The sequence below is a fragment of the Candidatus Bathyarchaeia archaeon genome, from assembly GCA_035283685.1.
GTDB lineage: Archaea > Thermoproteota > Bathyarchaeia > Bathyarchaeales > Bathyarchaeaceae > DATETJ01.
Genome location: DATETJ010000004.1, coordinates 57672 through 113310 on the forward strand (window position 1 = coordinate 57672; position 55639 = coordinate 113310).

The following is a 55639-nucleotide window of genomic DNA, read 5'->3' on the forward strand; positions in this document are numbered from 1 at the left end:
AGCTCAGCGTTAACGGTCATGACTCCTTGATTCGGAGTGTCTGGAAACGGCTCGCCTGTCTCGATCTTAACTCCTACCAAGACTTCGGTTTTGCCCAAGCGGACTCGCGCTGAGCCTTCGGCGCGTTCAATAAGCCCAGACTCGATCTGGACTTCTCGGTAGTCGTTAGGTTCTCGTCCATCCAATCGCTTGCCACTGGCGATCAACTGTGCAACTCTTCTAGCCCTGACTTTTGCAGCCATTATTGACGCCATTATTCAATCGCCTCCTCTTCAGTTTCCTCTCCCTTTTCAGGAGCCGCTTCCTTGGCGGCTATGTACTTGGCTTTCAACGCTTCCTTCTGAAGTTGACTAACCTGCTTACATCCTTCAATGCCCATGTTCAAGACTTGCTCGAACTCTTCATTTGTTAGCATGCCGTCCATCTGTAACAACGTTACAGCGTTCAAATTCGGCATGTAGGCAACGGGCACGTCGGCCCCGTCGCTCTTGTCCTCTAGGTCATCTAAGTCCAACACAAGACGATCTTCAACTTTACCAGCCGCACACGCGCTTACCAAGTCTCTCATAGGTATGCCTGCATCAGCCAACGCCAGAGAAGCCGCCGTGATACCAGCACATCTTGTGCCACCATCTGCCTGCAACACTTCAACGAAGAGATCAATAGCCGTTCTAGGATAGAACTCAGTGAAAATTGATGGCTCCAAAGCTTCTCGCATGACTTTTGAAAGTTCCAATTCTCTTCTTGATGGCGCGGGTGACTTTCTCTCTTGCACAGAAAACGGCGCCATATGATATCGGCATCTCAAGGCTGCACGATCAGGCAATGCTTGATGTTTCGGATGAATCTCTCTCGGTCCATAAACAGCAGCGAGAATCCTATTTTTTCCTTGTTCAATATAGGCTGAACCGTCGGCATTGCCCAAAACACCGACTTCTAATTTTATTGGTCGCAGATCATTCAGTTTTCTGCCGTCATATCGAATGTCGTTTTCATCTATTAGTTTTTCAGGTTTCTTTTGGGACATCTTCAACTACCTCCTTCTTGGATTTTTCACCTTTTTCCTTACGTAACATTTCAGTAACTCTGTCAGTCAGCCCACTCGTGTGGGCTTCCTGTTCAACCAGTCGGATAGCCATGATGGCTAAGCGTTCGTCTTCAGGCGTCTTGCCCATGATCGCAATTCTTCCGTTTTGCCCAATGCTTACTTGACAACCTGTCTCGTTCTTGATCGTTGTCACCATTGAACCTTTCTTTCCGATGACTCGTGGAATCTTTGTAGGCGTGATTTCGATGACTTGGCCTCTGGTAACCTTTCCAAGCCCACGCTCTAGAACTGTAAGCAATGGGTCGCGGGTTCGATCATAAGCCACTATTTTAGCGATCATCATCTCGCCTACGTCGAATAGCGCTGGCAAGTCGTCCCTCTGAGGTCTGACAGGTCGCTCAAGTGCATCTGAAGCTCGTAACATGGCCACGTATGGTGCTCTGATGTCAACAATCCATCCGCCCAACGTTACTTCAAGCACTTTGCCGATGACCGTGTCGCCGACCATGGGAATGTAGAACGCCTTCAACGCAACCACGAAAACTCGTTTTTCATCGTGGTCGAATAAGCCGACTCTAGTCGCGTAGATTTTTCCGTTCTCCCTGTACGTGTTTTCCCCGTTTATGTAATCGTTTTCAGCCAGCAAGTCGCCTGGTGTAACGAGTTGTCTCTTTTCATGATAAATCGGCATGTTTTTTCGCCTCCCTTTAATGTTTGCACTCTTAATGGTCAACCAATTTTTGCTTCTGCGGCGCCCTTAGTTAATTCGCCCAGTTTTTCGAGAAAAGGTCCGTATAAGCCTGCAGGCATTTCCACGACTGCAAACCATGAGCCGTCTGCACGCCATTCTTCACGTTTTATTGTTCCGAAGCCTTTGACTGCTCCATAAGTCTTACTAGCATATGTTGCAGGTATGCGAACGTTAACCGATACCAGCTCGGTCTTCAGCGGTAACATGGGACGAAGAAGTTTGATTATTTCTTTGGCTTGTTCCTCGGTTTCCTTGAATGGGTCGATTGAATAGTGAATTTGCTGCATTGCCTGTTCAATACGCATGGGCGGATGCGGCAGATTCGTACGAGGGTCAACGCTGTAACGTGCTATGAAAGCCACAATCTGCTTTCTTTTCTCCTCGATCATGTGACGGCGCTGATCTGTAGTTAACTGGAGCATTCCATGGCGCAGAATCTGCTCGGCTATTTTGAGAGTGTCGTTTGTGCCAAACGCTTTCTTCAGCTTATCTTCAGATGGCCTTGTGCCTTTATTCGCGTCTGTATAGATAGTGTCGCTTACCAACGCTTCGGATAGAGCATTGATTTTGCCAAGCCGGTAGTCTAGGGCTTGATCAGGTTTAACCAGGATTTCGAAGTGTTCGCCTTCATGAGTTAGGCGTGCAATCGTGTAGCGCTGCTGACTCATCGGGTTTCTCAGCTGGGCTTCATGTATTTCTCGACTTCAGCATCCGTAAGAGTTACCATCTTCTTGGTTGATGTTGGAATAACAGCGATTTTGACGCCGGGCTTTTCGCCTCTGGCTTCCTGTGCTTTTATCAAGGCTTTGACAGTCAACTGCGTGGCAGCTTCAAGTCCCATGGTTTCGTTGTAATCGGTTTTGAGGATGCCTTCCACTGTTTCTCTTCCGACACCGAAGGCTACTGCTTTCCATCCTCGTATGGATCCGCTGGGGTCAGTTACGAAAAGTCTGCTGCCTGTCTTATCTGTTCCACCGAATATTATGGAAACGCCGAATGGTCTTACGCCTGCGTGCTGTGTGTAGAGTTGTTTGATGTCGCCTACTCGTTTGGCAACCACTTCAACATCGATTGGTTCGTCGTACATGAGTTTGTTGCTTTGTGCGTAAACTCTAGCCTGATCGATTAGGATGCGGGCATCTGAGCCTAAGCCTACAACCGCTGCTCCCAAGTGTTGGTCAACTTCGAACAGCTTCCACATGAATCTTTCGTCTTGCAGAGCGGACTCTTTTCTTTCTTCAGCTCCGAGGACTATTCCTTCGGAGCACGTTATACCCAGTATTGTCGCTCCGCGATTAACCGTTTCAAGCGCGTATTCAACTTGGAACAGCCGTCCGTCAGGTGAGAACACTGTAATGGCGCGGTCGTATGCTCCAGGCGCCGCAAACACGGACATATCTTCATTGTCACCTCTTACATACTCGCATTAAACACATTTTGCTTGTGTCAGTTGTGGAGACGAAACTAAAAACCTTTTCGTATAGACTTCGGCATAATAGGTAAAGTTTTTCACTTGCGTTTCCTGAAGATTCTGGGTCCATCCACCCCTTCGACGGGTTCAAAAGCCGCGCTCCACGAATTCGAGGCTTCTTCTAAGGTTTTGGTTACCCCCACATGGTACTTGGCCATTTTTTCAAATTCGATTAGCTTTGTTTACATTAGTTTTCTTGTGTCCTAGGAATTTCGTCATGTAGAGTATGTCTCCAGTCCGATGGTATTCCATGGTTGCCTTCAAACGCTTGGGCGAATTCTTATATGTCTCAATTATTTTATACTTTTTATAATTACGGGAAGTTTCTAGATCATGTCTATTAATTGGAACCTCTCCGGAAGTTACTTTGAGACCTGTAACTGTGAACCAGCGTGCCCCTGTGTTTTCCTGAGTCCCCCTACCACTGGTGAATGCACACTCCTCATCGCTTGGCACATCGACAATGGCAAATACGGAGATGTCAAACTAGATGACCTCAACGCCGTATTGGCCGTGCATTCGCCCGGACACATGGCTAAAGTAAAGTGGAAAGTTGCACTTTATCTCGACAACAAAGCAGATCAGCCACAGAAGGATGCACTGACGCAAATATTCTCAGGTCAAGCTGGTGGAAATCCAGCGGCCTTGGGACCGTCCATCGGCCAAGTGCTTGGAGTCAAGAGCGTAGACATTAAATATGAGCTAAATGGAAAAAAGCGAAGCCTCAGTATTCCAAACATCGCCGAAGCAGAGATTGAAGCTCTAGCGGGTCAAGACGGTTCCGAGGTTACGATTAAAAACCACCCGCTAACCGCCGTTCCTGGAGAACCCGCTGTAGTTGCGAAATCCAAGAGGCTAAGCTACCACGATTATGGGCTTAAGTGGGAACTTTCAGAAAAAAATGGGTTCTACTCACCATTCAGATACAAGGGCCCGTGACAGTTTCTTTACGTCGGATTCTGTTGCCCTACCAGTAGCAATTGGGCTAATCGTTGCTGCTGCTTTTGCTTGGTACGCGGCTTACTATCTAATGAACTCAGCGGTCGGCATGAATACGAGCAGTGACATAGTTCCGTCGGCGCTTCCTATATCTGGTATGTCAATGCTGTTCTCGACGTTTGACTTGGGAGTTTTCTCACTTTTTGTTCTAGCATGGACGGTGGGTATGCTTGCTATGATGTTTCCGACCATGATACCTGTTGGTTCTTTCTACTTCAAGACAATGGAGAAGACTGGTTTGTCATCGAAAGCAGCTAAGACTGTTGGCATCATGATTTTTCTGGGCGGCTACCTTATTCTCTACGTTGTCCTCGGTTTCGCAGCGTATTTTGCTGTATTTGTAGCCTTCCAGCTAGGCGCGATTTTTCCGTCGTCATCGACATATTCAACCCAGGTTGCTGGGATTGTCCTGGTGGGTGCGGGTGTGTGGCAGTTTACTCCGTATAAAGACACGTGTGTTAAACACTGCGTTTCTCCTTTGGGTTTCTTTCTAACACATGCTAAGAACGGTCTTGGTGGAGCTTTGAGAATGGGTGTTGAACATGGATTTTATTGTGTCGGGTGCTGCTATCTTTACATGATAGTGATGCTTTCGGTTGCGGCCATGAGTCTTCCCTCAATGGCGCTATTGGCCATCGTAATAACTTTGGAAAAGGTTATCGTCAAGGGGGCAAAATGGTTCACATGGCTCGTTGGAACTGGTTTCATAACCTTGGGCATAGCAGTCTGGTTTGTACCAGAACTCCTGCTAATTGTCTAGCCTAAGAAAAACTAAGGTTCTCAGGGTAAGTCGGGGTCTTGAGGTATTACGCAAGCCCAACCAAAAAAGGGAAGTTTGCCGGGGGATCAACAATAGTTGTTCTAAAAACCTTTCGTGTTCGTTGGCAATCGTATGCCGACTCATCAACTACGTTTGAAAATCTCTCGCATTTTCAGGAGCAAACCTAGGTCGCCTTCGACACGGAACTTGCCCCGCATGTAGGCTAGAGCAGGGTCCATCTCGCCTGAAGTGATGGCAATCCACACCTCAGATGGCGTATGAATCGTGGCTGTGGGTGAGTTGGCAACACCTTCATGAAAAGTGCACTTGCCATTCTCAATGCTTAGATAGTAGTCTCCGGGCTCCTTGCCCGACGCGCGAAACTGAACCGTGGCAGAAAGATCGCCAGCTGCCTTGGAATCGAACACATCAGCCATGCTTGCGATTAATTCGCGGAAAGTCGTGCGGTTCATGCTCCACGGATCCATCCCACAGTCTTGAACGTTGAGGCTCTACCTTACGATTTATGATTTGCGTGTTCCCTTTCCCACGCCTCTGTACGTTAGACCTGCTCTGACCGCGGCGTCTTCGTCAAAAGCATTTCTGCCATCAACTAAGACTGGTGTGGCCAGCTTTGTCTTCAGTTCGCTCAGGTCGAGTTTCAGATACTCCTTGTGTTTGGTGGAAATGACAACTGCGTCTGCTTTCGAGAGCGCTTCATCCAAGTCCTTGGTAAATGGCAAATCGAAGTCACGCACAATTGGATCGTGAAGTATTGGCTGTGCTCCTCGCTTTCTTAGTTCAGAGTATATTTCAGCTGAGGGTGTGTTGCGGGTATCGTCGCAGTTTTCAAGGAAAGCCACGCCGAGAATAGCCACTTTGGCTCCTTTCAACTTCCTGTCATGTTCAGCCAAAGCGTCTTCTATCAAGTCAACAACATGCCTTGGCATGGAATCGTTGACTTCTCTTGTGCTAACTATGATTTTTGGGAAAAGCTTGAACTTTCCAAAAGCGTCTAAGCCATATTTGAGCAGCCAGCCGTCTTTCGGGAGACAGTGCCCCCCAACTCCTGCGCCTGGGTAGTGCATGTTTCTGATCGGGTTTGATGCTGGATTTGACGAATCGTTGGGCAGCGTATTAACTAGTTCGCGCACCTTGAACACATCGACTCCAAGGCTCTCACAGATCAAAGCCACTTCGTTTGCGAATGCGATGTTGACGTCTCTGTATGTGTTCTCCACAACTTTTGTCACTTCTGCGGTGAGAGCATCAGTGGGAAAAAGTTTGGCTTTGACAATGTGTGAGTACAGTTCCATGGCGCGTTTTGTGCTTTCTTCATCCACGCCTCCAACTATTCGGGAGAGCTCTACCATGTTCTTGATCAATCGTCCAACCATGACTCGTTCGTAGCAGAATGCGAGATAGAAGTCTTTGCCCGCTTTCAGGCCTGATGACTTCTCCAAAATGGGTTTGACAATATTGTCGGTTGTGCCAGGCGCCACCGTGGATTCGACAACAACAAGTGTACCGGTGCTCATGAATTTGCCAACGGTTTCGCTGACTTCTTTGAGCGAGTCATAATTAGGTGTCTTGTCAACATCTGTGGGCGTCTGCACATCAATCAAAACTGCTTCAGCGTCTCGGCATGTCGAAATATCATCGACAACCTTGAATGCGCCCTTCTTCACCACGCGCGAAATCAGTTCAGATAATCCCGGCTCGTCTCCGCCAATAGGATTCTTGCCTTCATTGAGCCAGTCTATTTTCCATCCAGAGCGTTTGGATCTGCGTTGCACGCCTACAACGGTAAATCCAGGTGTATCAGCAAAAAGTGCGGCGATGGGTATGCCCGCGTATCCCATGCCTACAACGACTATCTTTCCTAGCATGTGAGCATGCAAATAATGGTCGAATATATCATGTTTTCGCTCTCTCAAGTTCTGATGTTGAAGTTGAGATTAGCAAAGGTTAAAAGAGAGCGGTTCACTGATAACATGCTTCGTAACTAGTACACGTTTACGGCGTTACTGGGATTATTCCCATATAACAAAATATCACTAGGAGGTGCATGCTAATGGGATCATCACAGACAGTTACCGTAAAGTATGTTATCCGCGCCAGATTCGAAATTGAAGGCGTGGTTGAAAAACCCGACGTAATAGGAGCAGTTTTCGGACAAACAGAAGGCTTGTTCGGCACGGAACTTGACCTGCGCGAACTGCAAAAATCAGGACGAATCGGAAGAATAGAAATCGAGCTGCAATCGAAACAAGACAGAACCACTGGCACAATCGTGATACCGACCAGCCTCGACAGAGTATCTACCGCTATAATCGCAGCTAGCATAGAGAGCATAAACCGTGTTGGACCATGCGAGGCAAAAGTCACCATAGACAGACTTGAAGACATACGAGACTCAAGACGCAAAGTCATAATTGAACGAGCAAAGAGCATCTTGCAGAAATGGCAAATCGAGTCCATGCCCAGCACAGAGGAAGTCTTCCGCGAAGTCTCAGAAACCCTCAGAGTGCCCAAAGTCGAAAAATACGGACCAGACGAATTGTCAGCTGGACCAGACGTAGACCGCGCCAAAGACGTCATAATCGTGGAAGGCAGAGCTGATGTCATAAATCTGCTCAGATGCGGAATCGAAAACGTTGTGGCACTTGAAGGCGCAAAGGTTCCAGACACTATCATCAAACTCAGCAAAGAGAAAACAACAACAGCACTCTTAGACGGTGACAGAGGCGGCGATCTCATCCTCAAGGAACTTCTGCAAGTAACCGACGTCAAGTACATCTCGCGGGCACCGCCTGGAAAGGAAATCGAAGAATGCACATCGACTGAGATATTCAACGCTTTGAAAAACAAAGTGCCAATCGAAGAGTTCAAGGCGAGAAAGCCGCGTGAACGCCCAAGAGTCCTTGTGCCAAAGCAGATCAAGGAAGCGCGAAAAGAACTTGAAGGCACATTGGAAGCCGTATTGTTCAGCGAGAAAATGGAGCAAATCGAACGAATACCAGTAAGCGCACTGGCGGAGAAGCTTCAGCAAACTGCAGGCGTTGACACAGTGGTGTTTGACGGCATCATAACGCAGCGGCTGGTAGACATAGCAGGCGAAAAGGGCATCAAATTCGTAGTAGCAGCGCGTGTTTCAGATCAGGTTAAGCAACCGCTTAAAGTTCACCTACTGACCTTCGCAGAAATGGAAAGCTAAACAAAAGAATTCATTAGGTGAACTTTGCGAGCGTTCTAGGCTTAGAGCCAGAGGCTACAAGCAGTTCTTCCTCAGATATGCCGAACATTGTTAGAACGGAGACGCTGCTGGAACAATCTGATTATTAATGTGATGACAGCTTCAACGAGCCTTCCAAAATACTTCCTTTTAACTGGCTCTAATTTCAGAACTGATGGAAATTCGTTCTTTCGAGTTGTTATGTTCTGAATCACTTTCTGCGGATCATGTTCATTCTTAACGACTAGGTAGAAGTAGGCTTGAAAGCTGCGTTCGATGATGAGGATGCGTTGGTCTTTGTCGTCGATGCCCCAAATCCAGATCTCAGGCTTGTGCTCCCTTACTTCAGAGTTGACGTCTAAGAGCCAGAACGCTTTCTTCATAAAAGCAGACCTTCCAGCAGTCCCGCTCAACGTATTTTCTTTATCACATTTGAAGGTAAGAGTTTATCCTAGCAAGTAAGAGTAAAGAATTTTAGTGAATCCTGAGAACAAGAGTGTTGCCGCCGACTGATCTTGGCGAGGGCGGGCTCTTGAAAATCCTACAAATGCACCTTAAGAAAGGCTTCGTTAAGATAGTGCCGCAAAGCCTCGATGATCTATGGCATCTATACAACATCGTGTACCCAGGCGACCAAGTCTACGCCCGCACTACCAGGGAAGTTAAAGTCCAAGGAGAGTTCATTCGCCCACAAGAGGGTAGACGAGTCACAGTTTCTTTGGGCATCAATGTTGAAAGTGTTCTTTGGGACAGAAGCCTTAACCGTCTGCGAATTCGCGGAGTCATAATTGACATTCCAGAAGACATTGGTGGCAGGGGCTCTTATCACACCGTGAATGTTGTCGTCGATCAGCCTCTGACCATAACAAAGGCAAAGTGGTTGAAGCATCAGGTTGACCGCTTGGAAAAGGCTAGCCACGTTGAAACTCCTCTTGTCTTACTAGCCTCAATAGACGATGAAGAATACGCGGTTGCTCTTCTTCGCCAATATGGATTAGACGTTAAAGCAGAGAAACATATTCGATTGCCAGGCAAATTGGAGCCTGAAAAACGGGAGGAAGCCTTCAAAGCCTATTTTAAGGATGCCTTAAGTCTGACTCGTAAGGCTTGGGAAAGCATCAAGTGTCCCATAGTTGTTTTGGGACTTGGCTTTGTGAAGAACAGCTTCGTTACCTATGTTAAGGACAAGGACAAGGACATAGCATCTGCCATTGTGGACGTCAAGAGCGTGAACAGCCCTGGTTTAACAGGCATCAACGAGGCGATTCGGTCAGGCGTGTTGACGAAGACCCTGAAGGGCGCCAGGATGGCTGAAGAAACAAAGCATGTTGAAGAAGTGCTGGCACGACTTGGGAAGGGAAAATCGGACGTAACCTACGGACTGGACGAAGTAACCAAGGCAACTCAATACGGCGCAGTTGAGAGACTGTTGATAGCTGACGTTCTGCTTCGTGACTCGCCAGATGAAAAACGACTAGAACTGGAAAAAATAATGCGCGAAGTAGAGGAGAAAGCAGGACAAATTACAGTTGTTAGTACGGAACACGAAGCGGGTCACAAACTAAAAGGACTCGGCGGGGTCGCTGCGCTTCTCAGATATCCAATAAGTGGTTAGACCTTAAGCCGCAAAACTGATTTAGTAGCCAAATAGCCTGAGTCGCCTCCGAACAGCTGGATTCTCATCTGCTAACTGCTTCAGCACCATTTCGTAGGTTTCCGTCGGAGCAAGCTCGCGCTTAATGAAGACTCCTGTTCTGCCCACCTTGTCTCGACGCAGTAATGCGTGTACTCGGTCAAGCACCGTGTCAACTGAAATATCGAGCAGCTTTGCCACCGTTTCCTCTTTGCCAACAATACTATCTTCAATATGTCCTTTTGCTGTAGGTTCAATCAGCACAAGCCGCTTATCGACGCCTTTGACTCGGCTATTGTCTCTGAGCATTTGGAACGTGGCTTGACCGCTAAACTGATACAAGTCGCGTTCTACGGAGCGCAGCTTCATCAATGGAAAAGATATAACGCTTTTCGGGTCGAGTTCAATGTAGCCTTTCGCAGCATAAGAGGGAGTTGCCTGCACAAGAAAACGTCGATTGACTGTTATTCCAACGCGTTCAAGTGCCGATTCGATCACGAATGAACTGGAAGGATCGGAGACGAAGACATCAATATCACTGGTTTCGGAAACGTCGCCTCTCGCAATGCTTCCATGTGTAATGCATGCCAAGTTTGCTTTCTCAATGGGCATCATAATGTCCATAGTCTTTTGCCTCTGTTCGTGAAGCAGTCTCCATCTCTCCTTACCGTAGATCACTTCAACGCGATCAGCACGTTTAACTGGCTTCTTCGCCATGGCTCAGCTTTCACCAGATTTGGCGAGAGTACCATCTAACCATTCTAAATAGGGCTTAAATCCTGCCTCAATCGGCACCGCCACGATTTCAGGCACGTCGTAGCTGTGCGCTTCCTTGACGGCTTTTGAAAGTTTAAGAAAAAGTTTCTGATCCGACTTCATTATCACCAAGAATTCCTTTGCCCTGGCAATCTTACCCTGCCACCAGAAATGAGACTCTGTAGGACCCAGAATATTAGCGCACGCTATTAGATGCTGCTCAAGTAAGGTTTGCACGATTCGCTGTGCTTCGCGTTTTGAAGCGGTAGTCACAAACACTATGATCGGCGCCATTCAGCCTCGACCCTCACCTATTTTCAACACTATGTTTAAGTATTATATCCTTGTTAATTTCTAGAAACGTCAGTTCAAGGAATCAGAAAGGCAATGGCTCTCACGTTGACGCCTGAACTAACATTTCTAGTAGGCGTAGCTGTTTTCTGGACTATTTTGTACATTGTAGCTTACATTTTTCATCTGGACAAACGTGGACTAGAGGTCAAACCGGCTTTCTTCATGTATAGGTCGAAAGCTCTGAACTCATCAATAGACGCACTGGCTAAGAGAGCGCCAAAACTCTGGATCACTCTGTCTAACATGGGCTTAGCCTTCTCTATCGGTCTAATGGCCTACGCCTTCTACTTCCTCATCAACAATCTGCTCAGATTCAGCCAAGAGGGCGACATTGGCTACGTTGCAATACCCATCCCAGGTCTGACTTTGAGCCTCTATTGGCTACCTTTTTTCCTCTTCGCCATAGTGGTGATTATCCTGCCGCATGAACTTGCTCACGGCATAATGGCGCGTGTAGAAAATATCCCAGTGCTGTCCACAGGCGTCGCTGCAATGCTGGTGTTTTTTGGCGCTTTCGTGGAACCTGATGAGAAGGAATTTGAAAAAGCCTCTTTGACCGCTCGGCTACGAATGCTTTCAGCTGGATCATCAACAAACTTGGTGACAGCTTTGCTAACCCTCATGCTGCTGACCGGATTGTTTGCAGCGCCGTCGGGCTTGTTGATTCAAGAGACCATAGCAGATGGACCGGTAGACCGGGCTGGATTGGAAAGATGGGACGTTATTCAAGCTATCAACGGCACGCCGATCGCCACATACGCTGACTTTGCTGGCTACATGAGAGGTGTCAAAGCTGGAGCGAATTTGACTCTTACCGTTCTCAAGGACAACAGAGCCACAGATGTGTTTATCACAACCGCGGCAGACCCAGAGAACAAGAGCCGAGCAATTATTGGATTGAACACTGGATTCGGCGCAAGCTATCAACCAAACAAACTCGGATTGGAACAATACACTGGCGTCAACTTGTACTGGACTCTATTCTGGACATGGGTGTTCGCGTTCAGTGTCGCAGTCTTCAACATGCTACCATTGTATCCATTTGACGGCGAACGAGTCGCGTACTATCCACTTGAACGATTTGTTGGGAAAAGAAAAAAGGAACTGCGTATCGGATTAAGCGCGTTCACACTTGGGCTTTTCGCATTGAACATAATTCTCAGCATATGGCGCTATGGACTGCTAGCGTTCTAGCGAAGGTCATGGCGATTCTGCGATGGCGAGATGCACTTTTTGCAGGCGCAAAGACGCTGTCTACATGCGCGTTTACTCAGGTGAACAACTCTGCGCCAAATGCTTCACAGAATCAATTGAAGCCAAAGTCAAATCGACAATAGCCAAACATAAAATGCTAAACCCAGACGATAGAATCGCAGTGGCGGTCTCAGGTGGAAAGGACAGCGTCACTCTGTTGCACATTCTGGCTAGGTTCGAGAAATTGTTTCCGAAAGCCAGCCTCTGCGCAGTCACAGTGGACGAGGGAATTCGAGGCTATAGAGATGAAGCAATCAAGTTGGCAGTCGATAACTGCCAGAGGCTTGGCGTAGACCACACTCTGACTTCGTTCAAACAGCTGTTCGGCGTTCAACTCGACGAAATAGTTAACTTGCTCAGAGACCGTGGAAGAAGCAACACTGACACGCTTTCACCATGCACCTATTGTGGCGTCTTGAGAAGGCGAGCCTTAAATCTGGCAGCTCGACAAGCGAAGGCGGACAAACTTGCACTTGCGCACAACTTAGACGATGAGGTTCAAACTATATTATTGAATATTATGCACGGCGATGCTCCACGTTTGGCACGGGTTAAACCCGTGTTGGAGAAGTCGAATCCAATGTTTGTGCCACGCGTGAAACCACTTTGCACTGTGCCTGAGAAGGAAATCGCCTTTTACGCGTACCTGAAAAAGATTGACTTCCAAAGCGTGCCCTGCCCCTACGCGCTCACAGCAATGAGAAACGACATAAGATTGATGGTTAACCGCCTTGAGGAGAAGCATGCTGGCACCAAGTTCACTGTGCTAAAGTCTATTGAAAGGATTAGACCCGCCTTGGAGTCCTATGAGAAGGCCGTTATCTTGCATGCGTGCAGAGTGTGCGGAGAGCCTACTGTGGGTGAGATCTGTAAACCATGTGAAATGCTGAGGAAAATTGGTGTGCGCTAGCCGCTTCCATATAGGTCATTGTTCTAGAAGCATCTTCCTCAAGAGTAATATATGCTCCATGCACATGGTATATTTTGGAGATGAGGCAGGCAGTGGCTACTATCGAGCTAAATAACAGCAAACGAAGAGATCGTCACGACATTGTTGCAGAAATATTGAAAACCGCTAGAGAGGGCAGAATCAAGACACACATCATGTACAAGGCCAAACTGAGCTATTCGCAAATGAACTCATACCTTCAGTTGCTGGTTGACAAAGGCTTCTTAGAAAACAATACTGTCATAAGAAAAAAGCAGATAATAACGCTCTACAAGACAACGCCCAAAGGAGTCCACTTCATAGAGAACATTGACACAGTCAATCAACTGCTTGGTTGAAACCAGAAGCCTCTACATTCTTGTCACGAAAAAAACCAAATAGAAAGAAAAACGGAAGTTATTGAGGTTCTTCGCCGCGGCTGAAGACGATCACTTTGAATTTTATCAGAACCACCACGATAACCACGACTATCACTGGGATTATGATAAGGAGCAGCGTTGTCAAAGACAGCCCGAACAGCCCGCCGGCTCCTTGTTCCTGCGAAGGATTCACGGCGAGTGAAGTTTGACCTTGCCCGTCGACATAACCGCTCTTAGTTGCCGATGCGCTGATGGTAATGTCAATCAACGTTGCTGTCTCAGGCGTCGTGAAGGCCGTCAGAAAGTCGCCATTCGCATCAGTTAGCCCTGTGGTTGAAGAGAACTCACCTGTTACATCTGACAACACGGTGACGGTAGCATTTGCAACTGGCATTCCATCCGAGGCCACATGAACTGTCATGCTTGCATTATCTCTTGAATCGACAGTTGTTGGGTTGGCAGTAACCTCAACACTTAACGTTCTTGGAGAGACGGACAGTTTGACTTGATCTGAACCCGCCCAGTAACCGATCTTTGTCACGGTCGCTGTCAATGTAACGTTTTGCTGAGTCAAAGTCTGAGGAGCCTTGTACCCAAACTTGAACCAACCTTCGGAGTCTGTGCTTCCACTCTGTGGCGTGAAGCTTCCGCCCCTGTCTGATGCCAGTGCGACGGTTGCACCTTCAACTGCTTCTGAATTGTACGTAACGTGAATTGTTCCGTTAATGCTTGCTTCTGATTTAATTAGATCAAGGTCGACTGTAAGATCGACGGACAGAGGAGGCACAACTTCCAAGTATTTGTGGGATGAGCCGTCTGCGTTGCCAGTTCTGTAGGCGCGTGCCATCAATCTTACGTTTGTCTGCTCATTTACGCTTGGCGCTTGATAGGAAGCGGTGAAATAACCCGTGGAGTTCGTCAGACCATTCTGTGGTGTGATTGTTCCGCCCAAGATGGACATCAGCGCTATGTTCACGCCTGAAACTGGCGAAGCGCCAATCATTGCTCGGGCAGTTATTGCAGCTTGTCCTTCAGACACTATCTGAGAGTGACTTAGGTCTACTGTAACCTCAAGTGGCGTGAGCGCGCTCACCGTTATTGTCACGATAGCGGTGTTCGTACTGATGGCGCCGAAGTCATCCATAGCTTTGACGTTTGCTTGATATGTTCCCGTTGATGGATATTTGTGATCAAAAATCGAGAGCGTTGTCCAGCTTGTGTTCTGAGCGTCGCCGAAGTCAAAGAAGTATTTGTCAACGCGTCGGTCATCGCTTGAATTAGTGCCTATGAACGTGACTGGTTGGTTCGGTTGAACTAGGATTTTGTCGGTTAGCAGTCTAGCTGTGGGTTGAGTATTGATGTAGCCGTTGGGTGCGCTTAGGAATTCTATGAAGTCCAAGTCTTCTCCGTTGCTTTGCACTGGATTGCCTTTACCATACGGGTTCAATGATGCATGGTATGCGCCGGTTGAGTCACCCCAGTAATTGTATTCCATGTTTATTGGCTGGCTTGCCGTAACATTCACGCCGTAAATGTTGTTGTATATGTCGTTGAACTGTGGCGATACAGTGCTTGTTGCGTTTTCGAAGTAGACTCCAACATCGTTGAATGAAATGGAATTGCGCGTTACACTTGCACTAACGCTGCCGAAAATGTTGATTCCCCGTGAGTTCGAGGACAGAGTATTGTTGAAAATGGTTACGCTACTTATGGAGGTACCCTCGGCATTCTGGAAGTCTATTCCGTTGTCTATATTTGCTGAAATGCGATTATCCCGAATTGTCATCCCTGATGTGCTGCCGCTTAGAATGATTCCGTCCCTGTTGAGTTGAATTGAGTTGTCTTCAATTGTGCCAATGTTATTGCCTGTGAGGTAAATGCCGCTTTGATAATTACTTGCTATCTCACAATCGCGTACTTGGACATTCCCATTTTCAACAACTATTCCGTTTGTCGCGTCTTTAACCACGCTGTAAGAGATCGTTGAAGCTTGAAGTTGATTGATGAACCGAATTGCGCCCCAATCGCCTAGCTGAGGCTGATCTTTATTTGAAACAAACTTGATCATTCCTTCTGACGTGCCAATCGCATTGAGTATGCCTTCAACGGTTAACGAGAAGTTGCCTCCAAATCTTACTTCAACGCTCGGCTCTATAGTCAGCGTGTATCCAGATTTTACAACCACGTCATTGATGACTATGAACGGGCTATCAGTCAACGTCCAGACAGTGTCCTGTTGAATGTATCCCTCCACATAGGTCGCATTCGCCTGTGGAAGCAGAATCTTGCTTGTTGCCGCGAACATTCCAACTAACAAAACCGTCAAAATGACGTAAAGTCTAAACTTCGTTTTCATCCAAGACCGCGTCCTGTTTGGAAATCAGACTATCATCGACAAAAATGCTCTTTAACCATTATGAATTCATAATCCACCTTCAGAATCAATGAGCGGTTCTTGGTTCGAGGTCTGAACAGATCCGTTTATCCCAAGTTTTAAGTGTGACAAACCGAAGTTTCAGTTTATGGAACTCTTTGAGCGAAAGTTTGCTGGCGCGCTTGTGTTTGTTGGTGGGGCGCAGTTTCTTGTCGCAATGATTATTGCAGAAGCATTGTATCCAGGCTACAGCGTCTCATTGAACTACATTAGTGATTTGGGTGTGGGACCAAGCGCAATCATATTCAACTTATCTGTCTCTGTCTTTGGCTTAACAATCGTCGCAGCTTCATTTTACATCCGGCGTATATTCAAGAATCTGTTGTTAAGTTCACTAGTGGCGCTAGCTGGCGTAGGCGCTATAGGCGTCGGACTGTTTCCTGAAAATGTTCCTCCGCTGCATGGCATTTTCTCTTTTGTAGCCTTTTTCTTCGGAGCGGTTTCAGCAATCGCAGCGTACATGATTCAGAAATCGCCCATTCGTTATTTTTCGGTTCTGATGGGCGTCATGTCGCTTCTAGCTTTGATTCTCTTTGCGACAAGGAACGACTTGGGACTTGGGATTGGAGGCATGGAGAGAATGATTGCGTACCCGATTATTCTGTGGGCAATAGGCTTCGGGGGCTACCTAATGAACCACTTTAATTGAATGAAAGCCTTTCAGTCCTTGCCCATGTAAACCCGGGGGCGTCCTTGCGCCTGTTCCAGAAATTGGACTTATAAGACTAATACCTTAGACTTGATTTGGTGAAGCGTGGCTACTATTGAGCCTTGAAGATGAGGTTAACCTTGAATATGCGCTTCGCGGTAAAGCTTGGAAAGTCTATTGGCTACTCCTGAAAACTGGTCGCCCAATGAGTGTTCGAGAGGTTCAGAGAGCGTTAAACTTCAGTAGTCCAAGCGTGGCCAATCACCACCTTGAGCAGTTGCGTGAACTCGGTCTGGTGCAAAAACAACATTCTGACGGAAACTACGCTTTGGTAGGCGAGGTCAAAATCGGAGTACTTCGGCATTTTGTCAAGCTGGGTAAACTTCTCTTTCCGAGGTATTTCTTCTACGCTGTTTTCTCAACAGCTTCCTACATGATCTATCTTCTGTTGCTTAGACAAGCTTATGTGCAAGAGAACCTGTTTGTCCTTGCTTTTGGAGCCGTTGTTTCAGCCATTTTTTGGTATGAAGCCATCCGAGTGTGGTCGCTAAAACCGTTCTAGTTTCTGGTTGAGATCGTACTAACGATTAGGATAAAATACAATAATCACTTGATGTTGATTAGGCGACCTGAAGATGGAGAAGGAAATTAGGAAACGCGCAGCGCTCTATGCATTCGTCGCGGTTCTCTCAGCTATAGTTCTGGGCGCTTTTGCCTACAACTTTTCGATTTATCCACTTGAACCCTATCAACCCGTTCAAGTTGGGCAACTTCTGCCAACTTTTTCATCTCATGAAGAGCTGAGAACCTTCCTACTGGCCAATTCCAAGACTCGAGGAGTGTTCCCATTTTACAGTCCCTCCGACGTCAACACGTTGACCACACGCGCGCTAGTGTCCTTCGATGTTGCTCAGCAAGGAGAGAGCTTCAAATTCGAACATTCGACCACGAATATTCAGGTTGCAGGGGTTGATGAAGCGGACATCGTTAAGACCGATGGGGAGCACCTCTACCTGATCTCAGGGAACAACGTCACAATTGTGAAGGCTTATCCACCCGAAGAAGCCCAAGTGCTCTCCAAGATGACTTTCAACGACACTTATCCTGTGGGTATATTCGTGAGTCAGGACAAGCTAGTGGTTCTGGGTAGCCACTACACCGTTTCATCAAGGCAGTATTATGAACCCGTCGTAATAGACATCAAAACCTCAGCGAGCGTATACGATATTTCTGAAAAGACGCAACCTGTATTGCTAGGAAACTTCACGATAACTGGCAGCTATTTCCACTCAAGAATGATAGGCGACTACGTATATTTCGTTGTCAGCCAGCCAGCCTATGTGATTTACGACACTGTTGTTCTTCCAAAGGTTTACGCAGACGACGAAGTGAAGGAAATAAGCCCTTCAGAAATCTACCACGCCAACGCGTCAGACAACTACTATCTGTTCACGACAGTTGCCGCAATGAACATACACCGAGTTGAAGAAGAGCCGACGTACAGGACACTTATGCTCGGGGGCACAAGCAGCATGTACGTTTCTCTTGACAACGTTTACATAACGTTTCCAGAAGCAGACGCTCAAACATCAATCTACCGAATAAGCGTGGAGCAAGATGCTCTGGTGGTTGAGGCTCATGGCAAAGTGCCGGGCCGCGAGCTCAATCAGTTCTCAATGGACGAGTATGATAGCTACTTCCGAATAGCCACTGCAACATGGGCTAATGGAACTGTTCACAGCAACCTCTACATAATGAACATGGACCTAAGCATCGTTGGCAGACTAGAGAACATTGCACCCGACGAAACCTTGGATTCGGCTCGATTTATCGGCAATCGCGCCTATCTTTCAACCTCGGTCGTTCAGAGAGATCCCTTTTTTGTAGTAGATGTCGGAAACGCAAGCAGTCCACAAATCCTGGGCTATCTCAAAATCCCGGGTTTCACACGGTACCTGCACCCGTACGATGACAATCATCTAATAGGCATAGGCAAGGACGGAACTAATGTGAAAATTTCGCTTTTCAACGTAGCCAACGTAAGCACGCCAACTGAGATAGACAAGTACCTTTTTGAAGGCGTCTCGTCCGATACGCTCGTTTTGACTGAGCACAAGGCCTTTCTCTTGGATAAGACGAAGGAGTTACTGGTGCTCCCAGTCTCAGTGAATAATATGGACTACTCGTTTTGGCAAGGCGCATACGTTTTCAAAATAACCGTGACAGATGGTCTAGTCATGAGAGGCACAGTCACTCACAGAGACTCTGTCGTCTATCAGTACGATGAACGCTTTTTTGTGGTGAGAGAGCTTTACGTCGAAAATGTGCTTTACACAGTTTCTAACAAAAGGATAAGAATGAACGACCTATCAGATCTGAGTTTGATAAACCAAGTTGAGTTGCCGTAGCTTATCCTTTTTCCTATCCTGACCATATTTTCATTATCAAATCAGTGAAACAGCGGTAATGAGAGCAATGCGGTGCCTGCTCTGCACCAAGTGGAATCAACAGGTTGTCTTCCGGTATTCTTTTGCTCTTTTCAATGCTTCCGGCGTTCCTATCTTCTCGGCAACTTCTGCAGCTGAACGGTAAAAACAACTTTTCGCGTAGTATCGTTCAGCTCTTTCTAACGCTTCAACCGACGGCAATTGCTTCGCAAGCTCAGCCGCAGCCAAGAGCCATCCGACTTGGACGTAGTATTCTTCAACTCTCTTCAGGGTATGTGGAGCATGTTTTTTCGTGGCGTTTATGATTCTTGGCAGAGATAGTCTTTCAACTGAACTTTCTTGAACACCCATCTTGTCTTTGAGCCATTGGAAAGACTCTATCCTGAACTCCTGAGGGACATGGACGACTTTGTCTTCAGGTTTCTCAGTTTCCATGCCAGAACCACTCGAAGACAGGGACAACGATACTATTACTTTGCATAGTTGACTTATGGGCTTTGTTCTCAGCCGTATCAACCGACCTCGCTAGAAACAAGCTAGAACAATAAGACTAAACCTGCATTCAGAGTCCGTTTTCATAAACGATAACTATTCAACCTAAGGTAGAAGATAATGCTGATTGACGTTGGCGAAGCTCAAACTCAACGGCCACTTTGCCCGTTTACGCCTAGCTTTTCACAGTTTAGGTTTGAGTTGTTTAGGCGGCGCCGTGTTTCTGCAGATCCTAGTTTTTAAAGACATCTTGCAGCAAGGCTACTTCATGGGCATTGAAAACAACCCTGTTATCCTTCAGTTTGAGGTGGCACTCACCATCTTCGCCGCCATATACTTGCTTCACTTGTACATTTCAAAGATACGTTCAATTCCATAGCGTACTGGCCAGATTAGGCTGTGACTTTGGGCGGCACTCTGACGGGCTTGCCGAACTTCATGCGTAGAGCAATGCGATAAAGCCGACGCAAAGACCTGATCAAGTATTCAACGCTTGGCGCCAAAGAATAAACCAGAGGAATGCGGTCGTACTCAGAGAGTTTTGCTGCCAGCTCGTCGGGTTCGGCGCCGTGGAAAACCACTAGCCGCGGTTTCAGGGGGCTGATCCTTACAGCCAACATGGGCGACAGCTCCCTATGCACGTTCGTGAACACTAAAGCGCGTTCGGTGGTGCTTCCAAAAATGGTGAAGAACTCCCATCCTGACAACGTTTCCATCGCCTTCAGGCTGTCCACAACAGTATAGCCTAGAATTTCGCTTTGAGCTTCTTCTTTGCAGGTTAACACTTCGCCGAGCACAGCCTTGCAGAATAGCTCAGTGCGCACAGGAATTGGAAACTCGCGCAAGTCGAGAATAGGAGTTGTCGGCGAACTCGTCAACCGTGCCAATTCACGAATGTATCTTCCACCTTTTTCCTCATCGATCACCAGCAAAGCCCACACAAATCGCCTCACAAAGCGTGTGCCAGGGCTCTTACGACGCCCACTCTCATAATCGCTGATAACCGACGGCGAAGAAAGAACCATTTTCTCAGATAATCGCATTTGCGAGACAGAAAACAGTTCACGCCACTTTCTCATTGTGGCGCCAGGCTTCCTTGACAGAATAATCTCACCTGCAATTCGACGTGCCAGCACCATGCGGACACTTGGAGACACGGACAACTTGCGAGTGTATCCCCCTAAAAGATGCCGAAACTTAATCATGAACGTAACATATAAAACTGCCTTTAGACCGTGCAGGTTCAAAGCGGTCAATCATAAGTGTTTTTAAAGCTGCACAACAATTGCTGAAAAGGTGCAAACTTGTTTAGGCAAGAAATGGAGAGGTCGGCAGAAAAGCACAGGTCAAACATAGTTCTTGCATTGGATCTTCCCTCTGACACTCCTCGGCGCCTCATGGCGAGAAGCCTTCGGATCCTTGATTTAACACATCAGCATCTGTGTGCGCTGAAGCTGAACAGGCAAGCCGTTTTGCCGCTTGGCTTGTTTGACGGCGTGAAGGAAATCGTCGAAAGGGCGCACGATCTGAGGCTACCAGCCATCATGGACGCAAAGATAAACGACATTGGGAATACAAACCTCGCCATCGCTGAGTACTATTTCAAAGCGGGCTTCGACGCTGTAATCGCGAGTCCATTCGTTGGTTGGGAAGAAGGAATGCAACCTGTGTTTGAAGTTGCCCAAAAAATGAAGCGGGGCGTCATTCTGCTAGTTTACATGAGCCACAAGGGCGCCACTGAAGGTTACGGGCAAATGGTGCAAGACCCAAACACTAACCAGTTAGTTCCACAGTACAGGGTTTTCGCGGAAAAAGCGTTAAGATGGAAGGCTGACGGCGCCGTGGTAGGAGCTACATTTCCAGACAAAATCCGTGAAATTCACGCTGTACTAAAGGACAGAGTACCGATATACTCGCCGGGCATAGGCGCTCAAGGAGGAGATGCAGTAGCAGCGGCAAAGGCTGGAGCGCGATATCTCATTGTGGGTAGAGCCATCGTTGATGCAAAGGACCCAACGAAAACTGCCGAGCGAATCAGAGATGAGGCGTGGAAGCTTGAAAACTAGAAAAGTGGAAGCGCAGTAAATTCGTGCCCGCTTATTCTTCTCGTCCTCTTTGCCAGAGCTCTTTCTTCAGCATGTCTCTAACAGCTGAGCGAATTGCGGAGCTTCTGCTTGGATACATGTTTGATCGGACGAGCTCGTCTAAGCCTTCAAGATAGGCTTCGGGTAACAGAACTGTAACTAGTTTCAATCTTGCACTCACCTATTCTGCGTTATTTGGGCATGTTTGCAGCATATTATGGCGAGGTAGCTGTTATAGAACTTGCGCTCCCGCTCAGATCACATGTCCCTTTATTGTGCCCAACTCTTTGACCACTTTCGGAAAAGTCTTGAACACATCGTCAACATGCAACGCTGAATTCCGCATTTTCAGCTGAATCAAACCCGCCGCAATCATAGCTGAACCTACGACATCGCTTATCGTAGGATCTGGAAAAGCAATCATCGCCAAGCCAGCTTTAATCAAGAACGACTTATTTCCCTGTTTCCACAGTTTCTGAGTTGACCGCAATTCACCTTTGAAACCGCGTATCGCGCTGTCTGCTACGCTCACGGTCTGGTTTCGACTTTCGCCGTAATGCTTCAGCAGTTCCACAACGTTCTTAGCTTCTTCTTGGTTCATATTAGGACCCGGGCCACTCGCACTCACATTCCTAGAACGCTCCGAACACAAAAACCTTAACTGAAGAAAAGAATGGAAACCAAGGGACGCTGAACCAAGGTTAACGAGGATTCCTTTTCAGGAACGCAACAAAAGCTTAGCACGATGACCGCGAAATTTGCGGCAGAAATGCTCAAACCTCCAGATCAAAATTGAACAAATTCTCGTCTTCTTCGGGTGAACCTGACTATTTCGTCGTAGCCAACTCTCGTCACCAGATCAACGGCTTTGTCGAAATCAGCTCCAACATCCTCTGGTAAATGAGCGTCCGAGCCGAATGTAATAGGCAAACCGTTGTCAAAGCACATTTTCAGCAGCTTCTCGCTCGGATAAATTTCGCGACAAGGCTTTCTTAATCCACTAGTGTTGATTTCGATACACATGCCGCTCTTGCTTATCGTTTGCACGGTTTCAAGCAGAAGGTCGTCGAGGTCATTTCTTGGTCGGAAGTTGAAAATTTTGACCAAGTCCAGATGCCCAACAATATCGAATAATTCCGTCCTCGCCATGGTTTGAACCAAGTCAAAGTATTGCTCATAAACTTGGTCAACATCTCTTCTAACCCATTCCTCCATGGCGGATTTACTGTCAATCAACCAGTCTCCGATGTAGTGTACGGAACCCATGAGATAATCGAAGTCAAAATGACGAATCGCCTGCATCAGAGTCTCCACCCTGTCAGGGACAAATTCCACTTCCAAGCCCGTTTTGACAGGAATCGGCGAGGTCTGTTTGAAACTGCCGATGGCCTCAACATAGTTGTTCAGTCGTTTAGGATCCATAGACCATGCCTCTTTGCGCAAGTGAAAGTGGTCTGAGAAGCCGATTTCGTTGATTCCCTTTTTAGCTGCTCCGTCAACGTATCGGGCCATTTCGCTGTTGCCATCTGAAAACGCTGTGTGCATGTGGTAATCCAAGCGCATCTCAGTTCCCGTCTTCCTTTGCCATTTGGCAACTCATATACTTTAGTTAATTATTTTAAGGCTGAGATTAGTAATCTAAGGCTTAACTCTTCGCTTCGGTGTCCAAGATGACTGAGGAACACTACGCCTACATTCTTGTTGAAGATGAGAAGTGGTGGTCTCGCAGGTGCACCATAAACAAGCGGGGTAATTCGGTTCACTCGTTTGTGCGTCGGGGAAAGGTTGGTCCCAAAGAGACAAGTAAGCTACTATTCTACATCAAGTCCCCCGCTAGACACATCAGGGGCTTCGGTGAGTTCGTGGAGAGAATTACGGGATCACAAGATGAGTTGTGGAACCTTTACGGCGCTGAAACAGTTTTTGAGAACAAGGAGGAATATGACACGTTTGTCGCTGGCAGAGAAAGCGTCTCCATGATACGCTTCCGAAACCTAGAAGAACTTGACAAGCCCGTGTCTTTCGAAGTCTTTTATGCTGCCGTGGGCATCAAGAAAATGCCTAATGGAGGCATGTACATAAGCAGAGAAACCCTGAACCAGATGATCTGAGAGGAAGCTGTCAAAATTATGTCAGAGTTAAAAGCAAAATTCGATCCTGAAGAGTTTGTTGAAAAACAAGTGGAGCAGATAAGAAACGTTTTGGGGAGCGAACGAGCACTCATCGCAGTTTCCGGCGGGGTGGACAGTTGCACGTGCGCCGCCCTTGTGCACGGCGCAATTGGAAACAACCTGCTCTGCGCCATGCTGGACGACGCCTTCATGCGCATTGGTGAGCCTGAGAGAGTCGCCGCACTATTATCTCAACCTCCGCTCAGTCTGCCGATCAAGATCCTTAACGTGCAAGAGCGCTTTCTGGAAGAAATGCGTGAATTGCGAGACGCCGAAGAAAAGAGGAAAGTGTTCAGAGAAACTTTTTACCGTGTTCTGAGCGAGGCAGCGCAGCGCGAAGGGATTAGCTATTTGGTGCAGGGCACTATTCTGGCTGACATCATTGAGACTGCTGGAGGCGTCAAGACCCAACACAATGTTCTTTCACAAATAGGCATCAACCCTAGGGAGCGCTACGGCTTTCTCATTGTCGAGCCGCTGGCCACCCTGTTCAAGGGTCAAGTTCGAGACGTAGCCCGTTTTCTCGGCTTGCCACGTGAAATCGCTGAAAGGCAACCGTTTCCTGGCCCAGGGCTGTCAGTTCGTGTTGTGGGTGAGATCAGAAGAGACAAGCTGGATGCTGTGAAGGTGGCGACAGCTATAGCTGAGGAGAAACTAGCACCCTACGCGCCAAGCCAGTATTTCGCGGTTATATTAGATAATGTCGAGGACGCATCTCATGATTCTCAGCTACTGCAGATGCAAGGGCAGGCGGCGGAGTTTTTCAAAGTGCCAAAAGGGCAAGTTCAAGTGACTGTTTTTGAGGACAAGGCGACGGGCTTGAGAGATGGCAACAGAGTGTACGGTGAAGTAGCCACCGTGAAAGTACTCGATGCTGGAGGAAGCATCCATCAGTCACCAGTTTCGAACTTGAACGAGTTACAGAACATAATTTTGACCAACAATGTTTCCTTTACTAGGTTCTTCTACCTGATCCGTGAGAAACCGAAAAAACAGCCGTATGCCATTGCTGTGAGAGCTATAAGTACAACGGACTTTCTGACAGCCAAGGTGTCAGACATAGCTTGGGAAACTTTGGATGACATCGCGGAAAACATACTGCGTGCTTGTTCGAATGTTTCAGCGGTTTATTATGATGTGACGCCCAAACCGCCTGCGACAGTTGAAATGGAGTAGACAAGGGAAAGCATAAAACCTCTCGCCGTGTTCAGTAACTAGACGTAGAATGTGGGATTTGTGTTGGTACGCGTAAGAGTTCAACGCATCGAATCCATAAGAGACCCGGAAGGCAATTTGGGCAAGCGAATTGAGCTTTTGGAAGATAGGGTTATGCCACGCATGGTGATTAGACCTCAGACTGATGAAGCCCGTATGGCGCAAGACATAATGCAGGCGCTTCAGCAGCAACTGCCCATGTTTCCTCAACAAACACAATTCACGTTTCCCAAGCTGATCCTATTCTTAACCGAACAAGAGTATGAGAGCTTGGGCGTGGATTTTGACGTGAACCAAGTCTACGAACTGGAGTTGTCAGGTCAGAGCATCAAGTTCAAAAAGGCTCCCTAGCATGGACGATTCAAGTTCTCTGAGAAGAACCCAGCGCCCCTAGTCTTTGCCTGCAGAAACATAGTAGTATTCGTTAGCCTTTTTCTGGTGGCGATCCATCTTGGAGCCTTCTTTGTTGACTCGGGGTCTTTTTGTTTCTGGATCTCGGCGGAAGGTTATGTTCATGTCCTTGAGGAACAGGTTCATCCCCTTACGAAGAGAAGTTGGTGCTGCAGCTGTGCCTTTGACTCCTGGATCACCCTTGAATATCATGAGTCGATCCGCAATGAAGTCCTGTGCCACAACATCGTGCTCGACCACGAATGCCACAGCGTTTCGGGTTTCTACCACGCGTCGTATGATTCTAGCCACGGCTAACCTTTCTTCCACGTCTAGGTAAGCACTGGGCTCGTCAAGCAAGTAAACGAACGCTTTCTTAGAGAGGCAAGCGCTAATGGCAACTCTCTGCAGCTCACCTCCACTAAGTTGAGCAACATCTCTTTCTAGCAGTAGCTCCAAGTCTAGGGGTTGCATGATCTCGCTTTTGTACCAGCCAGAGCCGAATTCATCTTTTGCCATCCCACGGAGCAACTGCTCCACTGTGCCCTGATATTCCGCTGAGATGTACTGCGGCTTGTAGCTTACGGCTGAGTCGCTCTGCATCGGAGATACGCCTATATCGGGTTTCTCGATTCCAGCCAGAAGCTTGACGAACGTGGTTTTTCCGATGCCGTTTGGACCTAGTATGCCAATTACTTCGCCCAAGCCAGCTTCTCCAGCTTCGACAGCCAATGAGAAACCGCTGTATGTCTTCTGCATTTCTTCCCATTTCAGCACGATTTCATCAGCTGCCCAGCCTGCTGTAGGTGGCTTAACATGGAAGATTATGGGTTCCTTGCGGAAACGCACATTTTCGTCTGGCACAAAGCCTTCCAGGTAGATGTTTATGCCCGTGCGCACCGCATGCACGTGGCTGACTATGCCGTAGACTGCTGGGCAACCATAGAAGACGCATATGTAGTCGGAAAGGTAGTCCAGTATGGCCAAGTCGTGTTCAGCCACGATGACGGTTTTGCCTTCATCCTTAAGGCCACGTATCACTCGGGCTGCCTGCAAGCGTTGTTGCACGTCTAGGTAGCTTGAGGGTTCGTCGAAAAGATAGACATCGGCGTTGCGGCTGATTGACGCGGCGATAGCGACGCGTTGCAGTTCGCCGCCGCTGAGCACATCTAGTGTACGGTCTAGAATGCTGCTTAATTGGAGCTGTTCGGTCAACGTCTTGAAAACGCCTCGTTCATCAACTCTTCTGAGCAGTTCGCCTACTTCGCCTGAAATAGCTTGAGGCAACTTGTCAACGTACTGCGGTTTTGAAACCACTCGCAACTGTTTCTGGCTTAATCTCAGCAAGTAGTCCTGTAGGGTTGAACCTCTGAAATGTTGGATGATCTCAGGCCATTTAGGGGGCTGCTCGTACTTCCCAAGGTTTAACTTGATTTCGCCCGAAAGAATTTTAAGGGCGGTGCTCTTGCCGATGCCGTTCTGACCTAACAGCCCGAGCACGCCACTAGGGGAGGGAAGCGGTAGGCGAAAGAGTTTGAATGTGTTGGCTCCGAAGCGATGGCTGCATTCGCCTTCGAGTTCGTCTGGTAAGTTGACGACTGATAAGGCTTTGAAAGGGCATTTTCGGACGCATATACCACAACCAACGCAGAGAGATTCCACAACAATGGGTTTGTCACCCTCAAACCGTATTGCTTCTATTTTGCTGCGTACTGGCGGACAAAATCGATAGCATACTTTGCCACAACGTTTCGGCTGGCATTTGTCCTCATCTAGAACGGCGACTCGAACCATGGGGCTGCTGATGCTCCAACTCTTACGATGAAACAAAAATCAATAGAGAGAGCTGGTTATAAACTTGCGTTACAAAATGAAGAAATCGATCGAATAATAAGGACATATGTTCAAAACAATAGTAAGAAAAACTTGCGCTTTGCATTGCGGCTACCATTCTTCTTCTTCCCATTCTTCGTCGTCAACTCCTTCTTCTTCGCCTTCTTCTTCCCATTCTTCCTCCAAAGTTTTCACCTCCCCCTATGGGTGTGAGCATCCTTAGAAGACCCATGCTTGGTTTTTTAAGGGTTTCCGTTCGGCTATTGACGAAAGCTGGGTCGGTGAGAAGAGAGTTTCTTGGCGGCGTTGTCGGTTATGTTTGCCTTCGAGCGTTCAATTCTGGGGTGTCTTTCTGTGGGTCAAAAAGGGGCTTTGGTGGCTGTTGTGGCAGTGAGGAAATTCTTATGTTCATGGATGCAGTTGTTAGTCTGCGATTTGATATGCAGCATTGCATAGAAACCAAAGATCTGGTCAGAGTGTTCAAAGGTTCGGGCAAAAGCGTAGTTAAGGCTCTGGACAAGGTTTCAGTTACTATTGAGGAAGGCGAGATCTTTGGTTTGCTGGGTCCAAACGGGGCTGGCAAAACCACGTTCATTAAGATTCTTTCCACGCTTCTGTTGCCGACCAGCGGCGAGGCGTATGTGAAAGGATTTAGTGTCGTGAAGGAGCCGAACAAGGTTAGAAAAATCATTAATCTGGTTTCTGGCGGCGAGACCCCTGGATACGGTATTCTTAGTGTTAGAGAGAATTTGTGGTTTTTCTCGCAGCTCTACGGGTTGTCGTCTTCGGCTGCAAATGGGAAAATTAAGCAGTTGATGGCTGAGTTGGACTTTGAAGAGTATGCCAAAACTAGAATGAACAAACTGTCCTCTGGCTATAAGCAACGGTTGAACCTTGCCAGAGGGTTGATAAACGATCCGCATATTCTGTTTCTCGACGAGCCTACGTTAGGCTTGGATGTTTTGACTGCGAAGAATCTGAGGAATTACATGGTGAAGTGGGCGAAGCAGGAGAGGAAGGGAACTGCTTTGTTGACAACGCATTATATGGCTGAAGCTGACGAAATGTGTGACAGAGTGGCAATAATCGATCGTGGACGAATTCTGGCATGCGACAGCCCCCAGACGCTGAAGGAGAACTTAGCCAAGAATCCGTCTGCCAAACTTGAAATCTCTTCGGTTAACGTGAATTTTGATTTCCTGAAAACTATGCAAGGTGTTATTGGATTCACTGAGACGCGTAACATTCAGACAGGCACGACCGCGTTGAAGGTCATCGCGCGTAATGAATCGATCTTTTCGGAGATTGTGTCAAAGATGAGTCAGGAGAACGCCAAGGTCTTGAGTGTGAGCAAGACTGAGCCCACGTTGGAAGACGTTTACATTAGCCTTGTTGGTCGAGGGTTCGAGGAAGCCGAGGCTGCCGGTTCATGATTGAAGACTTGGTTTCTAACATTAGAGTTGCCTATGCTAGACTATGGGTCAGAGTTAAAGGCGGCAATCGTGAACCCCATTGGATCTTTACTGAGGTGACAGTGCCAGTCTTAACGTTGAGCGCGTACGTGTACCTCTATAAAATGTTAAGTGCTCCAGCCGAGTTTGCTGGATTCGTTGTAATCGGCGGCACGATGATGGCTTTTTGGTCAAACGTGCTGTGGAATATGTCTGCGCAGTTTTATTGGGAGAAAGAAACTGGCACCCTCCAGATGTATTTAGTTGCTCCTATTTCCAGAATGGCGATTCTCTTAGGTATGGCTCTGGGCGGCATAGTGAACACTGCTTTGAGGGCTGCGGCGATTCTTGCAGTGGGCATTTATGTTTTTCAGGTGCCCATTTTCCTGCGCGATCCAGTTGTAGCTTTGTTGATTTTTGTTTTGACCATTGTGGCTCTCTACGCGTTAGGTATGCTGTTTGCTTCGTTGTTTCTGATGTATGGCAGAGAAGCGTGGCACACTGCAAGCTTGCTTCAGGAGCCGGTGCATTTTCTGTCGGGGTTCTATTTTCCTGTTCGGTACCTGCCTTTTCTGATTCAGCTTGTGGCGTCTGCGATCCCAATTACTTTTGGGTTAGACGGGATAAGGCGAGTCATAATATCCGGTGAAACCGCGGCTGATGTTCTGCCGCATGTAGCTGCTTTAGTTGTGTTCATTGCGTTTTTGATGCCGTTGGCGAAGCTTGCGTTGGGTTACATGGAGAACTTGGGTAAGAAAGAGGGGAGGCTGACTTTGCGGTGGCAGTGAGCACAATCCTCAGGTCTGTTAAGCAAGCGATCTGGGTTGGCTGGAAGGTTGAGACAAACTGGGCTGATCCTTTGGTGTTTTCCATTTATTACGTTATAAGACCGTTAGCGGGCTTGCTTATCGTTGGTTTCGTTTTCCTCATTGGCAGCGCTGTTGCGGGGGCGTTTAGGCCTGAGTATTTTGCGTACATGTTCATTGGAAACACTTTTTTCATCTATGTGTTGCAGGTTACGATGACTATGGGTTTTCTGATTCATGAGGATCGTTCGCATTATGAGGTTTTGAGGCATATTTATCTCTCTCCGGGTTCGTTGCCTTACTATATTTTGGGTAGAGCCTTGAATGGCGTGTTGAATGCTTCGATTTCGCTGGTTTTGACTATTGGTTTGGGGGTGTTGATTTTTCAGGGGTTGATTGGAATTAGCCTGCCTATTGATTGGTTGAGTGCCAATTATCCAGCTGTAGCGTTGAGCTTAGTAGTGGGCACGGCTTGTATGATTTCTATTGGTTTCATTTTTTCGGGCATCAACCTAGTGACTGCGAGAATTCAGTTTGCCTTGCCTGATTATGTTTCAGGTATTTTCTATCTGTTGGGCGGAGTTGTATTTCCTCCGGAGATATTGCCGTCTTGGGCTCAAAGCGTGTCGAATGCTCTGCCTATTACTTATTTTCTGCAGGCTGTGAGGTCTTCGTTTGGTTTGGCTCAGCCTTATGACACTTTAGGTGCAGACTTGCTTTACTTGGGTTTGACAACTGTCGTGACCGCGGTTGTTGGCGCGCTTGTCTTCAAAGCTGCTGAATACAAGGCTCGGAAAGATGGACTCATAGATCGTAAAGAAGAGTATTAACAAGGCGTCGGCGCTAGAGGTTGGCGCTTTCTAGGTCGGTTTCGGTTACGTATTTGGCTTCCATACTTGCCTTAGGTTTGGCGGTTTTAGGTGTCATGTATGCCCAGCACATGTTGCGGGTGTTATGAGCCGCGCCTATTCTGCCCTGTGTGTCCACGGCTATTAAGCCCATGCTGTTTTTGATCTTGAGCCTGCGGTTTACGAGTGTGATGGCGTTTTCCACTGCTTCCTGCGCTGTTTGTCCTGTGCGTATCTGATCGCAGACGTGTTTGGCTAGGACTAGGCGTATGGCTACTTCGCCTATGCCTGTGGCGCTGCAGGCTCCGGTTTGGTTGTCGGCGTAGTTGCCAGCGCCGATTAGGGGTGAGTCGCCTATTCTGCCTGGAAACTTCAGCGTGAATCCTCCTGTGCTTGTTGCTGCTGCTGTGTCGCCGTGTTTGTCCAGTGCTACGGCGCCGACTGTGTCTGTTTCAAATAGGTCTGGATGGGTTTGGAGGAGTTGTCTTAGTTTGGGTTGGTTTTCGGTTTCGCCGTTTTCGAGTTTTTGTTTGAGTTCGTGCCAGTAGCGTTCTCGGAGTTCGGTGTGGGGGTTTCTGCGTTCGAGTTTGAAGAGGTTGGCTAGTTTTTCTGCGCCTTCGCCGACTATGAAGATGTGGTCGGTGTGTTCCATTGTGAGGCGGGCTAGGTGGACGGGGTTTTTGATGTCTGTTAGGAGTCCTGTGGCTCCGGCGCGTAGGGTTTTCCCGTCCATGATGCTGGCTTCCATTTCGATGTGCTTGTCTATGGTAAACACTGAGCCTAGTCCAGCGTTGAACGCTGGGTTGTCTTCCATTGTTTTGACTGCGGCTTCAACTGCGTCTAGGGCTGAGCCTTTAGGTGATTCTAGTATGTCGTAGGCTGTTTTGGCTGCGGTTTTGACTCCTGCCACGCCAGCTTTTCGGCGTTCGGGGTGCCAGGCGCCGGCTCCGCCGTGAACAACTATTACTCGTCTCTGCATGGTGTGAGACACGTCCCATGTGCTTTGTGATTCCGGATGGGAGACGATTATGGTGTGGGTGTGGGTATTTAAAGTCTCCATGAAGGGTGAGTGAAAGCTTCGAGCCTGGTAGCTGACATTGGTTCATATTTGCGGTCTTGACTTGCTGTTCATACTTCTTTTATCGCGGCAGCCGGACATGGAAACTTAGACTAGCGGTTGGGCAGGTCGAAATTTTGGCTTCGTTTCGTTTTGCTGTTGTCTTGGCTTCAACGGTTTTCCTGGTGGCGTTTTCCCTTTTTCCATACTCGTTTGGAGCAGACTTTACACCTAGTTATTGGCTTCTTGACCATCCTGATGGCTCTGACCGCTATGAGTTGAATGTGTCTGTGTCGTCTTCGCTGTATGAGTATTTTGTGGGCAAGGATCATAATTTGCGTTCCACATTGGATCTGGGCAAGTTTGTTACGCCTTATGCGTTGGAGCCTGTGGCTGATAGCTTGTGGACTATTTATCAGGATGATGAAGACTTTGCCAATGGCGTGTTGATGATTGTACATCAGATTCCGTATGTGGCTAGTGCGCCTCAGGAGTATCCTGTTGAAACACTGGTTGAGAACGTGGGGGATTGTGATCTTTTTTCTTTTGTGGCAGCGTCGGTTATGGTGGCTGGTGGGTTGGATGTGGTGTTGCTGTATTATGAGAGTGAGGTGCACATGAATATCGGGGTGAGCCTTTCACATGCGCCGCGGGATGCAAGATCAACAGTTCGATATTTCGAGTACAACAATGAGCGCTATTACGTGGCCGAAACCACGGGTGGCAACTGGGAAAACGGTTGGCGAGTTGGCGAGTACCCGGATTCGCTGGTTGGCGCTTCGGCTCAGGTTATTACTTTAGAGGATGCTGAGCAGGTGTCGCCTGGGCAGGTTTCTGCGAGTTTTAGCGCGTTAGCGACTTCTTCGATTACGTTGTCGGTTTCATCATCTCTGCTGATTGAGGGCAGTTCGGTGACGTTGAGCGGAGCGGTTTCTTCTGCTTCGGTTAACAGCGTGGTGACGATTTATGTGAGGTCGGATAATTCTTCTTGGACAGTTTTAGGAACCGTGTCAAGTAGTTCTAATGGGCAGTATTCTTATGAGTGGAAGCCTAGGTCTGCTGGAACGTATTTTTTCCGTGCGAGTTGGTCTGGAGACACGGGTCATGCGGGTGCGGACAGCAACGTTAGTTCTGCGCGTGTTATTTCGTCGAACTGGGTTTGGTTAGGGGCAACAATGCTTCTGTTGGCTGTTGTGGCGGTCGTTGTGTTTGCTGTGTCAAGGCGAGTTGGAACAGTTCCTGAGTACCCAGTTACGCAGTCAAGCGTGCAAAACTAATAATAGGGACGTTTTACCTTCAACTGTATTGGGATGATGTGAGGCGACGGCTAGGAGCCTCACGGCTGTGACACGGCCATTTGCCGAACTGACCTCTTCGTAGGGTTGGAGGCGAAATATGTAATGGCGACTAAACTGGGTGGTTTAGGCGTTGTTGTGAGTTTGGTTGCTTTGGCTTCGCTTTTCTTGCCTTGGTGGTCTATTAGGGCTTCAGGCGTGAGTATAGATGTTTACCCGTTTAGGGTGATGGCTTGGAACGTGCCCGCTTATGATGTTGACTGGGTTGTTGATCGTCTCCTAAGTTTAGATGGTGCTTTGCTGGTAGTTGGTTTGCTCGTGGTTGTTTCCAGCGTTATGGGAGCTGTTGGAGTTGGAAGCCCTCGGCTTCGGCTTCTGTTGATAGCTCCGCTTTTGTTGAACTTTGCAGCTGCGTTTCTGTTTTTTAACTTGATGTATTCTGCCTTAGACGATCTTGCGTTTGGGTCTTTCAGTGGTACAAACTTGGTTGCGACTCCTGGAGGACCTTGGGGCTTCGCAGTTGGCACAGGCTTATGTGTTCTTGCAGGAGTAGCTTCACTAGTTCTCTTCGGGTTGTCGTACTTGAGCTACTTCAGATCAGAGCCACGCAATGCCGAGAAGCAAATCCAATGAAATGCCTAAGAACTAGAGTTAGACAATGCGGAAGACCTCGACCAAACCGATTATCAGGCGTAAAGCATAGCGACCAGCATCAGCAGAACTCGTTCGTGTAGTTTTCGGTTCTGGATAATCTTTATATTCTGGGTTATCTGGGTATTCTTGGTGACCTGTGTGGCGACGATTCTTGTCAAGAATTTGCCTGAGGATTTGTTGAAGGAGCTTAGAAGGCTTAAGGTTGAGCTGGGCTGCAGAACATGGGCTGAACTTTTGACTAAGCTGGTTGAATCGGAGAGAGCGGTTTCATTGAGTGAGGAGGAAGTGAAGGAGATTAAGAAAGGAGTTGAGGGTTTCCTGAAGCTTAAGGGTAAGGTCTCGAAAAAATGGACTGGACGTCCTAGCGTGCTCGGGGAAACAAGAAGGTCTAGGCACCATGAGAACCAGTAGTCGCATGTTGACCCTCGACTCGAATGTCTTGATAGCTGCTTTGAAAGAGGATGAGCCATACAGTAAGAGATGCTATAAGATACTGAGCGCCGTGCCTGATGACTTCGTTTTGTCGGAGCCCAGCATTGTTTACCAAGAAGTGTGTGGAACCTTAGCCAGAAGAGTTGGGGCTAATATTGCTGACCAAGGGAGAAAGCGGCTTGACTTGATGGTTCATCCGAGGCTTCTGAATAACTGTAACAAGGCTTTTTGCTTGTCAGCTTATCCTCTCTGCTCTACGTACGGCGTCTACGCTATAGACGCTATGTATCTGAAAGTTGCGTTGGATCGTCTTGCTGTTTTAGTGTCCTTGGACAAGGAAGACTTTATTGACAAGGTAAATTCGAAAAGTCCAAATATCGAAGCATATCACGTGTCAGATTTTCCGTACTGACCGCGAATCCAAGCGCCAAACTGGACTGGTGTGGTGTGTAAGATCCAGTATGATGAGGAAGCTGACGTTCTTATTCGAGTGGTTTGCTGAAAAGGGAAGACTTTCTCACGCAGAGGAAGCGGGTCACGTAGCGGTTCATTTTGACAATGATGGGAAACCACTCTTCGTCGAGATATTGAGGGCTAGCAAAACTGTGCCGTTGATGGTTCAGGGCTTAGCCAAAAAGTAAGTCGTAATAATCTAGCGAACCAGCATTTAGACGCTATCGGAACGATGTAAGGCTACAGCTGGAAGCTCCATGAATTGTGAACGATGACTAAATACTGGGATTTTTGTAGGCTTTTTAGGCGTGGCTCAGTCTCACAGTGGTGTGCGCCGTGTCTCCGGCGTTTACTGTCGCGGTCACTGAGTCTGGATTATACCCAGCTGCGCTGGCCGAAATAGAATACGTGCCTACGGGGATGGATTGGAACGAGTACACGCCATCAGTTGCAACAATGCTTGTTGTGTATGGTCCGGAAATCTCTATAGTTGCTCCGCCGATGAGGTTATCAGTTGCGTCATCCACAACGTGCACGATCAGATCGCCTTTTTGTTCAGCAGGCGGCTGCGAAATTTGGGGCAAGTTTCCTGTTGCAGCGACTAGGACAATTATTGTTACTGTCAAGACCACTGCGGTGAAAAAATAGTATTTCCTCCTTCTTTTCCTAGCCCGTATGCTTCTTCGAATTTCTTGGCTGGAATACGTTTTGGCGGATTTCTGAGGCTTTTTCCCTTTATTCATATTGTGTCCTTTGAAGGTTTTTCTAGGCTTGAGTCTTCCAGAACCTTATGATTATTAGTGCTTCTATGATGGCTAAAAGGATGCTGAGGAATCCAGCCACCATGTGGATAGTTAAGATGGATTCACGTTGTCTCTCCACGTCTTCTGCAATTTGCGTGTGTCCCGCCACTAAGTGTATGTGCCACTCTTCATGCAGGCTTCTTGAGACAGTTGATGTATACAGCTGAACAAGCAACAAGCCTGAGATCGCTATGGCAATGCCAAATGATAGCCACTTGAACTTCGTGCCACTCAAAAATTGATCCCAACTTTATCTCGTTTGCGTTTGACACTTGCCACTTCATGGTTCATGAGTGACGCCTTTAAGTCTTTCTTTCAGACTCAAAATGACCCTGCAGTCCGATGTTTTTGCAGAAGTATTCTGGTTCTTCTCGCTACGGTTTCGTTCATTTCGTGCGTGTATGTGTTGTGTTCGCAGGCGATAGTAAATGATTCTAGCCTTTTTCAAATTCACCAGCATGCCGGGTCAAAGTCACCCATCTCACCTGAGACAGGGCGAGAACAACAATAGAGACTGACTCCGTGTTTTAAGGTGTAAGCTTGTTGTTGCCTTCTTCTTTTGAAATTTCTTTTCCTATACTGTCTAACGTACAGCATCACGACGATGACAACGGCTTCAATATTTGTAGGAAACCCGAAAAGAATACCTGCCAGCATTTTGATATGCGGCGATGTATTCCTCCGCGAATTTGTTGGCGTGTTTCTCTGTTCCCATATGCTTTCCGCCATGCGTCCTGAGATGATGATAGAACTCGTGCAAGATCACAAACGGGTCATAAAGCCTCTCCATGCTAGTCACATGAACCGTCTTCGTGCCTGAAACATAACATCCAGCTTTGCCACCAGACCGTTTAGGCATCCCAACCCTCAACCGAGGAACACCAACACGGTAATGCTTACTGAGAGCCTCAAGAGCCTCCTCTACCTCTTTCCCGAGAATCAACTGCACAACCCCAGCCTTAAACAACTGCTCATCAGCAAGCATTAGAAGGAATCCTCACTTAGGAGAAATCTCCCTTAGACTCTCCTTTTTGTCGGTTTTCCTATTGAAACATCATTATCAATCTCTATCAATCCTCCTAATCTACACGTAGCTACGTCGTAACTTCTCGAAACGTAACGCGTCCTTGCCTTTCCCATAGAAATCTGTAATTCTCTCGAAAACTTCGAACCCGTTTCTTTTGAGAAAAGCAATCATGTTTTTGTTTTCTACACTAGTATGAACACTTAGCGCCTCGGCATTCTTAGTTTTGGCGATTTCGGCAGCTTTGGCAGCCAAACTCGTGGCTATCGCCTTACGCTGAAAGCCTGGATCCACATCAAGCCAGTCAATCTCCAGTGTGCCATCATTGTTTGGCGAAAGAATCATAAAACCAACCGCCTGAGCATCAGCTTCGGCAACCCAGATCTCTTCTTTCTCAGTCATCTTCTGGATTCTAGCGTTAAGTTCTTGCTCTGCCTCGTTTCCCCAATTCGTAGTTTTCTCCAGCGTGCTAACATATGCTCTAAAATCTCGTTTCTCATACCTACGAATCTTTAACATCTCATCGCCAGTCCTCTCTTATTTCGAGTGATGTTTCAGTCGTTTTCACTCCTTCACATCAATGCTGTCTCTACTTCAAGGGTCCACGGAGTATTTCAAACACTTCATGGGTCAGCTTCTTATAATTCCTAGGCATCTTCGGATCCATCAAGACTCTCAATAGTTTCTCGTAGCTTTTAACCTCAACACACTAAGTTTTTTAGCCTTGGTCCGCTATGTCCAGCAATGTGTTCACATGGACATTTCAAAAAAGGCGGCGGATTACTGGAAGCGCTTTCGAAAAGAAAGCGGCATAACTGAATCTTTTGTCGATGCTTGGTCTTTCGGAGAAAACCCCAAACTAGCTGATGAATTACTAAGACTGGTGTTAACAGGCAAGAAGACAGGGACGGCAACCCTAGTCATCGAGCTAGAGAAGAAGAGAGAAAAGATGCCCAAGGTAGGCGACTACAACGTCATATTAGATGGCAAAGGAGAACCCGCTGCAATCATCAAAACCGCATCAGTTGTGGTTAAACCATTCAACGAGGTAGAAGCAGCGTTTGCCTACTCCGAAGGCGAAGATGATCGCACCCTAGAATCTTGGAGAAGAGAACACTGGAAATACTGGACCCGACTAGGCAGAAAACTTGGATTCACAATGAAAGAAGACCTGCTAGTGATCTGTGAAAACTTTGAACTCGTTTACCCAAAATAACCTTTCACGTGAACTGAAATGAACCCTCTAAAGCTAATGTCGATTGCTCTGAAATTCAACGAAAAAATCAATGAGCAAGATCCCGAAGGCCTAGCAGAATTAATGACAGATGACCACACATTCATAGACAGCGACGGAGCCACCACCAAAGGCAAAGAAACCATGAAAAAAGTTTGGAAAGAATTCTTCAAAGAATACCCAGACTACCAGAACACCTTCACCTGCGTCACAACCCAGAACAACATCGTCGTCGTGGTCGGTTACTCCACCTGCTCCCACAAACCACTCAACCGCCACAACATATGGACAGCTAAAATACGCGGCAAACGCGTGTCAGAATGGAGAGTAATCTGGCTCAACCAAAGACAAGAAAAACCCAATGAAAGACAAACAAATCACACATAACTACACTGGAAGCCAACACAAAACAAGTTCAAACAGTCGGAGCTTGCGTGTTCAACTACAACTGTCCAAGCCAACAGCCGCAACGCGGTAGAAGAAGGCGCTAAGCGACTGTTCCCTTCTTCTTTTGAAATTTCTTTTCCCGCAGAGCCTCGTCTACATACCTAATCGCCACGCATGCCAACATTAAACGTCACGCATAACAACATAGAACGTCACGCAAAAAACACAAAAACAGAACCCAACCCCCAAACAGAAACAAGAACAGCGCCCAAACCACAAACAGAAAAGTAGAACTCTCACCACAAAAAAATTTTTCCAGACTCATACTAATAGACCCCCCACCCACGTCACAAAAGAATAAAAGGAAACATACAACACAAATCACCACAACGGGCCGGTAGTTCAGCTTGGTATGAACGCCTGATTCGCAATCAGGAAGCCGCGGGTCCAAATCCCGCCCGGTCCACCACCAGCACAAACCCTAAGCTCCCATGCTCAACGGTTTTATTCCTCCTCAAACTCATATCATATCCAAAACCAAAAGGAAAAAACAGCCAAATGCCAACAAACGACAACATACTGTTGAACGTAAACCACCTAAAAACAAACTTTTACGTGGCACAGCGAACAAGCGACTTCCAACCAATCCAAGCCACAATAAAAGCCGTTGACGACATAAGCTTCCAAATCATAGAGGGAACAACGTTTGGATTAGTGGGAGAATCAGGCTGCGGCAAAACCACAGTCGCCTACTCCCTACTAAACCTAATACCATACATAGTCAAAGCCCAAGACGTCGACTACGTCCACCTAGGACGCTCAGGCTCACAATGGTCACGCGGCTACCTCCGCGGCGACTCAAAAGGACTCACACACAAACGCATAACAGCCGAAGGCGAAGTCCTCGGAGGCGAAGTCCTATACAAAGGCAAAGACCTACTCAAAATGACCCAAGAGGACGTCAGACACTACCGAGGCAAAGAAATAGCAATGATCTTCCAAAACCCCCTCCCAGCACTCCACCCAATGGAATTCATCGGCTCCCAAGTAGGCGAATCAATAACAGCACACGAGCAAACCAGAAGAGAAAAACTACGCCAACTAGTCTTCGAATACCTCGGCAAAGTCGAACTAAAAGACATCGAAAAACGCTACCACAACGCCCCACACCTATTCAGCGGCGGCGAAGGACAACGCATAATGATCGCCATGGCACTAATAAGCGGACCCGCCCTCCTAATAGCAGATGAACCCACAAAATCACTGGACGTAATCGTGAAAAGACAAGTGCTAGAACTGCTCAGACAGATGAAAAAACAGTTCAACCTAGCCATGCTACTCATATCACACGACTTCGCTGTCGTAGCCGAAATGGCAGACTACGTAGCCTTCATGTACTCAGGAAAAATCGTAGAAAACAGCGACGTGGTCTCAGTCTACAAGGATCCTAGGCACCCTTACACGCGTGGACTGCTAGCTTCAATTCCCAGATTAGACAGACCCTTAACAAGAGAACTCCACGGACTTCTAGGCGACCCACCTGATCCAGTCGTCCAGATATGGGGCTGCAGATTTCATCCCAGATGCCAATACGTCATAGACAAATGTCGGCTGGAAGAACCACCACTGATAGAAGTGAAACCAGGCCATCTATCAGCCTGCTTCCGCGCACATGAACTCCCAGAATGGCGAGACTAATAGCAAAGGCATGGTCCCTTCTGGCCTCATCCCTAAAGCAATTCTTATCTATACCCATCCTAAACTAGGCATAACAAACCATAAACAGGCGAATGAATCGAAGTGAGCACATCATCTATCTCTGAAAAACGCACATCGCTTGAGCGATTTCGACTCAAAAAAGCACTAAGAACCCTAAGCAGGAAAGAGGGACGAGGAACCGAACTCGTATCATTGTTTGTTCCTCCTGGCAAACAAATCGCCGAAGTAATGAATATGCTACGACAAGAATACGGCACAGCCACAAACATCAAATCAGACACCACACGGAAAAACGTTCAAGACGCAATCACCAAAGTCCAGCAGAAGCTGAAACTGTTCAGAGAAGTGCCCAAAAACGGACTGGTAATTTTCTCAGGCGCCATACCCCAAAACGGACCAGGAAGCGAACGCATGGAAACCTACGTCATAACGCCGCCTAAACCAATCAACATCTACCTTTACCGCTGCGACCCCAAATTCCACACCGAATACCTGGAAGAACAGCTAAGAGAAGAAGAGGCATATGGAATCATGGTCATCGACACAACCGAGACAACAATCGCCACACTGGAAGGCAACCGGCTCCAAATAGTCCGCGAGGAGACATCAGGCGTCCCGGGCAAGCATCGAGCAGGCGGACAATCTGCTCGAAGGTTTGAGAGACTTAGAGAAGCTAACATTTTAGCCTATTTCAAACGTGTCGGAGGACATGCAAACAGCATATTCATACCAATTGCCAATTTGAAAGGCATAATAATGGGAGGTCCAGGACCGACCAAATACGATTTTCAAAAAGGCGACCATCTAAACTACATGCTGAAACAGAAAATATTGGACACAGTTGACACCGCATATACAGGCGACCAAGGCGTAGAGGAAGTGGTGGAACGCGCACCGGAAATCCTCAAAAAAGTTCGTTACGTCGAAGAGAAAAAGGTCATGCAAGACTTTCTGTATCAAATAGGTCATGACACGGGCTTGGCCAGCTACGGCTTAGAAGATGTAAAGAGAGCACTCCAAGCAGGCACGGTGCATACACTGTTGCTGTCCGAAGGACTGAACATAATAAGAGCAACAGTCAAATGCAACGCGTGCGGCGATGAGCGCCAAGAAACGATGAAGGAACCGGCACTTCCACCATTTGAACAAGGCTTGATTGGGCAACCCTGCCCTGATTGCAATGCTCCTTCTCTGGCGGTAGTTGAAACTAGAGATCTTATAGATGACTTCGCTGACCTAGCTGAACAGGTTGGGGCTAACGTGGAAATCATATCGACCGAATCTGAGGAAGGTCATATGCTGAAAAACTCGTTCGGCGGAATCGCTGCTATACTCAGGTTTAAGCTGGCAAGCTAGAGAAACTGCGCGGCAAAGATTCAACGAACGAGTCTTTCCAAAACCGGGCTGCAAATCACCTTGATAGGCTAATCGATAAGGGATTAGTCCAGAGAAGCGGCAGAGCTATGCTCTCGTGTTAATGATAACCGCGTTATGGCGTCACTAACAGGCGTAATCATGCTAGCATTGATCCATAATGTTTAAATTTGTAGCATTGAACTTGCATTTGACAGCGAGGCTGTTGAGATGACCGCCTGCCAAGTCGATTAGGTCTGGCGCAAATTCTTTTAAGCGTATCAGTTAATTCCATTAAGCCGTTTCGCTGCGTGTTATCACTAATTTGACAGAGAGATTGAGAAAATGACGGAACCTAATGACAGACAAGCCTTTAAACCTAGGATAAAAGCCTCGCGATGGGACATCAGACGTGAAGAAGAACAGATCCGATTGTGGGAGGAGGAGGACACTTATCGATTCAGCAAGGCGTCCAAGAAACCTCTGTTCTCAATTGACACGCCTCCGCCCACCGCGTCTGGACCATGGCACGTTGCGGGAGCAGCACACTACGCCCAGATAGACATGGTGGCACGCTACTTCCGCATGAAGGGAAACGAAGTTTTGTTCCCCATCGGCATTGACAGAAACGGACTACCCGTTGAGGTTCAGGTTGAAAGAGAATCAAAAATCTACGCCCATGAAACGTCACGTGAAGAATTCATTAAAATATGCAAGGCATTTCTCGACAATGTTGAAGCTCAACTACTTCAAATAGTGCGCAGAATGGGCATGAGCTGTGATGTATCCAACTATTACCGAACAGACAGCCCAGAATACCGTAGCATAACGCAGGCAACTTTCATAGAGATGTGGAGAAGGGGTCTAGTCTACGAGGACAACCGTCCGTCGAACTGGTGCCCTGTGTGCAGAACTACCATAGCCGACGCCGAAATCGATTACAGGGAAATTGAAACCAGTCTGAACTACTTGAGGTTCAAGGTCAAAGAGACCGGCGAAACAATAATAATCGCAACGACGCGACCAGAGCTGCTTTGTACTTGTGCAGCTGTTCTTTTCAACCCTGACGATTCCAGATATCAACACTTGAAGGGTAAGACTGGCATTGTGCCAATTTTCAGTCAAGAGGTGCCTATACGCGTCCACAGTTCTGCCAAGCCAGAGTTTGGAACAGGACTCATGATGGCTTGCTCCTACGGCGACTACTCTGACTTACGACTCTTTAGAGAACTAAACCTCAAGGGTTCAATAGCAATAAGCCAAGAGGGAAGAATGAACGAGGTGGCAGGCTCCTACAAAGGGTCAATGGTTGAAGAAGCCAGAAAAAAAATAATCCAAGACCTAAAAGACAGAGGCTTGCTGGTCAAGCAAGAGAAGACTGTTCATCGGACTCCTACTTGTTGGCGCTCTGAAAATCCAATTGAGTTCATAGCCATCCCTGAATACTATCTGAAACAACTTGAGTTTCTGGATGACATCAGGGCTATCGTGAAGAAGATGCGTTTCTATCCGAAGGAACTGAGGCAGATTCTGGACAACTGGATTGACTCGATTGCAATTGACTGGCCTATTTCTCGCAGGCGGTTCTACGGAACGGAGATTCCTCTGTGGTTTTGCAGTCAATGTGGCAGGCCTCATGTGCCTGAACCGGGAAAATACTATCAGCCATGGAAGGAAAAGGCGCCTTTCGATCACTGCGAGTGCGGGGCGAGGGAGTTTGTTGGAGAGCAGCGAACTTTCGATACATGGTTTGATTCAAGTATATCTGAACTCATAACTATAGGCTATGGCAAAGATCATGGGTTTTTCCATAAGGCATTTCCCGCTTCGCTTCGGCCTCAAGGCATGGACATTGTTAGAAGCTGGCTTTACTACTCAATCTTAAGGGTTTATCTGCTTTTCAAGGAACCCGCGTTCAAGGGTGTGAGGTTGTCGGGTATGGGAATGGATGCTAAAGGCGAACCCATGCACAAGTCCAAGGGCAACGTTGTCTATCCTGAAAGCATGTTCCAGAAGTATGGAGCTGATGCGTTTAGGTTTTGGAGCGCTTCGGAATCTCGACTTGGCTCGAATTATCGATTTTCAGAAGACAGAGTTAAGTCAGCAGGTTTGTTTATGACTAAGCTGTGGAACATAACTCGATTTATATCCTCATTTCCAGTCATAACCAACAACTTTGAGCTGTCTGCTTTAGATAAGATGATGTTGGCCCAACTCAACGAGATCATAAGGGAATGCACAGCGGGCTACGAGGAACTCGACATGTACGTTCCAGCCAACGCTATTAGGGATTTTGCGTGGAGCATCTTTGCAGATCACTACGTTGAGGCGGCGAAGTCAAGGGCTTACAACCAGAACGGCGAGTTTGATGAGAAGCGTCAGCGGGGGGCATGGTACACGCTTCACACCTGTTTGGGTGCTGTCCTTAAGTTGCTGGCGCCGATCTGTCCATTTGCAACCGAAGCTCTGTGGCGTGAGGTGTATTCCAGTGAAAGCATACACGTGCAACCGTTTCCGACGGAAGTGAAGGATTTGGGAAGCGAGTTCAGAGAGCTGTTGCCTCAGCTTATGGAATTCGACACAGCAGTCTGGAAGTTCAAGAAGGAGAGGAACACTGCCTTGAGTCAAGGAGTGAGCGCAGCTGTCTATGCGCCTGCTGAGTTGAAGGTTTTTGAAGCTGACCTCAAAGCTATGCACAAGATCAGGGATCTCTACTTTGGCGAGCCGCCCAAGGAGATTGAAGTGAAGGCAAAGGCTTTGGGCAACAATACGTTTGCCGTTGAATGAGGCAAGATAGCTGGAGGGCTAGGGCTCAGGAACTAGAGGTAGTTCTCCAAACCCTTGCGTTTTCTTGTGGTTTGAACCTGTATTTGTTCTCCGATTTTGATGTGCGTTCCATCTGAAGCAGCTATTGTTGGGACCTCTGTTTGTTGCTGTATTGATTGTGCCTCTTTGTCTGGGTTTTTTACTATCATTTGCATGCCAAAATGGGTCAACACAGCCATTTCAGGTTTTGACTCTTCCACTATTTTGATTGCGTCGTCTGTGGTCATGTGTCCTTTCCATGGGTTGCCTGCCGGTCTTAGTACGCAGAGGATGAGGGCGCGTGCTCCTGAGTATTGTTTGCCTATGCCTGTGAAGTATTCGGTGTCTGATGTGTATGCGATGTTGCCTAGGGTTGGGGTTTCGATTCGGAAGCCCACGGCGTCGGGATCCGTGTGTTTAGCCTGCGTTACTGATATGTGGAGGTTCTTGATGTCGAATGTTGTGCCTGGTTTTGCGTCTACGAGTTGTTCGGGCATTTGTTGATGGTATTTTGAGATTGAGGCTTCGCAGTGGTCGCTGCCGTACAAGACGCTGTGTGCTGCGGCTAGGACGCCTTTTTTCCTGGTCATTCCGCTTGTCATGGCTTCGATTAGTACTTCGGCGTCGTTGTAGTGGTCTGGGTGGCAGTGTGAGATGAGTAGGCCGTTGATTTTCTGAGGGTTTAGTGCAGCTTTCAGTGAGTATATCAGGGCTCCGGGGCCCGGGTCTAGGTGAACGTTGGCTTTTTCGTATAGGATGCGGATGCCGGCTGTTCTGCGTCGTTGTGTTATTGTGGCGAATCTTCCGCCGCCAGTTCCTAGAAATATGAGTTCAAGTGCTTGGGGTGGTGTGGTCATTTCTCGTGGTTCGCCTTGGCTTAGCTTGATGTGTGGGGGTTAATGTGTTTTGCTTTGGGGTTTTTGGGATGCAAGTTTTATTTTCTCATTGCGTGTTTATCGTAGGCTGTTGATTGGGTTGGTGTTTGGGTGAGGTTGGTTATTCGTGTTGGGGGTTCGGTTGTGGCTTCGCCGTTTAATCCGGAGCTCATGTGCTCGTATGTTGATCTGCTTTTGAAGTTGAGGCGTGAGGGGCATGTGGTTGCGGCTGTTGTGGGTGGGGGTTCGCTTTCGCGTGAGCTTATTCGAACGGCGAAGGCTATGGGTTTGAGTGAGCCTGAGCAGGATGAGGTGGCGATTTCGGTTTCGCGTTTGTTGGCTCAGCTTTTTGTTTTGAAGTTGGGTGAAGCTGGTTCTGCATTTGTTCCTGTGACTATTGATGATGCGGCGAAACTGGTTGACGAGGGGAAGGTTGTGGTTATGGGCGGTTTGAAGCCTGGGATGACGACTGATGCGGTGGCTGCTTTGTTGGCTGATCGTGTGAGGGCTGACTTGTTGGTGAAGGGGACTGATCAGGAGGGTGTTTATAATCGTGATCCGCGGAGGTTTCCGGACGCGCATAAGTTGGATGCGCTTCGTTTTGAGGATTTGGGGAAGTTGTTTGAGGCTGATAGGCATAGGGCTGGGATTCATCAGGTCTTGGATCCTGAGGCTGTGCGTTTGTTGCAGAAGAGTAGGATTAAGACGGTGGTGGTTAATGGTTCTAAGCCTGAGAATGTCTTATTGGTGGTTAAGGGTGAGAGAGTCGGGACTCTGATCAGTTGAAGTCGTTGTTGTACACAGTTGTTTCCATGTGCAATTGTGTGTAGATGTTTTGGGCTAGGTTGGAGTAGGGTTAGTATGAGTGCTGAAAAATTTTTTTGTGGTCGAATTTGGGCTTTTCTGTTTGCGTTCTGGGCGCTGTTTGGGTTTTTGTATGGTGTTTTTGGCGCTGTTTACTCGTGTTCTAGCGTGACGTTCAATGTTGGCATGCGTGACGTTTCATGTTGGTTAGCGTGACGTTTGCGCATGTTGAGCGGCTGTGCGGGAAATGGAATTTCAAAAGAAGAAGGCGCCCTTTCCCTTTAGCCTTCTTCTACCATGCTGGGATAAGAACTGCGGTTGTGAACGGGTTCAAGTCTGGAAAAATTCTGTTGGTGGTCAAAGGCGAAAAAATTGGAACAACGATTGAATTAGTGGGGGCTTTCCCATGAGTGAATGAAGATCGATGGAAAGAATTTTCACTTGAATAAGGCTAATAGTTGAACTAGATTATTGATTTCTACGGCGTTGGTCTCGGTAACCATTTGAGAAAGTGTAGGATTGGCTTCTGAACCTAGTGTGAGCATCTTTTGATCCTTGTACGATATGGTTACTGTGAATCCGTGTTGTTTGAGTTTTTCAGCTATGTTTTTGAGGGTTTTCAGTTTTTTTAGGATGGAGTTTTCGTCTGTTTTGGCTTCGAGTTCGAGCAGGGTTTTTAATTGTTCTTTTTGGAGGAAGTTCAAGTCTATCTTTTTGTTTTCGACTTGCAGTTGAACGTTTTCTACGCCGTTGGTTTGGAGGCTGATGCTTCCTTGTCTGGAGGCGTGAATTAGCAGCTTCAGTATTTGTTGGAGTTCAGCTTCTGGAAGCAGGTGTTTCACTTTTTCTCCGTTACGTACAGGATGTCGAATGAGATGGACCCGTTTAGTTTGGTTTTCATTCCCGCCCATTCAAGTGTTAGGTCTTTGAATGTGAGTTGAAGGTTGGTTCCTTTGCCAGCCAGTTTGTCAATTAGTTGTGCTAGTGTTTCGCCTAAACCTTTCATGGCTTCAGACAACTGTTTCACCAAGTTCTAAGATGATCTGCTAAAATTAAAGAGTTATGGATAAAACGCCAAGTGCAGGCGTGTTTTCAAGAATCTGTGTTCTGCTGCTTTGTGGGACTGTCTAATTGGCAATGGCTTTGACAGTTGTAGTTGAACATGTAAGTGCAGGCTGTTTGTGAGCGGTCTGTTTTTTCATGGGTCGTTAACTTTCGCTTAGAGTCAGTAATAATGCCGAGCTAGCTTTGTTCAGAAGTAGTAGTCTGCGCCGCGTGTTGCTGGACTACTACTTCTATGCTATAGGCGGCAGTGGCTGTGTGGGTGTTGATGCCTAACTGCTCTTAGTGTCATCAACAAGTGTTGTTCGAAGTTGTTGTTGACTACTGTAGCGCCTTGTTACAACAACTTCTTCGATGTTGGGGCGGTTTCTGTTTCAGATGTTATTAGCTCTCGCTTAGAAGAAGTAATGATAACTTCTTTTTTTCTCGGGTGTGTGTTGGGTTGGGTTGATGTTACTCGTTTGTTTCCTGCATGAGTTGTAGGCATTGTGTCATCATTTTTCTGCAGTCTTCTCTCATTTCGGGTGTCATTTGTTTCATCATGTCAGCCATCATTGAGGGTTCATGTCTTTCATCATTATGGGCATCATTAGTTGCATCATTTCTGTTTTTTCTTCTTCGCTCATGCTGTCCATGAATTCCTTCATCATCTTCTGCTTGTCTTCCTTGCTCATGCTCTTCATGAAGTGCTTCATCATAGCTTCCAATGAGAGACGCCTCACAGATGAATGGATCGCCTTGGATTAAAGGATTCTTCACAGGTTCGGAAAGAATTAAATGATGCCATGCTAACAAGTTTTGAAACAGGTGCAGCGGTAGCCAAGCCAGGTCAAAGCCGAAAAAGGCGACATCAGGCGAAGGACTCAAGATCCTTTCCCGTAGGGGTTCGCAGGTTCAAATCCTGCCCGCTGCACCATTAGATCGACAAATAATACCAAATCCTAATCGTTAACTAGAAAGGATTGCTTTGGCGTTCTTCTTGACTTGGTCGAGGTTTCTCATTCCTACAACTATCGCGTTTACAAAGCTTAACTGTGCGATTGCCTTTATGGACAACTGGTAATTCTTGACGAGCGGGGGAGCAGGTCCTCTGACACGACCTCCGAGCACTTTCATGGCGACAACTCCCTTTCCGTTCTCGTGAGCCAACTTAATCGCATCAAACATTTCATCAATTGAGCCGTCTTCAAGAGGAATATTGTCTGGAAACTCACGAATCATCGCTTGCCCAGCATTGCAGCATATCGTCATTATCACGTCTACTTCGTCAAATCGGGCAGTTTCCTTCACAACCTTAACGCTGTGAGTCGATAACCCAACTGCCTTGACGATTCCACTTGTTTTCATGTCACTCAGTGTTTTCAGCACTCGACGACTGCCGTTAATCCAGTCAGACGTGACATAATGCAGCAAGAAAACATCTATGTAGTCAGTGCCAAGCTCCTTCAGCGAACTCCTGAGACTCTTTAGGGCTTGTTCACCGCTCCTAGCACTCGTCTTAGTGCATACGACAACTTCTTTTCTGGGCACAAGTTTAAGAGCTGAAGCAACATGCGGGTGACTCCCATAATCATCCGACGTGTCCCAAAAATTCACCCCCAACCTATAAGACTCCATCAAAATTCGACCACCTTCCTCAGGCTCCAAATTAAGCGGAACCCCAAAATCAACCGTCCCAAAACCCAGCTTCGAAACCTTCAGCCTAGTATTGCCAAGGCTCACAAGAGGGATTTTTGACACATGTCTCGACCTTATGATTTGCGTCGATTTCCAAGTTCTCTCTAATGCCTAAACGTGCTTATGTTCTTACCGTGCGAGTTGCACATGTGAATTCCGCACGCTGCATCATTGTTTGCAGTTTTTAAACTGTTGCCTATTGAAGTGCCTTCGCGGAGAGAACGGCTTGTATGTTCTTTTTGACTTCGTCGAGATTGCTCATTCCTACGAACATGGCGTCCACAAAGTCTAATCGTGCAATCGACCCTATCGAATACTGATAGTTCTTGACGAGTGTTGGAGCTGGACCCGTGACTCGTCCTCCCAAGATTTTCATTGCTATGGTTCCTTTTCCGTTCTCGTGAGCCAGTTTGATTGCAGTGTACATTTCTCTGATGGTGCCGTCTTCAATTGGAATGTACTTGTTGATAACCGCAGTGCTTGCGTTGCAGCATATTGTCAGTATCACGTCTACCTCTTCAATCTGAGCGGCTTCTCTCACAACAGTGACGCTGTGCGTGGACAAGCCGATTGCTCCGACCATTCCTGCCGCCTTTTTGCCATTCAGTTCTTCAAGCATTCCACGGCAGCCTTTCATCCAATCGGATGATACGCAATGCAGTAGAAAAACGTCGATGTAGTCAGTGTCAAGCTCCTTCAGGAAATTCCGTAGACTTCTTGAGGCTTCTTTACCGCTCTTTGCGCTTGTCTTGTATGAAATGACTACATCCTTTCGCGGGAGAAGTTTCAGAGCTGAAGCTCCAAGAGGATGGGTAGCATAATCATCCGATGAATCCCAGAAATTCACGCCCAGCTTATACGATTCTGGTAGAATTCGCCAGCCTTCCTTTGGGCGCAGTCTGAGTGGGTCTTTGTCTCCAAAATCCACTTCGCCAAAACCCAGTTTCGAGACTTTCAGCCCTGTATTGCCAAGGTTCACAAGAGGAACTTTCAATACTAGTCTCGCTCCATTGTTTGCATCGATTTCCAAGTCTCTTTAATGCCTAAAACACGCTTATGTTTTTACCATAGGGGTTGAGTCTTCATAAGAATGAATGATGTGGGAGAGACTGGCAAACCCTATTACTGCGGTTCAAATCCTAATATTAGGATCACCAATTGCTAGCATCCTATCTCGAAACTTCCATTATCGGTTTGCTCTTCCTCACGGCACTTTATCCGCCCAGCATGTTTCCCCAGGTATCACTCGATGCCGCCAGCGCAATTGACTTTCCCGAAATTCAGCTAACCCAGACCGCAAACATCAAAGCGGAGTTCCTAGGGGTCTCCTCAGATTACATTAACGAAAGCACGTTTCTATCCAAAGCCACCCGAAACGTTAGGCAATTCGCGCAACCCAACAACATGACATGGAGCCTTAACGTGTCCATTGCTTTTCACGAATTTCCTCTGGATGTCATGACTTCGCTTGTCAATAAGGCGTATGATTCTGAAGGAAAAAAATTCTATAACATAACGCTTCTAAATGCTCTTCTGCTTCAACCTGACTATCTCGCGGCTCCAGATAAAGGGTACCTGTTCGTTTTCATGTCAATTCCCGATGGCGGAGTCGATCATTCATGGTTTTATGTTCATGAGAGACCAGATCTTTTCCTAGGCAGGACAGATTTCTTTGATGGTCAATCATTCGAATATTGGGTATTTCCCCCTTACTTTGGAGGAGCGCATAGAGCACTGTATTTTGATTTGAGTGAGTTGATTGAGAGTAATCCGACTAGGACAGCAGTAGCCAACAGAGCCATCGAACTCTTCAACAACGCCCTGCCAGACGTATTTGTCAATCTGCTTGGAGCAACAGATTCACGAATGATCCTCGCTGACACGCAGAGACACGAAAATTACGAAGTGAGAATACTATGGCTAAACGGAACAGAAAACAACTTCCACCCTCAACGAATCAAACAAGCTTTCGAAGACTTGATGCCATGGACGAACTGGACTGTAATCACAACAATCAAAGACATGGATGCTGAGTTGAGCCGTCTTTTTGAAAGCCGAACCGCAGAACTAGTACAACCCCTTAATTATTCGTTTTCGCTGACAAACGGAACCAGACGCCTCACTGAAGCCAAAAGGAACGTGCAGTGGGACGTTTTCAGAGACTCGGGCGAATACGACCCAATCACCCAGTATCTGTTCGAACACGTGAAAGACTACTTTAACCTGACAGACATAGAAAACAGATCCATAATCCCTCTTGTGCTTCTGCAAACACGAAATGACACAGCCATTGGCGGAGTCGCAGGGATAGGTCCCGGGATTTCTTGGTTTTCTCGTAACATCATAATCATAGGATATCAGGATGGCACGCTCCAGGCTATGGGCGAAAGTGGACCCACATTTCTGACACAACAGATGCGCCATGAGATTGGACACTGGGTAAGCCTTTCCCACCATTCTGCACGTTTTGAATTAGGCTATCCTAAAGTCATCTGCTCAATGAGATCTCTCACCAACCAGTTCTGTATGTTCTGCAAAGATGCTAGAGCTAGGATGAGCTTCATATCCTATTATAGAGCAACCACCGAGCTGATTTTCAGCAAACAGGCACAGGTTTCCGAGAATGAACTAGAAACCGCAGCGCGACAATTCAATGAGTGGGACTACGCCAATGCAATAAAGACCATAATCTCCATTTATAATGAGGTCCAGACTAAACAAGCTTTAACGATTGATTCTAGATTTATTCCGTGGGTCATCACAATAACATCTGTCGCAATCGTCTTTACGTTGGTTTTCAAGAATAGGCGCAAGCTCTCAAAGTTGAGGATCTTTTTCCGTAGGGGTTTGCAAGCTCAAATCCTGCCCGTTCCACCAACTACGTTTTTAACATTCCGTTGACGTATGTACTGCCCAATTGGAGGAAGGCAACATGCGCCTTAGCGTGGCCCTTGCATTCGCTGTAGTCTGTGTCGTTTGGGGTTCAACCTACTTGGCCATTCGCTTCGTAATTGAGACTGCTCCTCCTTTCTTCACAGCTGGAACACGCTGGGCTATTGCAGGAGTTCTACTCTATTGTGTGACTAGGCTTCGGGGCGCTTCAGCTCCCTCACGGTCACATTGGGGTTCAGCCTTTGTCGTCGGCGGCTTAATGTTGCTGGTTGCACACGGCGCGGTTGTGTGGGCAGAGCAGTGGATACTTTCAGGGTTAGCTTCGATCTTCGTGGCAACCGTGCCCCTTTGGCTGGTCTTGGTGGAGTCCGTGCATGACCGGAGAAAACCTGATGGAAAAGGGCTTCTAGCGTTGCTGGCAGGATTCATCGGAGTAATCATACTCGTCGGGGACTTGCCCAGTCTAGGCGGGAGCAATATGGCCCCGATTGCTGCTCTCGCCCTCTTGTTTGGTGCCCTAGCTTGGGGGCTCGGCTCATTTTATTCCCGTTCCGCAAGCCTCCCAAATTCACATTTCATGGGCGTAGCCATACAAATGATTGCTGGCGGGTTCCTACTGCTCTTAACAAGCGTAGCCACGGGAGAGTTAGCGAACTTGAGACTAGGCAGCATATCTCAGCGCTCGTTATTCGCTTGGGCTTATCTGATAGTCTTCGGCTCGCTTGTCGGGTTCACTTCCTACATTTGGCTCCTAAAACAAGCCACGCCCTCGCGTATCGCAACCTATGCCTACATAAACCCCGTTGTCGCGTTACTTCTGGGCTGGGCATTCGCAAACGAGCAACCTACCTTCACGAGCATTGTAACCACAACAATAATTCTCATTTCAGTTGCAGTAATAACGTCACGCAAGTTTGAGCCACAAGACAAAAGCCACGTTAAGAACTGAAGCGCAAAAGACCCGAGTCTACATAAACCTCCGAGCCAGAACCATTAAGCTATGCACCAAAAGCCATAAGCGCTGAGTGAGGCGCTCTGTAATTCGTATGACTCCCAAATTCCCGCGCAAAAGATGGATTCTCGCAGCCATCGTCATAGTGGTTCTAGTTGTGGCTTCTACGTCGCTTCTTTGGATGAAAGTGGATTATGAACGTGGACAAGACGCGGTTCTGGAATATTTTTCCCATCAACCCGGGATGTCGGATGCTTTTGCCAAACTGGAAGAACTTACACCGCCGGGTTCAGTTGTGCTCTGTTGGTGGGATTACGGCAGAGCTGTGAGAGAATGGAGCCACAGGGAAGTAATAGAGGCTTATCCATCCAGAGACATATACAACACAGTTGGCTCCACCAGAAGCGTCTTCGGCAACCTGCAGGGTCAACTCTTCGGCACATGGGGATCATCAGAAAGGATCCACGACTTGACCAATATTTTCATGTTACCTGAAGGACAATCGATGCCGCTTCTAGCTAAGTACAATGCCAAGTACGCGCTAGTGTTCATACCTGACGAGTTGCAGAAGTTCCCTTGGATCGCGCAAATTGCAGGCTACAACGCAACAGAATACTTAGTCTACAACCAAGAAAGCGACACGCATGAACCCACCGTGCGTGCTGCCCAAGTGACTCTGCTGCGACTGCTGTTTGATGATACCCTGTTTCCTCAGCATTTCTCGAAGCTCTTCGACAACGGCAAAGCCAAAATTTACCAGATTGACTACACGTAACTGCGGCAAAGATGGTTGCCTTTCCCGTCTTTCCACCTTTCGCGTGGTAATTTTTCCTGAATCAGTATTCAGGCTTCATAACTCATTTTTAACCGAGCAAGCGAGTTTAAAGCGATGATGCCAATGCACAAGGTCCCTCAAAGCGAGCTTAACACAACTTTTCCCAGGAAATACTTACAGAAGTTTCAGGAGTACAGAAAAAGAAGCAGCGAACTCACGTTAAAACCAAAGCAGCCAAGCAAACCATCTGGCACCCCACAGGTTTTCTCAAGCCATTGTAAGCAAGCGATTTCTTTGGTTAAGGCGAAAGTCTACTGCTGCGTGCTGAAAGAGATGGTGCAAGGCGCAATGTGCAAGGCTTGCCCCTGCCACGAGCCGGAACCGCTCGAATACACACTTTTCAAAAGAGAGTGAACCGCTTAAATGAAGTGTCCTAACAACTCGTGCAAACGCTCCGCTGACATCGTTGAAAACAATGAGTCAAACTTCGACTACTGCAAAGAATGTGGAACCGTAATCTACAGAAGCAAGAACAAGTAAGCTGGAACAATCGCTCCACAAAGCCTTCGAAACCAAAGATACGTCTGGTTCTATGGGAAGCATCTGCGGGTAGTTCAGAGACTCCTTTCCTTTCATGTTCTGGCACAGAATGATTTATCTAATTCAAATCAGAAAAATAGGCAAAGAGGCCAAGTCTTCTGAAGACCTATTTGACCGTCTGGTTCAACAGCGAAGGAGCCGAGCCCAGCGTGGTGGCACAGAAACTCCAGTCAATGGGCTTCAAACCAGCCAAGGGACACTACGATCACATTTACGATTGGAAAAAAGAACCCACACTAGAGGACGTACTGCAGTTGTGCAACAGCGTACATCACACGTTAAAGGGCTTGAAGGTCCTTTACAAAATCGAAACAATATAGAAGGCTGGCATCGATCCATGACACCTTACAAGCTGCATATACTTGTCTGCAATGACACTGACTGCGCAGATAAGGGTTCACAGCAACTCTACGACAACCTGAAGCAAATGGTAAAAGATCGAAACCTGAAAGGAACAATAAAGGTCTCGAAGAGCACATGCTTAGACGACTGCGAAATCGGTCCAAACGTGCTAGTCTACCCAAACGGCGTACTCTACAACAGCGTGAAAACCGACAATTTGGAGACCATTCTAGAAGCGCACATCAAAGGCAAATCGGCTGTGAAACTGAAGCATCACAAAATGCTGAAATGATCAAATAGAGTTCTAGAGCTCAAGCCTCATCAAAGGCTTCAACGAATTCGTTGACTGCACAGTTCTGAAACCTAGTTCCTCAAAGATTCCAACAGGTCCAGTATAGGCAAAGGTTGAACTGACCCGTCGCCCATCTTTAGTCGTTGTAACTGGATAAGCCTCAACCGTTTTGACACCTCGTTTTCGCAGCGCATCCACAGCGGCTTTCAAAAGCTCTCGCGACAAGCCTTTCCCACGCCACCTGCGATGAACAAAAAAACACACAACTGACCAGACATCATCCGCATCATCACGCTTGTACGCCTTGACCCTAATTAGCCGTGGAAAGTCTCGTCTCGGTCCAAAAGAACACCAGCCCACGGGCTCGTCTTCCACAAACGCCAAGATACCAAAAGCCTTGCCACTATGCACAAGATTTCTCATCGCTTTCTTGTTCCGTGCCCCCTGAAGTTGCCTCCACTGCTTGTCGAGTTCAATGCGCCACCACATACACCAGCAGCCGCCGCATGCACCGTTTGGACCAAACAGCCGCTCAAATGCAGGCCACAAATCTGGGCGCAGTTCCTGAAAACGTATTTTTTCCCTAGTCAACTCTATATGCCTAGCCTTCATTTTCCGGATTCGGAAACCAGCACGCCAACTTGTTTCACTCGTGCAAGAGTTTCTTCTCCATGCGGCGCAAACTTCAGCTCGTCAGTGAGGTCTTTCCCAGCCACGTGTTGACCCTGATGGTCACCTTCTATCCAAAGGAAGCTCTCGGTAACATCGAACACGTTGCCCTTGTAAGCAACATAAGCTGGTCGTCCTTCTCTGCCGTCATACTGCTTCAGATCCTCCAAAGTGAACTTCTTCAGTTCGTCTCCCAAAGACAACACCTGTTTGGCAACCACTAGAAACGTACGGGCTATTTGAATATTAAGTTAAAGAAAACCCTTCACGGAAAAAAAGAGGAAATTAGGTGGCTTCGTCTCGATTGCTGTTAGGTGTATATGTTGAGCAAACGTCGATTCACCAGAACTGCTATGATAACCTCGCTTACAATCAATTCGACGATGAGATAGCCTCCATTGTATGAAGCCGAGTAAAGAATCGGACTCATGCCCACAGGTGCATATTCAGCGAAGAACCAAACGCCAGCCGCAAAGTGAGCCACAAAGCGACCAAAGATGCCAACAGGCGCGCCAAACAGCGGATACTTTCTGAACAGTCCTGCCAAGCCGAGAGCGGCGAAAGCAATCGGATAGTCAAGCAACGCTTGAACAGGATCAACAATGAAGCTGCCAGGCAAAGCCATGTGGATGAGACCATAAACTGTGCCCGCCTCCAAGCCAGCCCGCAAGCCGCGCCGAAGCGAGAACCAGAGCAGTGGCAACATGCCTGCCGCTGTTACCGATCCGCCTTGTGGAAGTTCAAAGATTGGGGGCAGTACATCCCTAAGTATGATCGCCAAGGCGATGAAAACTGCGCCTTCTGCTAAGATCTTGGTTTGAGAAGCTTTTTCGCTCATTTCTTCTTTTATCCCTCCCTACGCCAGCATTATCTGGATCAGGTTCTAAGGGTCGACGACGCCTTAGTCGTCCTCTCAGCCAGGTCTTCCCCAGCTCCCCTAGATTTCATTGAGAAACAGAGGTTCAGCTATTTAACACTAATCATAGGAGTCCCACATGGTTGAATTGCTGTCGTTACTTAGCGAGCTCTTGATTGCACCCTCGATTCAAGCAAAGTCCAAAGCCAGTCCACAAACTCTCTCAAGTTCTTCGTTT

General features: G+C 47.4%; 66 protein-coding genes, 2 tRNA genes and 1 riboswitch (2 of these 69 only partly in view). Of the genes, 36 read left to right on the forward strand and 32 right to left on the reverse strand.

Annotated features, from left to right (window positions below):
- The 5 genes in view from rrp42 to VJ249_04510 are tightly spaced (at most 38 nt apart) and all read right to left on the reverse strand, a layout consistent with a single transcriptional unit that may run on beyond the window.
- Positions 1-254: the 5' portion of an exosome complex protein Rrp42 gene (gene rrp42 / locus VJ249_04490; GenBank protein HKZ93825.1), read on the reverse strand. Its footprint begins 544 nt before the window's first position; only the first 254 of its 798 coding nucleotides appear in the window; the start codon lies at positions 252-254; its stop codon lies beyond the left edge, outside the window.
- Complete coding sequence (rrp41, locus tag VJ249_04495) at positions 254-1027, reverse strand: exosome complex exonuclease Rrp41 (protein ID HKZ93826.1); 774 nt, start codon at positions 1025-1027, stop codon at positions 254-256. The genes rrp42 and rrp41 overlap by 1 nt, the downstream gene beginning before the upstream one ends.
- Positions 1008-1739: an exosome complex RNA-binding protein Rrp4 gene (gene rrp4 / locus VJ249_04500; protein HKZ93827.1), complete on the reverse strand. Its 732-nt coding sequence runs from the start codon at positions 1737-1739 to the stop codon at positions 1008-1010. Before rrp4 ends, rrp41 begins: the two co-directional genes overlap by 20 nt.
- A 38-nt stretch (positions 1740-1777) precedes the next feature.
- Positions 1778-2467, reverse strand: a complete 690-nt coding sequence (locus tag VJ249_04505; GenBank protein ID HKZ93828.1) for a ribosome assembly factor SBDS — start codon at positions 2465-2467, stop codon at positions 1778-1780.
- Positions 2468-2475: 8 nt separating this feature from the next.
- Complete coding sequence (locus VJ249_04510; GenBank protein ID HKZ93829.1) at positions 2476-3195, reverse strand: archaeal proteasome endopeptidase complex subunit alpha; 720 nt, start codon at positions 3193-3195, stop codon at positions 2476-2478.
- Positions 3196-3603: 408 nt separating this feature from the next.
- Between VJ249_04510 and VJ249_04515 the strand changes: the two genes are divergently transcribed.
- A complete protein-coding gene (locus VJ249_04515; protein HKZ93830.1) occupies positions 3604-4209 on the forward strand; it encodes a DUF1326 domain-containing protein in 606 nt (201 codons plus the stop codon).
- Positions 4172-5029 carry a DUF2182 domain-containing protein gene (locus VJ249_04520; protein ID HKZ93831.1) on the forward strand — a complete coding sequence of 286 codons (858 nt, stop codon included), beginning with the start codon at positions 4172-4174 and terminating at the stop codon, positions 5027-5029. Before VJ249_04515 ends, VJ249_04520 begins: the two co-directional genes overlap by 38 nt.
- 143 nt (positions 5030-5172) lie before the next feature.
- Here VJ249_04520 and VJ249_04525 read toward each other — a convergent pair whose 3' ends face one another.
- Positions 5173-5502 (reverse strand): SCP2 sterol-binding domain-containing protein, encoded by a 330-nt coding sequence (locus VJ249_04525; protein ID HKZ93832.1) that lies wholly within the window; start codon positions 5500-5502, stop codon positions 5173-5175.
- Positions 5503-5553: 51 nt separating this feature from the next.
- Positions 5554-6918, reverse strand: coding sequence for a nucleotide sugar dehydrogenase (locus VJ249_04530; protein HKZ93833.1), 1365 nt, complete (start codon positions 6916-6918; stop codon positions 5554-5556).
- A gap of 185 nt (positions 6919-7103) precedes the next feature.
- Between VJ249_04530 and dnaG the strand changes: the two genes are divergently transcribed.
- On the forward strand, positions 7104-8246 hold the full coding sequence (gene dnaG / locus VJ249_04535) for a DNA primase DnaG (protein HKZ93834.1): 1143 nt from the start codon (positions 7104-7106) through the stop codon (positions 8244-8246).
- A 71-nt stretch (positions 8247-8317) separates the two neighbouring features.
- On the opposite strand, the gene VJ249_04540 is transcribed toward dnaG, so the two are convergent.
- A complete protein-coding gene (locus VJ249_04540; protein HKZ93835.1) occupies positions 8318-8647 on the reverse strand; it encodes a hypothetical protein in 330 nt (109 codons plus the stop codon).
- A gap of 149 nt (positions 8648-8796) precedes the next feature.
- Here VJ249_04540 and VJ249_04545 point away from each other — a divergent pair, with 149 nt between their 5' ends.
- Positions 8797-9879 (forward strand): mRNA surveillance protein pelota, encoded by a 1083-nt coding sequence (locus VJ249_04545; GenBank protein ID HKZ93836.1) that lies wholly within the window; start codon positions 8797-8799, stop codon positions 9877-9879.
- A 21-nt stretch (positions 9880-9900) separates the two neighbouring features.
- Here the strand turns inward: VJ249_04545 and VJ249_04550 are convergent, their stop codons facing one another.
- Positions 9901-10614, reverse strand: coding sequence for a nucleotidyltransferase domain-containing protein (locus tag VJ249_04550; protein HKZ93837.1), 714 nt, complete (start codon positions 10612-10614; stop codon positions 9901-9903).
- Positions 10615-10617: 3 nt separating this feature from the next.
- A complete protein-coding gene (cutA, locus tag VJ249_04555; protein ID HKZ93838.1) occupies positions 10618-10947 on the reverse strand; it encodes a divalent-cation tolerance protein CutA in 330 nt (109 codons plus the stop codon).
- Between the two features lie 93 nt (positions 10948-11040).
- Between cutA and VJ249_04560 the strand changes: the two genes are divergently transcribed.
- The 3 genes from VJ249_04560 to VJ249_04570 all read left to right on the forward strand — a co-directional run bounded on the left by VJ249_04560 (position 11041) and on the right by VJ249_04570 (position 13548).
- Positions 11041-12201 carry a site-2 protease family protein gene (locus VJ249_04560; protein HKZ93839.1) on the forward strand — a complete coding sequence of 387 codons (1161 nt, stop codon included), beginning with the start codon at positions 11041-11043 and terminating at the stop codon, positions 12199-12201.
- A gap of 22 nt (positions 12202-12223) precedes the next feature.
- Positions 12224-13171, forward strand: coding sequence for a TIGR00269 family protein (locus VJ249_04565; protein ID HKZ93840.1), 948 nt, complete (start codon positions 12224-12226; stop codon positions 13169-13171).
- A gap of 80 nt (positions 13172-13251) precedes the next feature.
- Positions 13252-13548, forward strand: coding sequence for a winged helix-turn-helix domain-containing protein (locus VJ249_04570; GenBank protein ID HKZ93841.1), 297 nt, complete (start codon positions 13252-13254; stop codon positions 13546-13548).
- Between the two features lie 58 nt (positions 13549-13606).
- On the opposite strand, the gene VJ249_04575 is transcribed toward VJ249_04570, so the two are convergent.
- Complete coding sequence (locus tag VJ249_04575; GenBank protein ID HKZ93842.1) at positions 13607-15925, reverse strand: NosD domain-containing protein; 2319 nt, start codon at positions 15923-15925, stop codon at positions 13607-13609.
- Positions 15926-16091: 166 nt separating this feature from the next.
- Between VJ249_04575 and VJ249_04580 the strand changes: the two genes are divergently transcribed.
- The 3 genes from VJ249_04580 (at position 16092) to VJ249_04590 (ending at position 19060) form a co-directional block, all read left to right on the forward strand.
- On the forward strand, positions 16092-16652 hold the full coding sequence (locus VJ249_04580) for a DUF998 domain-containing protein (GenBank protein ID HKZ93843.1): 561 nt from the start codon (positions 16092-16094) through the stop codon (positions 16650-16652).
- 115 nt (positions 16653-16767) lie between these two features.
- Positions 16768-17214 (forward strand): ArsR family transcriptional regulator, encoded by a 447-nt coding sequence (locus tag VJ249_04585; protein ID HKZ93844.1) that lies wholly within the window; start codon positions 16768-16770, stop codon positions 17212-17214.
- Between the two features lie 73 nt (positions 17215-17287).
- Positions 17288-19060 (forward strand): beta-propeller domain-containing protein, encoded by a 1773-nt coding sequence (locus VJ249_04590; GenBank protein HKZ93845.1) that lies wholly within the window; start codon positions 17288-17290, stop codon positions 19058-19060.
- Between the two features lie 96 nt (positions 19061-19156).
- Here VJ249_04590 and VJ249_04595 read toward each other — a convergent pair whose 3' ends face one another.
- Positions 19157-19534, reverse strand: coding sequence for a hypothetical protein (locus tag VJ249_04595; GenBank protein HKZ93846.1), 378 nt, complete (start codon positions 19532-19534; stop codon positions 19157-19159).
- Positions 19535-19718: 184 nt separating this feature from the next.
- On the opposite strand from VJ249_04595, the gene VJ249_04600 reads away from it, so the two are divergent.
- Positions 19719-19970, forward strand: a complete 252-nt coding sequence (locus VJ249_04600) for a hypothetical protein (protein HKZ93847.1) — start codon at positions 19719-19721, stop codon at positions 19968-19970.
- A 13-nt stretch (positions 19971-19983) separates the two neighbouring features.
- On the opposite strand, the gene VJ249_04605 is transcribed toward VJ249_04600, so the two are convergent.
- The gene (locus tag VJ249_04605) at positions 19984-20748 is read right to left on the reverse strand and encodes a transcriptional regulator (GenBank protein ID HKZ93848.1); all 765 of its coding nucleotides are present in this window, start codon (positions 20746-20748) and stop codon (positions 19984-19986) included.
- A gap of 147 nt (positions 20749-20895) precedes the next feature.
- Between VJ249_04605 and VJ249_04610 the strand changes: the two genes are divergently transcribed.
- Positions 20896-21657: an orotidine 5'-phosphate decarboxylase gene (locus VJ249_04610; GenBank protein ID HKZ93849.1), complete on the forward strand. Its 762-nt coding sequence runs from the start codon at positions 20896-20898 to the stop codon at positions 21655-21657.
- 31 nt (positions 21658-21688) lie between these two features.
- Here VJ249_04610 and VJ249_04615 read toward each other — a convergent pair whose 3' ends face one another.
- From VJ249_04615 to VJ249_04625, 3 genes are all read right to left on the reverse strand, one after another.
- Positions 21689-21844 carry a ribbon-helix-helix domain-containing protein gene (locus tag VJ249_04615; protein HKZ93850.1) on the reverse strand — a complete coding sequence of 52 codons (156 nt, stop codon included), beginning with the start codon at positions 21842-21844 and terminating at the stop codon, positions 21689-21691.
- Between the two features lie 84 nt (positions 21845-21928).
- On the reverse strand, positions 21929-22276 hold the full coding sequence (locus tag VJ249_04620; protein ID HKZ93851.1) for a hypothetical protein: 348 nt from the start codon (positions 22274-22276) through the stop codon (positions 21929-21931).
- Between the two features lie 185 nt (positions 22277-22461).
- Positions 22462-23238 carry a histidinol-phosphatase HisJ family protein gene (locus VJ249_04625; protein HKZ93852.1) on the reverse strand — a complete coding sequence of 259 codons (777 nt, stop codon included), beginning with the start codon at positions 23236-23238 and terminating at the stop codon, positions 22462-22464.
- Between the two features lie 107 nt (positions 23239-23345).
- On the opposite strand from VJ249_04625, the gene VJ249_04630 reads away from it, so the two are divergent.
- From VJ249_04630 to VJ249_04640, 3 genes are all read left to right on the forward strand, one after another.
- A complete protein-coding gene (locus VJ249_04630; GenBank protein ID HKZ93853.1) occupies positions 23346-23786 on the forward strand; it encodes a hypothetical protein in 441 nt (146 codons plus the stop codon).
- Between the two features lie 18 nt (positions 23787-23804).
- Positions 23805-25022 carry an ATP-binding protein gene (locus tag VJ249_04635; GenBank protein HKZ93854.1) on the forward strand — a complete coding sequence of 406 codons (1218 nt, stop codon included), beginning with the start codon at positions 23805-23807 and terminating at the stop codon, positions 25020-25022.
- A 63-nt stretch (positions 25023-25085) separates the two neighbouring features.
- The gene (locus tag VJ249_04640) at positions 25086-25412 is read left to right on the forward strand and encodes an arcadin 1 (protein HKZ93855.1); all 327 of its coding nucleotides are present in this window, start codon (positions 25086-25088) and stop codon (positions 25410-25412) included.
- 39 nt (positions 25413-25451) lie between these two features.
- On the opposite strand, the gene VJ249_04645 is transcribed toward VJ249_04640, so the two are convergent.
- Positions 25452-27245, reverse strand: a complete 1794-nt coding sequence (locus tag VJ249_04645) for a ribosome biogenesis/translation initiation ATPase RLI (GenBank protein ID HKZ93856.1) — start codon at positions 27243-27245, stop codon at positions 25452-25454.
- Positions 27246-27694: 449 nt separating this feature from the next.
- Between VJ249_04645 and VJ249_04650 the strand changes: the two genes are divergently transcribed.
- From VJ249_04650 to VJ249_04660, 3 genes are read left to right on the forward strand one after another with little or no spacing between them, the layout of a single operon-like run.
- Positions 27695-28717, forward strand: coding sequence for an ABC transporter ATP-binding protein (locus VJ249_04650; protein HKZ93857.1), 1023 nt, complete (start codon positions 27695-27697; stop codon positions 28715-28717).
- Positions 28714-29523: an ABC transporter permease gene (locus VJ249_04655; GenBank protein HKZ93858.1), complete on the forward strand. Its 810-nt coding sequence runs from the start codon at positions 28714-28716 to the stop codon at positions 29521-29523. Before VJ249_04650 ends, VJ249_04655 begins: the two co-directional genes overlap by 4 nt.
- Positions 29514-30371, forward strand: a complete 858-nt coding sequence (locus tag VJ249_04660; GenBank protein HKZ93859.1) for an ABC transporter permease — start codon at positions 29514-29516, stop codon at positions 30369-30371. The genes VJ249_04655 and VJ249_04660 overlap by 10 nt, the downstream gene beginning before the upstream one ends.
- Positions 30372-30384: 13 nt before the next feature.
- On the opposite strand, the gene VJ249_04665 is transcribed toward VJ249_04660, so the two are convergent.
- Entirely contained in the window at positions 30385-31368 is a 984-nt protein-coding gene (locus VJ249_04665; GenBank protein ID HKZ93860.1) for an isoaspartyl peptidase/L-asparaginase, read from the reverse strand.
- A gap of 137 nt (positions 31369-31505) precedes the next feature.
- On the opposite strand from VJ249_04665, the gene VJ249_04670 reads away from it, so the two are divergent.
- The 5 genes from VJ249_04670 (at position 31506) to VJ249_04690 (ending at position 34468) form a co-directional block, all read left to right on the forward strand.
- A complete protein-coding gene (locus tag VJ249_04670) occupies positions 31506-32723 on the forward strand; it encodes an Ig-like domain-containing protein (GenBank protein ID HKZ93861.1) in 1218 nt (405 codons plus the stop codon).
- A 123-nt stretch (positions 32724-32846) separates the two neighbouring features.
- Entirely contained in the window at positions 32847-33374 is a 528-nt protein-coding gene (locus VJ249_04675) for a hypothetical protein (protein HKZ93862.1), read from the forward strand.
- A gap of 159 nt (positions 33375-33533) precedes the next feature.
- Positions 33534-33806: a hypothetical protein gene (locus VJ249_04680; protein HKZ93863.1), complete on the forward strand. Its 273-nt coding sequence runs from the start codon at positions 33534-33536 to the stop codon at positions 33804-33806.
- The gene (locus VJ249_04685; GenBank protein ID HKZ93864.1) at positions 33793-34239 is read left to right on the forward strand and encodes a PIN domain-containing protein; all 447 of its coding nucleotides are present in this window, start codon (positions 33793-33795) and stop codon (positions 34237-34239) included. The genes VJ249_04680 and VJ249_04685 overlap by 14 nt, the downstream gene beginning before the upstream one ends.
- Before the next feature lie 49 nt (positions 34240-34288).
- On the forward strand, positions 34289-34468 hold the full coding sequence (locus tag VJ249_04690) for a hypothetical protein (GenBank protein HKZ93865.1): 180 nt from the start codon (positions 34289-34291) through the stop codon (positions 34466-34468).
- Positions 34469-34582: 114 nt separating this feature from the next.
- Here the strand turns inward: VJ249_04690 and VJ249_04695 are convergent, their stop codons facing one another.
- From VJ249_04695 to VJ249_04710, 4 genes are all read right to left on the reverse strand, one after another.
- Positions 34583-35023, reverse strand: a complete 441-nt coding sequence (locus VJ249_04695; protein HKZ93866.1) for a carboxypeptidase-like regulatory domain-containing protein — start codon at positions 35021-35023, stop codon at positions 34583-34585.
- 22 nt (positions 35024-35045) lie between these two features.
- Positions 35046-35318 (reverse strand): hypothetical protein, encoded by a 273-nt coding sequence (locus VJ249_04700; protein ID HKZ93867.1) that lies wholly within the window; start codon positions 35316-35318, stop codon positions 35046-35048.
- Between the two features lie 381 nt (positions 35319-35699).
- Positions 35700-36068, reverse strand: a complete 369-nt coding sequence (locus VJ249_04705; protein HKZ93868.1) for a hypothetical protein — start codon at positions 36066-36068, stop codon at positions 35700-35702.
- 99 nt (positions 36069-36167) lie between these two features.
- A complete protein-coding gene (locus VJ249_04710) occupies positions 36168-36626 on the reverse strand; it encodes a GNAT family N-acetyltransferase (protein ID HKZ93869.1) in 459 nt (152 codons plus the stop codon).
- Positions 36627-36861: 235 nt separating this feature from the next.
- Between VJ249_04710 and VJ249_04715 the strand changes: the two genes are divergently transcribed.
- The 6 genes from VJ249_04715 to VJ249_04740 all read left to right on the forward strand — a co-directional run bounded on the left by VJ249_04715 (position 36862) and on the right by VJ249_04740 (position 43587).
- Positions 36862-37323 (forward strand): ASCH domain-containing protein, encoded by a 462-nt coding sequence (locus VJ249_04715; GenBank protein ID HKZ93870.1) that lies wholly within the window; start codon positions 36862-36864, stop codon positions 37321-37323.
- Positions 37324-37341: 18 nt separating this feature from the next.
- Positions 37342-37728, forward strand: coding sequence for a nuclear transport factor 2 family protein (locus VJ249_04720; GenBank protein ID HKZ93871.1), 387 nt, complete (start codon positions 37342-37344; stop codon positions 37726-37728).
- Positions 37729-38119: 391 nt separating this feature from the next.
- Positions 38120-38197: transfer RNA gene (locus VJ249_04725), tRNA-Ala, on the forward strand.
- Positions 38198-38286: 89 nt separating this feature from the next.
- Positions 38287-39426: an ABC transporter ATP-binding protein gene (locus VJ249_04730; GenBank protein HKZ93872.1), complete on the forward strand. Its 1140-nt coding sequence runs from the start codon at positions 38287-38289 to the stop codon at positions 39424-39426.
- A gap of 102 nt (positions 39427-39528) precedes the next feature.
- On the forward strand, positions 39529-40803 hold the full coding sequence (gene prf1, locus VJ249_04735; protein HKZ93873.1) for a peptide chain release factor aRF-1: 1275 nt from the start codon (positions 39529-39531) through the stop codon (positions 40801-40803).
- 342 nt (positions 40804-41145) lie between these two features.
- Positions 41146-43587 (forward strand): valine--tRNA ligase, encoded by a 2442-nt coding sequence (locus VJ249_04740; GenBank protein ID HKZ93874.1) that lies wholly within the window; start codon positions 41146-41148, stop codon positions 43585-43587.
- A gap of 32 nt (positions 43588-43619) precedes the next feature.
- On the opposite strand, the gene VJ249_04745 is transcribed toward VJ249_04740, so the two are convergent.
- Entirely contained in the window at positions 43620-44462 is an 843-nt protein-coding gene (locus tag VJ249_04745) for an MBL fold metallo-hydrolase (GenBank protein HKZ93875.1), read from the reverse strand.
- A gap of 129 nt (positions 44463-44591) precedes the next feature.
- Between VJ249_04745 and pyrH the strand changes: the two genes are divergently transcribed.
- Positions 44592-45266, forward strand: a complete 675-nt coding sequence (gene pyrH, locus VJ249_04750; GenBank protein HKZ93876.1) for a UMP kinase — start codon at positions 44592-44594, stop codon at positions 45264-45266.
- 455 nt (positions 45267-45721) lie between these two features.
- Here the strand turns inward: pyrH and VJ249_04755 are convergent, their stop codons facing one another.
- From VJ249_04755 to VJ249_04765, 3 genes are all read right to left on the reverse strand, one after another.
- A complete protein-coding gene (locus tag VJ249_04755; protein ID HKZ93877.1) occupies positions 45722-46126 on the reverse strand; it encodes a hypothetical protein in 405 nt (134 codons plus the stop codon).
- Positions 46123-46302, reverse strand: coding sequence for a hypothetical protein (locus tag VJ249_04760; GenBank protein ID HKZ93878.1), 180 nt, complete (start codon positions 46300-46302; stop codon positions 46123-46125). Before VJ249_04760 ends, VJ249_04755 begins: the two co-directional genes overlap by 4 nt.
- A gap of 595 nt (positions 46303-46897) precedes the next feature.
- Positions 46898-47053, reverse strand: coding sequence for a hypothetical protein (locus VJ249_04765; GenBank protein HKZ93879.1), 156 nt, complete (start codon positions 47051-47053; stop codon positions 46898-46900).
- A 102-nt stretch (positions 47054-47155) separates the two neighbouring features.
- On the opposite strand from VJ249_04765, the gene VJ249_04770 reads away from it, so the two are divergent.
- Positions 47156-47262: transfer RNA gene (locus VJ249_04770), tRNA-Leu, on the forward strand.
- A gap of 32 nt (positions 47263-47294) precedes the next feature.
- Here the strand turns inward: VJ249_04770 and VJ249_04775 are convergent.
- Entirely contained in the window at positions 47295-48086 is a 792-nt protein-coding gene (locus VJ249_04775) for an aldo/keto reductase (GenBank protein ID HKZ93880.1), read from the reverse strand.
- A 133-nt stretch (positions 48087-48219) separates the two neighbouring features.
- Positions 48220-49017 carry an aldo/keto reductase gene (locus VJ249_04780; GenBank protein ID HKZ93881.1) on the reverse strand — a complete coding sequence of 266 codons (798 nt, stop codon included), beginning with the start codon at positions 49015-49017 and terminating at the stop codon, positions 48220-48222.
- A gap of 164 nt (positions 49018-49181) precedes the next feature.
- On the opposite strand from VJ249_04780, the gene VJ249_04785 reads away from it, so the two are divergent.
- From VJ249_04785 to VJ249_04805, 5 genes are all read left to right on the forward strand, one after another.
- Positions 49182-50924 (forward strand): hypothetical protein, encoded by a 1743-nt coding sequence (locus VJ249_04785; protein ID HKZ93882.1) that lies wholly within the window; start codon positions 49182-49184, stop codon positions 50922-50924.
- Between the two features lie 31 nt (positions 50925-50955).
- Positions 50956-51864 carry an EamA family transporter gene (locus tag VJ249_04790; protein HKZ93883.1) on the forward strand — a complete coding sequence of 303 codons (909 nt, stop codon included), beginning with the start codon at positions 50956-50958 and terminating at the stop codon, positions 51862-51864.
- Positions 51865-51961: 97 nt separating this feature from the next.
- Positions 51962-52642, forward strand: a complete 681-nt coding sequence (locus VJ249_04795; protein HKZ93884.1) for a hypothetical protein — start codon at positions 51962-51964, stop codon at positions 52640-52642.
- Between the two features lie 710 nt (positions 52643-53352).
- Entirely contained in the window at positions 53353-53562 is a 210-nt protein-coding gene (locus tag VJ249_04800) for a hypothetical protein (GenBank protein HKZ93885.1), read from the forward strand.
- A gap of 17 nt (positions 53563-53579) precedes the next feature.
- Positions 53580-53876, forward strand: coding sequence for a (2Fe-2S) ferredoxin domain-containing protein (locus VJ249_04805; GenBank protein HKZ93886.1), 297 nt, complete (start codon positions 53580-53582; stop codon positions 53874-53876).
- A 12-nt stretch (positions 53877-53888) separates the two neighbouring features.
- Here the strand turns inward: VJ249_04805 and VJ249_04810 are convergent, their stop codons facing one another.
- The 4 genes from VJ249_04810 to VJ249_04825 all read right to left on the reverse strand — a co-directional run.
- The gene (locus VJ249_04810; protein HKZ93887.1) at positions 53889-54488 is read right to left on the reverse strand and encodes a GNAT family N-acetyltransferase; all 600 of its coding nucleotides are present in this window, start codon (positions 54486-54488) and stop codon (positions 53889-53891) included.
- The gene (locus VJ249_04815; GenBank protein ID HKZ93888.1) at positions 54485-54742 is read right to left on the reverse strand and encodes a cytochrome b5 domain-containing protein; all 258 of its coding nucleotides are present in this window, start codon (positions 54740-54742) and stop codon (positions 54485-54487) included. The genes VJ249_04810 and VJ249_04815 overlap by 4 nt, the downstream gene beginning before the upstream one ends.
- A 113-nt stretch (positions 54743-54855) precedes the next feature.
- Positions 54856-55383: an energy-coupled thiamine transporter ThiT gene (thiT, locus tag VJ249_04820; protein HKZ93889.1), complete on the reverse strand. Its 528-nt coding sequence runs from the start codon at positions 55381-55383 to the stop codon at positions 54856-54858.
- Positions 55382-55494, reverse strand: a riboswitch (TPP riboswitch). Its footprint overlaps the gene before it by 2 nt.
- A gap of 68 nt (positions 55495-55562) precedes the next feature.
- Positions 55563-55639: the final stretch of a TIGR00266 family protein gene (locus VJ249_04825; GenBank protein ID HKZ93890.1), read on the reverse strand. The gene runs 619 nt beyond the window's last position; 77 of the gene's 696 nt are visible here — the last part of the coding sequence; the start codon falls outside the window, past its right edge; the stop codon is at positions 55563-55565.

Excerpts from the sequence above, each read along its gene's own strand:
- VJ249_04705 (HKZ93868.1), bottom strand. The coding sequence starts at position 36,068 with ATGCTTGCTGATGAGCAGTTGTTTAAGGCTGGGGTTGTGCAGTTGATT.
- VJ249_04515 (HKZ93830.1), top strand. The coding sequence starts at position 3,604 with ATGTCTATTAATTGGAACCTCTCCGGAAGTTACTTTGAGACCTGTAAC.
- VJ249_04710 (HKZ93869.1), bottom strand. The coding sequence starts at position 36,626 with ATGTTAAAGATTCGTAGGTATGAGAAACGAGATTTTAGAGCATATGTT.
- VJ249_04745 (HKZ93875.1), bottom strand. The coding sequence starts at position 44,462 with ATGACCACACCACCCCAAGCACTTGAACTCATATTTCTAGGAACTGGC.
- VJ249_04595 (HKZ93846.1), bottom strand. The coding sequence starts at position 19,534 with ATGGAAACTGAGAAACCTGAAGACAAAGTCGTCCATGTCCCTCAGGAG.
- VJ249_04690 (HKZ93865.1), top strand. The coding sequence starts at position 34,289 with ATGATGAGGAAGCTGACGTTCTTATTCGAGTGGTTTGCTGAAAAGGGA.
- VJ249_04580 (HKZ93843.1), top strand. The coding sequence starts at position 16,092 with ATGGAACTCTTTGAGCGAAAGTTTGCTGGCGCGCTTGTGTTTGTTGGT.
- VJ249_04630 (HKZ93853.1), top strand. The coding sequence starts at position 23,346 with ATGACTGAGGAACACTACGCCTACATTCTTGTTGAAGATGAGAAGTGG.
- VJ249_04625 (HKZ93852.1), bottom strand. The coding sequence starts at position 23,238 with ATGCGCTTGGATTACCACATGCACACAGCGTTTTCAGATGGCAACAGC.
- VJ249_04795 (HKZ93884.1), top strand. The coding sequence starts at position 51,962 with ATGACTCCCAAATTCCCGCGCAAAAGATGGATTCTCGCAGCCATCGTC.
- VJ249_04520 (HKZ93831.1), top strand. The coding sequence starts at position 4,172 with ATGGGTTCTACTCACCATTCAGATACAAGGGCCCGTGACAGTTTCTTT.
- VJ249_04740 (HKZ93874.1), top strand. The coding sequence starts at position 41,146 with ATGACGGAACCTAATGACAGACAAGCCTTTAAACCTAGGATAAAAGCC.
- VJ249_04810 (HKZ93887.1), bottom strand. The coding sequence starts at position 54,488 with ATGAAGGCTAGGCATATAGAGTTGACTAGGGAAAAAATACGTTTTCAG.
- VJ249_04565 (HKZ93840.1), top strand. The coding sequence starts at position 12,224 with ATGGCGAGATGCACTTTTTGCAGGCGCAAAGACGCTGTCTACATGCGC.
- VJ249_04560 (HKZ93839.1), top strand. The coding sequence starts at position 11,041 with ATGGCTCTCACGTTGACGCCTGAACTAACATTTCTAGTAGGCGTAGCT.
- rrp4 (HKZ93827.1), bottom strand. The coding sequence starts at position 1,739 with ATGCCGATTTATCATGAAAAGAGACAACTCGTTACACCAGGCGACTTG.
- rrp41 (HKZ93826.1), bottom strand. The coding sequence starts at position 1,027 with ATGTCCCAAAAGAAACCTGAAAAACTAATAGATGAAAACGACATTCGA.
- VJ249_04505 (HKZ93828.1), bottom strand. The coding sequence starts at position 2,467 with ATGAGTCAGCAGCGCTACACGATTGCACGCCTAACTCATGAAGGCGAA.
- VJ249_04655 (HKZ93858.1), top strand. The coding sequence starts at position 28,714 with ATGATTGAAGACTTGGTTTCTAACATTAGAGTTGCCTATGCTAGACTA.
- VJ249_04540 (HKZ93835.1), bottom strand. The coding sequence starts at position 8,647 with ATGAAGAAAGCGTTCTGGCTCTTAGACGTCAACTCTGAAGTAAGGGAG.
- VJ249_04575 (HKZ93842.1), bottom strand. The coding sequence starts at position 15,925 with ATGAAAACGAAGTTTAGACTTTACGTCATTTTGACGGTTTTGTTAGTT.
- cutA (HKZ93838.1), bottom strand. The coding sequence starts at position 10,947 with ATGGCGCCGATCATAGTGTTTGTGACTACCGCTTCAAAACGCGAAGCA.
- VJ249_04570 (HKZ93841.1), top strand. The coding sequence starts at position 13,252 with ATGAGGCAGGCAGTGGCTACTATCGAGCTAAATAACAGCAAACGAAGA.
- VJ249_04635 (HKZ93854.1), top strand. The coding sequence starts at position 23,805 with ATGTCAGAGTTAAAAGCAAAATTCGATCCTGAAGAGTTTGTTGAAAAA.
- thiT (HKZ93889.1), bottom strand. The coding sequence starts at position 55,383 with ATGAGCGAAAAAGCTTCTCAAACCAAGATCTTAGCAGAAGGCGCAGTT.
- dnaG (HKZ93834.1), top strand. The coding sequence starts at position 7,104 with ATGGGATCATCACAGACAGTTACCGTAAAGTATGTTATCCGCGCCAGA.
- VJ249_04530 (HKZ93833.1), bottom strand. The coding sequence starts at position 6,918 with ATGCTAGGAAAGATAGTCGTTGTAGGCATGGGATACGCGGGCATACCC.
- VJ249_04715 (HKZ93870.1), top strand. The coding sequence starts at position 36,862 with ATGGACATTTCAAAAAAGGCGGCGGATTACTGGAAGCGCTTTCGAAAA.
- VJ249_04590 (HKZ93845.1), top strand. The coding sequence starts at position 17,288 with ATGGAGAAGGAAATTAGGAAACGCGCAGCGCTCTATGCATTCGTCGCG.
- VJ249_04685 (HKZ93864.1), top strand. The coding sequence starts at position 33,793 with ATGAGAACCAGTAGTCGCATGTTGACCCTCGACTCGAATGTCTTGATA.
- VJ249_04720 (HKZ93871.1), top strand. The coding sequence starts at position 37,342 with ATGAACCCTCTAAAGCTAATGTCGATTGCTCTGAAATTCAACGAAAAA.
- VJ249_04665 (HKZ93860.1), bottom strand. The coding sequence starts at position 31,368 with ATGCAGAGACGAGTAATAGTTGTTCACGGCGGAGCCGGCGCCTGGCAC.
- VJ249_04675 (HKZ93862.1), top strand. The coding sequence starts at position 32,847 with ATGGCGACTAAACTGGGTGGTTTAGGCGTTGTTGTGAGTTTGGTTGCT.
- VJ249_04790 (HKZ93883.1), top strand. The coding sequence starts at position 50,956 with ATGCGCCTTAGCGTGGCCCTTGCATTCGCTGTAGTCTGTGTCGTTTGG.
- VJ249_04695 (HKZ93866.1), bottom strand. The coding sequence starts at position 35,023 with ATGAATAAAGGGAAAAAGCCTCAGAAATCCGCCAAAACGTATTCCAGC.
- VJ249_04550 (HKZ93837.1), bottom strand. The coding sequence starts at position 10,614 with ATGGCGAAGAAGCCAGTTAAACGTGCTGATCGCGTTGAAGTGATCTAC.
- VJ249_04805 (HKZ93886.1), top strand. The coding sequence starts at position 53,580 with ATGACACCTTACAAGCTGCATATACTTGTCTGCAATGACACTGACTGC.
- VJ249_04620 (HKZ93851.1), bottom strand. The coding sequence starts at position 22,276 with ATGAACCAAGAAGAAGCTAAGAACGTTGTGGAACTGCTGAAGCATTAC.
- VJ249_04645 (HKZ93856.1), bottom strand. The coding sequence starts at position 27,245 with ATGGTTCGAGTCGCCGTTCTAGATGAGGACAAATGCCAGCCGAAACGT.
- VJ249_04525 (HKZ93832.1), bottom strand. The coding sequence starts at position 5,502 with ATGAACCGCACGACTTTCCGCGAATTAATCGCAAGCATGGCTGATGTG.
- VJ249_04510 (HKZ93829.1), bottom strand. The coding sequence starts at position 3,195 with ATGTCCGTGTTTGCGGCGCCTGGAGCATACGACCGCGCCATTACAGTG.
- VJ249_04650 (HKZ93857.1), top strand. The coding sequence starts at position 27,695 with ATGGATGCAGTTGTTAGTCTGCGATTTGATATGCAGCATTGCATAGAA.
- VJ249_04730 (HKZ93872.1), top strand. The coding sequence starts at position 38,287 with ATGCCAACAAACGACAACATACTGTTGAACGTAAACCACCTAAAAACA.